Origin of the sequence: Streptomyces antnestii, assembly GCF_004005495.1 — a bacterium.
GTDB classification, from domain to species: domain Bacteria; phylum Actinomycetota; class Actinomycetes; order Streptomycetales; family Streptomycetaceae; genus Streptomyces; species Streptomyces antnestii.
Genome location: NZ_RZYA01000026.1, coordinates 57,672 through 114,630 on the forward strand (window position 1 = coordinate 57,672; position 56,959 = coordinate 114,630).

The following is a 56,959-nucleotide window of genomic DNA, read 5'->3' on the forward strand; positions in this document are numbered from 1 at the left end:
AGGAGGGCGCGAAGCCGCGCCTCGTCGTCCTCGGTGAGGCGCGCGGCCGGATGCTCGGGACGCAGCGCCAGGTAGATGGTGGTGAGGGCGGTGAGCAGGCCGAGCGCGCCGAGGGAGCAGGCCACGGTCCAGGAGGTGCCGCCCGCGTAGTCGACGGGGCCGTCCATGCCGAACAGGCCGTACAGGACGTGTTCCAGACGGTCCGACAGGCTCGGGTCGCCGACCAGTTTCCTCGGGTGGACGCTGACGATGGCGAGGCCGATGACGATCGAACCGGCGCCCATCAGGACGAAGTTCGCGAGGGCGCGCCAGCGGCTGCGCGGGTCGGGCAGGGCCGCGAACTCATTCCGGTGGCGCAGCAGCAGCGTCAGGAGGACGAGCGGTATCAGCACGCCGGCCAGGGAGTGCCGGTACGCGAACTGCGCTGCCGCGCCGATCGGCAGGAGCGCCACGGCCGCGCGCCAGGCCCGGCGTTTGCGGCGCCGCAGCCCGTGCGCGAGGAGCAGCAGCAGGACGCCCGCGCTGAGGGCGAGCGCGGCCGCGTACGGGCCGAGGGCGCCGGGCAGTACCTCGGCCAGCGCGTGCATGCGGCTGTGCCGGAACCGGGGGAAGACGCCCGCCGCGATGTCGAGGAGTCCGACGAGGACGGAGGCCCTGGCGATCAGGGCGGGCACGGCCTCCGGACGCGGGCCCCGTATTACTCGGCGCAGGTACCGTGTCCTGTCCGGAACCTCGCCTGACATATCGGCATCTATCCTGACAGACATCGCATCCCGTAGTTCCGCGAGAGGGTTCGAAGCCGGTGCCAATTCCGGCATCGGTCGCATTGCGCCCTCTAGGACGGGACTTGGGGGAGGCGGGTTCACCCAGCAAGGTAAATCGGTGGAAAAGGTTCAGTAAGAGAGAAAGCGCAGGCGGTACAGCACGATGGGTCTCACGAGCAGAAAAGTCCTTGCGCTCGCGGTCGTTGTGGCCGTGCTCCTCTTCATCGGCACGGTGTGGCTGTGGCCGCGCCTCGCGCACCGCGACTGGCGGGCCGTGGCCGGCCGGGTGGGGTTGCTCCTGGCGACGCAGCTCACGCTCTTCCTCTCGGTCGGGCTCGCCGTCAATCAGGCGTTCGGCTTCTACGCCACCTGGGACGACCTCCTCGGCAGAGAACAGGGCCAGGGTGTCGTGACCGATCTGAACGTCGCCGCGGGCAGAGGCCCCCTGAACGTCGTCGGCACGAGCTACGTGAACGTGCCCGGCGGCTCACGCCCCTCCGTCGGCGGCCAGATCCAGAAGATCGACATCCTCGGGAAGCGCACCCACATCGCCACCTCGGCGTTCGTCTATCTGCCGCCCGAGTACTTCCGGGCGGGCTCCAGGCGCCGGAGCTTCCCCGCCGCGGTCGTCCTCACCGGCTATCCCGGTACCGCCGAGGCGCTCATCAAGGGCCTGCACTACCCGTCCACGGCCCACCAGCAGGCCAAGGCGGGCGCGATGCGGCCGATGATCCTGGTGATGCTGCGGCCGGCCGTGGCGCCGCCGCGGGACACAGAGTGCGTGGACGTACCGAAGGGCCCGCGGACGGAGTCGTTCTTCGCCCAGGACCTGCCCCAGGTGATCTCCGCGCACTACAGGGTCGACCGCAAGCCCGGCGGCTGGGGCATCGTCGGCGACTCCACGGGCGGCTACTGCGCCCTGAAACTCGCCATGCACCACCCCGACGTGTACGGCGCGGGGGCGGGCCTGTCCCCGTACTACAAGGCGCCCATCGACCCCACCACGGGCGACCTCTTCCACGGGGACCAGGCTCTTGAACGGCGCGCCGACCTGATGTGGGTCCTGAAACACGGGACGCCGCCCGGCACGTCGCTGCTCGTCACCACGAGCAAGCACGGGGAGAAGGACTACAGGGCCACGATGCGGTTCATCCACGCTGTGAAGCCGCCCACCCAGGTGTCGTCGATCGTCCTGAACAGCGGCGGCCACAACTTCAACACCTGGCGCCGCGAGATCCCGGCCACGCTCGTGTGGATGAGCGCACGCCTCACGAAGAGCTGAGGCGACGGCAGTCGGCAGCGGGCTGGGGGCGCCGCGAGCTCGCGGGCCTCGGAGCCGGGGTGCCGGGGGTGTCGGGGAGCTCACGGGCCCTCGGAGCCGGGGGTGCCGGGGCGCTTACGGGCCCTCGGAGCCGGGGAGCTCACGGCCCCCCTCAGAACCCCGTCACCGTCTCCAGTTCGACCTCCGCGCGCGTGATGGCCCTGGCTTCCGCCGCCGTCGAGCGGCGCAGCGCCTCGTGCAGCCGGGCCGGGGTGAGGACGCCGAGGAAGCGGCCCTCGCCCCGCTCGTCGATGACCGCGATCCAGCCCGCGTCATGCTGGAGCATCGTGGCGAACGCCCGCTTCAGGGAGGCTCCGAGAGGCAGCCACGCCTCCATGCGGCGGGCGTGCTCGCGGACCGTACCGCTCTGTACGCGCGCGTGCTCGGCGGAGATCCAGCCGTGCAGGTTGTCGTCGCCGTCGAGGACCACCGCCCACGGCGCGTCGAGCGTGGCCGGCAGCGGGTCGTCGAGGTGTACGACGGGCGGCTGTTCGAGGTCGCTCTCCTCGATGGGCGTGACCGAGAGGCGCTTGAGGCCCCGGTCCGCGCCGACGAAGTCGGCCACGTAGTCCGTCGCGGGCGCGCCGAGGACCGTCGACGGCGTGTCGAACTGCTCGATGCGGCCCTGCCCGTACACGGCGATCCGGTCGCCGAGACGGACGGCCTCCTCGATGTCGTGCGTGACGAACAGGACGGTCTTGCGCACGGCCTGCTGCAGGCGCAGGAACTCGTTCTGCAGGCGCTCGCGCACGACCGGGTCGACCGCGCCGAACGGCTCGTCCATGAGGAGCACGGGTGGGTCGGCCGCCAACGCCCGTGCCACACCGACGCGTTGGCGTTGCCCGCCGGAGAGCTGGTCGGGGTAGCGGTCACCGAACGTGCCCGGATCGAGCCCGACCAGGTCCAGGAGTTCGGCGGCACGCTCGCGGGCCTTGGCGCGCTTGACGCCGAGGAGGTGCGGGACGGTCGCCGTGTTGTCGAGGACCGTCTTGTGCGGGAAGAGGCCGACCTGCTGGATGACGTAGCCGATGCGGCGCCGGAGTCGGACCGGGTCGACGCCGGATATGTCGTCGCCGTCGAGGAGGATCCGGCCCTCGGTCGGTTCGATGAGCCGGTTGACCATCTTCATCGTGGTGGTCTTGCCGCAGCCCGACGGCCCGACCAGCGTGACGAGTTCCCCCTCGTTCACCTCGAAGGACAGGTCGTCGACGGCCGTGGTCCCGTCGGCGTACCGCTTGGTGACGTGCTCGAACCGGATCATGGGTCCCCATTGTGCCGGGCGGTCGCGGTCTGTGGGCGGCCGCCGTGTGAAGGCCGTGTTGCGCCGGGACTTGGAGTCTCGGCGATTGTCAGTGGCGGGGGCTAGGGTCGTCCGCAGTCGGAATGACGCGCTCGCGGGCGCGGTTCGCAGACATGGGTTCGGGGATTCGGGGGAGGTGGGACGGGTGAGCAGTCCCAACTGCATGGTGACCAACGAGTGGGTGTGCGGGGAGTACCTCCGCTCCCGCAGGCAGGAGCTGGTCGACGCGGTCGTCCAGCACATCGGCATCACGGCGGCCGCCGTCGTGATCGGGGTGCTGATCGCCTTCCCGCTGGCCCTGCTCGCCCGGCACCGGCCCGCCTTCGCGGGCCCGGTCCTCGGCCTGACGACGGTGCTCTACACGATCCCGTCGCTCGCCATGTTCTCGCTGCTGCTCCCGCTGTTCGGGCTCTCCGCCTCGCTCGTGGTCACCGGACTCGTCCTCTACTCCCTGACGATCCTGGTGCGGAACACCCTGGCGGGCCTCCAGGCCGTGCCGGAGGAGGCGAGAGAGGCGGCCCGCGGCATGGGGTACGGGCCGGTCCGGCTGCTGTGGGAGGTCGAGCTGCCGCTGGCGCTGCCCGCCCTGCTCGCCGGCGTACGGATCGCCACGGTCTCCACGGTCGCCCTGACGACGGTCGGCGCGATCATCGACTACGGCGGCCTGGGCACGCTGATCCTCGACGGGCTCGACAGCGACTTCAAGGCCCAGGTGCTCACGGCGTCCGTGCTGTGCGTGCTCCTCGCCGTGGCCGCCGACCTGCTGCTGCTCGCTCTCCAGCGGTGGCTGACCCCCTGGACCCGCGCCTCGTCCCGGGCGCCCCGAATACGCAGACGTACCACCCAGAAGGCGGCGCAGACGGCATGAGCGCGATGGCGGGGGCCTACGACTGGCTGACGACGGGGGCCAACTGGCAGGGCGAGAAAGGGGTGTGGCACCGGCTCGCCGAGCATCTGTACTTCAGCGGAGTCACCCTCCTGGTGTCGTGTCTGATCGCGCTCCCGCTCGCGCTGTGGCTCGGGCACATCGGCAAGGGAGGCGGCCTCGCGGTGAACGTGTCGAACGCGGGCCGTGCGGTGCCCACGCTCGGGGTGCTCGTCGTGCTGACGCTGACGCCGCTCGGCCGGCACGGGGACCTGCCGACATTCATCGCGCTCGTCCTGTTCGCGGTGCCGCCGCTGCTGACCAACGCGTACATCGGGATGCGCGAGGTCGACCGGTCCGTCGTCGAGGCGGCGCGGGGGATGGGAATGAGCGGCGGGCAGGTGTTCCGCCGGGTCGAACTCCCGCTGGCCTACCCGATGGTGATGACCGGGGTCCGGTCGGCGGCGGTCCAGGTCATCGCGACGGCGACGCTCGCCGCGATGGCGGGCAAGGGCGGGCTCGGGCGCATCATCACCGCCGGCTTCAACCTTCAGGACACGCCTCAGGTCGTCGCGGGCGCGGTCCTGGTGGCGGTGCTCGCGCTGCTCGTGGAGGGCGTCCTGGTGGGCGTGGGGCGGGTGCTGAACCCGATGAGGGGCCGCTCCGCCGCGGCGCGCTGACTCCTTCGGACTTCCGGCTCAGGGCTTCCCGTTTCAGGACTTCCCGTTTCAGATCAATCCGGCTTTCGATTGGGTGGACAACGATGAACAGCAGAACGCGACGGATCGCCGTGGCGGCGGTCGCCGTCGGCGCGCTCACCACCGGGCTCACCGCGTGCGGCGGGGACAGCCTGGAGAGCGGCAAGGGCGGTAAGGGCGGCACGTCCGGCTCGGACACGGCGGGCGGTGGCAAGAAGGGCGCGGTCGTCGTCGGCGCCGCCGGTTTCACCGAGTCGAAGGTCCTCGCCGAGCTCTACAAGCAGGCTCTGGACGACGCGGGTTACTCCGCGTCGGTCAAGACCGTGGAGAACCGCGAGATCTACGAGCCGCAGCTCGCCAAGGGCGCGATCGACGTCGTCCCGGAATACGCGGCGACGCTCGCGGAATTCCTCAATCTCAAGAAGAACGGCGCGGACGCCAAGCCCGTCGCCTCAAGTGATCTTGATGCGACGGTCACCGCGCTGCGCGGGCTCGCCGCGCCCGAGGGACTGACGGCGCTCGACGCCGGACAGGCCGTCGACCAGAACGCCTTCGCGGTGAGCGCGGATTACGCGAAGAAGCACCACCTGAAGACCCTTTCGGATCTCGGTAAGTCCGGCCAGAAGGTGAAGATCGCGGCCGGTGACGAATGCGAGAAGCGGCCGTTCTGCGCCCCGGGCCTGGAGAAGACGTACGGCATCAAGGTCGCGGGCATCGACCCCAAGGGCGTCGGCACCACGCAGGCCAAGCAGGCCGTGAAGAACGGCGAGGACCAGCTGGTCCTGACGACCACCACGGACGCCACGCTGAAGAACTTCGGCCTCGTCCTCCTGGAGGACGACAAGAAGCTCCAGAATGCGGACAACATCATTCCGGTCGTGAACACCAAGGACGCGGGGGGTAAGGAGATAGCAGGCGTACTCGGGAAGCTCACCAAGACGCTCACGACCGCCGATCTCGTCGAGCTCAACCGGAAGGTCGACGCGGAACGCCAGAAGGAAGCCGATGTGGCCAAGGACTATCTCCGGTCGAAGGGTCTCCTGAAGAACTGATCGGCGAGACAGGCGAGTTCGGGGGAGAAGGGGAGTGGCGGCGGGTAAGGGCACGGGATTTTGGCGCCCGGGGCACCACGATTCGCCTACGCGCGGTAAGTTTCTGGCCATGCCACGTGGACGTCACCGCCATTCCCCACCCCTGCACAGGTTGCTTCCTCCATCGGCGATCGCAGGCGTCCCGCTCGTCTGCGCGGCCGGCGCCTGGCTGACCGCCGAACCGTTCGTGCTGCGCGGCCTGGCCGGCGTCGCCGCGTGCGTCGCCGTGGTCGGCGCGATCGTCATGCGCCGCTGGGACCGGCTCGCGGGCAAGCGCGTCGCCGAGCTGAACCGGTCGCGGGCGAGCGACGAGTGGCGCCACGACGAGCGGATCGCCGAACTCGAGTCCGACCTCGACGAGTCGCGTGAGCTGCGGGGCAAGCTGGAGGCGCGGCTGCGGGCCAAGCGTACGGAGCTGGCGGCCCTGCGCAACGAGCACGCGGCCCTGCTGCGGCGTTACGCGACGGCGGAGACGGAGCGGGCCAGCGCCCTGGAGGGCCGCAGGCAGCTCGCGATAGAGGCGTCGGCGCCGGCACGTGCGCTGCCGGCGGCGGCCGAACCGGCCCCGGGTGCCGAACTGGTCCCGGCGCAGCGCGCCACGTCGGCCGACGCCCCGGCGACGCCTCCGGACACGTCCCCGGCGACTCCTCCGCAGGCGTCTCCGGCATCGGCAACGGCAACGCCTCTGGCGACCTCCCCGGTGCTCTACCTGCGGGCCAACGCGGCGCTCGACCGCCTGGCGCGCGGCGCGCATCCTCGCGGGGGCGACGCCGGTCAGGGTCAGGCCCGTCAGGAAACGGGCCCGCAGGACGTGCGGAACGAGCGGAACGAGCGGAAAGAGCAGGGAGAGACACCGCAGGGGAAGTCCGAGGCGGCCCGCGCACAGGAGCTCCAGCACGCGGCCGCCCGTCCGTCCGGCGTCCCCGGCCACTTCACCGTTCCGGCCGCGGCGGCGGTCGTCCCGCCCGCGGCGGTGCGGCGGTCCCCGGTCGAGGGCGGTTTCGACTTCTTCGGCACGAAGGCCGTGGCGCCCGCCGCCCTGGAGGCCGTACAGAACCAGGACCTCGCGGATGTCGTCGGCGAGGAGGCCATGGCGCTGCACAAGGCGGACGCGGAGGCCGAGTTCAAGCAGGCCGACGCCGAGGGCGAGGCCGTGAGCCAGGTCATCGACCTCACGGCGCACGACGAGACGGAACAGATCGACGTGGCGGAGCTGCGGTCCGCGCTGGGGGCGTAGCGTCCGGCCCGAGCGGTCGGGCACGCGGTACGTCAACGCGGTACGTGAACGGGGTGGGGCCTCGGTGTGACACACACCGAGGCCCCACCCCGTCTCCGTGCCCCCACCCGTTTCCGTGTGCCGCCACCCGTCTCTGCTCCCTCACCCTCATGACGACATCCACCGGTCCGGGCGGGCCACTCTCCGGCCCGTGCGGGAGCGGTCCGCCTGGGCGCGCAGGAGTTCCACCGCCTCGCCCGCGTCCCGCAGCCGCGCCGTCACCGTCTGGTTCGCGCCCGTGTCCACATGGACGTCGGCCACGCCCCGCCATCGCTCCCAGGGCCCCTGTGTGAGCCGCACGCTCTGCACCTTCGCGTGCGGCACGAGGGCGAGCCGCCGCCGGACGAGCCCGTGCCGGGCGGCGAACACGGCATCGGTGGTCGCGAGCCCGTAGCCGCGCCACCAGAGGGGCACGCACCACCCCGAGCGTCGGGGCGGCCGGGTGAACGCCTCCGCGCCCGGCACCGTCACACCCGGCAGCGCCCGCTCCACCACGCCCCGCGCGACCTCGCGCGGGGCGACGGGCACGAGCACGGAGTTCGACGAGCCGGCGACGGCCAGTTCCACCCGCACCCAGCCGAGCCGCCGCCACAGCAGCGGCTCCACGATGCGTACGGTCTGCACCCGCCCCGGCGGCACCGTCTCGTGGTCGCGGTCGAGGAGTCCGTGGTCGATGCGCAGGCCGTCCGGCGACTCGCCCACCGTCCAGTCGTACTCCTTGATGAAGCGGCCCACGCTGTTCGTGCCCGCGCCGCCGAGGAGGGGGACGGCCGCCGCGACCACGGTCCACAGGCTGTGCGTGGCCAGCCACAGCAGGGACGGCACGACGAGCGCGGCGAGCAGCATCGCGAAGGGCGCGCCGGTGAGCAGGATCGCGACCGCGAGCATGCGGGGCGGCACGTGCAGGAGCTGCTCGGCCGGTGCCTCGCCGACGTCGTGCACGCTCTCGGGGGCGAACCCGGCGGCGCGGGCGAGGAGTTCGGCGCGCAGTGCGCGGGCCTCACGCTCGCCGAGAAAGGCGAGTTCGTCCCGCTTGTCCGCGCCGATGACGTCCAGTCTGAGTTTGGCGACGCCTATGAAGCGGGCCAGCAGCGGCTGGGTGACGTCCACGGCCTGGATCCGGTCGAGCCGGATGTGGGCGGTGCGGCGGAACAACAGGCCGGTGCGGATGCGCAGTTCGGTGTCGGTGACGGAGAAGTGGGTGAACCACCAGGACAGGAATCCGTAGAGGGCGGCGGCCGGGATCAGTACGGCGAGGCCCAGGAGGACCGTGGTCGCGGTCAGCTGGACGAGCCTGCGCTGCGCCTCGTTCAGGTCGTGGGCCGCCCAGCCGAGGACGACCGCGACGGGCGCCCAGGCCCGGCGCAGCGGCGTGACGGGGTGCAGCCGCCGTTCCCGCGCCGCCGCGTCGCCGGGCGCGTCCGCGGCGCCGGGTGCGTCCGCAGGGGCGTCCGGGGCGGTCACAGTCCCGCCGATCGGGCCTCGCCGAGTTCGGTGAGCCGGTCGCGGAGGCGTTCGGCCTCGGGCGGCGTCAGGCCGGGGATGGTCGCGTCGGTCGCCGCGGCGGCGGTGTGCAGCTGGAGGCTCGCGAGCCCGAACCGCCTCTCCAGGGGGCCGGACGTGACCTCGACGAGCTGCATGCGCCCGTACGGCACGATCGTTTCCTCACGCCACAGGACGCCCCGGCTGATCAGCAGGTCGTCGGCGCGCTCGGCGTAGCGCCACGAGCGCCAGTTACGGCCGAGCATCGCCCAGCCCCACAGCAGCGCGGCGAGCGGCAGCAGCGCGAACGCCGCCCACGCGCCCCCGGCGAACGCACCGAGCAGCGCCCCCGCCAGGATCGTCAGCGGTACGAGCCACAGCGCGAGCAGCAGCCTGCGCACCCTCAGCAGCCCCCTGGGAAGCCCGGTCCACACCGGCTCGCCCGCGGTTCCCGCACCCGGATCCGCCGTCCCCTCGGTCCCCGTCTCCATGCACCCACCCTATGTACGAGACACTGTTCCCATGACGCCCACGACGGAGACCACGGTCGGCATCGGCGGCGCCGCCGAGACCACCGACATGGTGCTCAACATCGGCCCGCAGCACCCGTCGACGCACGGGGTGCTGCGCTTGCGCCTCGTCCTCGACGGCGAGCGCATCCAGCAGGCCGAGCCGGTCATCGGCTATATGCACCGCGGTGCCGAGAAGCTCTTCGAGGCCCGCGACTACCGGCAGATCGTAATGCTGGCCAACCGCCACGACTGGCTCTCCGCCTTCTCGAACGAGCTCGGCGTCGTCCTCGCCGTCGAGCGGATGCTCGGCATGGAGGTACCGGAGCGCGCGGTGTGGCTGCGGACGCTGCTCGCGGAGCTGAACCGGGTCCTCAACCACCTGATGTTCCTGGGTTCGTACCCGCTTGAACTGGGCGGAATCACCCCGGTGTTCTACGCGTTCCGGGAGCGCGAGGAACTGCAGAACGTCATGGAGGAGATCTCCGGCGGCCGCATGCACTACATGTTCAACCGCGTCGGCGGTCTCAAGGAGGACCTGCCGGCCGGCTGGACCACCCGCGCACGCGCGGCGGTCGCCTCGGTGCGCTCGCGCATGGACGTGTACGACAACCTGGTCCTCGGGAACGAGATCTTCCGCGGCCGCACGCGCGACGTCGGCGTGCTCTCTCCGGAGGCGGTGCACTCCTACGGAGTGAGCGGTCCGATCGCCCGCGCCTCCGGAGTCGACTTCGACCTGCGCCGCGACGAGCCGTACCTCGCCTACGGGGACCTCCAGGACACACTGAAGGTCGTCACCCGCGGCGAGGGTGACTGCCTGGCCCGTTTCGAGGTCCTCCTGGAGCAGACGCACAACGCCCTCGAACTCGCCGACGCCTGCCTGGACCGGCTCGCCGAGCTGCCGCCGGGCCCCGTCAACCAGCGCCTCCCGAAGGTCCTCAAGGCTCCCGAGGGCCACACGTACGCGTGGACCGAGAACCCGCTCGGGATCAACGGCTACTACCTGGTCAGCAAGGGCGAGAAGACGCCGTACCGGCTCAAGCTGCGGTCGGCCTCGTACAACAACATCCAGGCGCTCACCGAGCTGCTGCCCGGCACGCTCGTCGCGGACATGGTGGCGATCCTCGGGTCACTGTTCTTCGTCGTCGGCGACATCGACAAGTAGCGCGGCACTCAGACCGACGCCGACCGGCTGGACCAGCCACCCGAAGTCGCCGAGCCCGCCCGTCGCGGTCAGCTCGGCGGCCTCGCCCGCTCCGGACAGGGCCCGCACATAGGCCGCGGGATCACTGGACGCGAGCGCCAGCGGGGGGCGGCCGCCGGTCACGCCGAGGGCGTGCAGGGCCGCGCGCTGGGTGAGCAGCAGCGCCCCGGGGAGCGCGCACGCGTCGAGCGCCACATGGGCCGTGATGTCGCACGAGCCGTCCGGCACGGGCGCCGTCTCGCGGCCCCCACGGAAGCCCGTGAGCGTCCCGAAGGGCGGCCGGGCCTCCCGGGAGTGCGCGTAGTCGACGGCGACGGCCACGCCCCGCTCCAGCGTCCCCACGGCCGCCGCCCAGGCGGTGTCCCTGGGGAGCCCGATCTCCGCGCGGAGCCCCGGTTCACCGCCGAGCGGCCACCACCGGGACAGCCAGTCCGCCTCCGGCCCGTCCGTCACCGGTTCCCCGAGCGTCTGGGTCCCGTCGTCCTGGACGAGGACCTGCCGGGGCACTCCGTAGGCGTCGGTCTCGACGGCGTCCAGGGGGACGTTGTCCAGCCACTCGTTCGCGAAGAGGAGTCCGGTGACCCCCTTCGGGGGGTGTGCGCGCCACTCGATGCGGTGGTCGAGGCCGGCGGGACGCTCCGCCCGCTCCACCGCGTACGCGCGCGTGCGGGCCGCCACCTCGGCGGGCAGCGCGGCCAGGACGCCCGTCACCAGCTCGCCCCGGCCCGCCCCCATGTCCACGAAGGCGAGCTCCGGCGGGCCCCCGAGCGCGTCGTCCACCCGACACAGAAGGCGCGCCACGGCCTCGGCGAACAGCGGCGATGCGTGCACCGACGTGCGGAAATGCCCCGCCGGGCCCTCGGGTCTGCGGTAGAAGCCGGCCGGCCCGTACAGCGCCTCTTCCGTCGCCTCGCGCCACCCGCGTCCCGTACCCCGCCGCTCGTACCTCACGCGAGAAGGCTAAGCGGAGAGGGCGGGTCGGCCTCCACCTTGGGGAGTACGAGAGCGGTACGCGGATCGGACCTCCGGTTGACCCCTGCACACTGCGCGCCTCCCTACGCTGGGTTACGTGCAGCGCATTTATGACTTCCTCCGTAGACACCCGACAGGGGTCGACGCCTTCTGGGCCGTCGTCCTGCTCGGGGTCTCCGGCATGAGTCTGTTCGCGGGGCAGCAGGACATGCACCGCGAGGCGCGCATCCTCGGCGTCCCCGTCGTCCTGGCGCTGTGCCTGGCCGTCGCCCTGCGCAGGCGCGTGCCCGAGCGGATGCTGATCCTCGTCGCCGTCGTCGGCGTCTTCCAGCTCGTCACGGACGTACGTGTGCAGCCGGCCGACTTCGCGATGCTGGTGATCATCTACACCGTGGCGGCGGACAGCCCGCGCTGGGCCTCCAGATTCGCGCTGATCGGCGGCCTGTGCGCGGCGCCCCTCTCCCAGCTGCGCTGGCCGGCGCACGAGATGAGCAGCGCGGGGAACGTCCTCATCACCGTCTTCCAGATGGTGCCGTTCGCCCTCGCCTGGGTGCTCGGAGACTCCGTCCGCACGCGCCGCGCCTATCTGGCCCAGCTGGAGGAGCGCGCGGACCGCCTGGAGAAGGAGCGCGAGGCCCAGTCGAAGGTCGCCGTCGCCGCCGAACGCGCCCGCATCGCACGCGAGCTGCACGACGTCGTCGCCCACAACGTGTCGGTGATGGTGGTGCAGGCGGACGGCGCCGCGTACGTCATGGACACCGCTCCCGAGCAGGCGAAGAAGGCCCTGGAGACGATCTCGGGGACCGGCCGGCAGGCGCTCGCCGAGATGCGGCGCCTCCTCGGCGTGCTGCGCACCGGCGAGCACCAGGAGAGCGGCGAGTACGTGCCGCAGCCCGACGTCGAACAGCTCGACGAGCTGATCGAGCAGGTGCGCACCGCGGGCCTGCCCGTCGACTTCAAGGTCGAGGGCACCCCGCGCCCGCTGCCCAGCGGCGTCGAGCTGACCGCGTACCGCATCGTGCAGGAGGCGCTCACCAACACCCGCAAGCACGGCGGGGCGAACGCCGGCGCGAGCGTGCGGCTCGTCTACTTCGACGACGGTCTCGGCCTGCTCGTCGAGGACGACGGCAAGGGCGCTCCGCACGAGATGTACGAGGACGGGGGCGCCGACGGCCGCGGTCACGGACTCATCGGGATGCGGGAGCGCGTCGGTATGGTCGGCGGGACGCTCGACGCGGGACCGCGCCCCGGCGGCGGCTTCCGGATCAGCGCCCTGCTGCCGCTCAAGCCCGCCCACTGACACTGACCTCCCTGCACACCCGCAGCACACCCGCACGACTTCCGCCCATGTACCGAAAGGGATCCCCTTCATGCCGATCCGCGTGATGCTCGTCGACGACCAGGTGCTGCTGCGCACCGGTTTCCGGATGGTGCTCGCCGCCCAGCCGGACATGGAGGTCGTCGCCGAGGCGGGCGACGGGGTCGAGGCTCTGGAGGTGCTGCGCGGCGCGGATGTCGACGTGGTCCTGATGGACGTCCGCATGCCGAAGCTGGACGGTGTGGAGACGACCCGGCGGATCTGCTCGGACCCGAACCCGCCGAAGGTGCTCATCCTGACGACGTTCGACCTCGACGAGTACGCCTTCTCGGGGCTGAAGGCCGGGGCGTCCGGGTTCATGCTCAAGGACGTGCCGCCCGCCGAACTGCTCGCCGCGATCCGGGCCGTGCACAGCGGTGACGCGGTCGTCGCGCCGTCCACGACACGGCGGCTGCTCGACCGCTTCGCGCCGATGCTGCCCAGCTCCGGGAAGGAGCCGCAGCTGGCCGAACTCGCCCGGCTGACCGACCGCGAGCGCGAGGTCATGATCCTCGTCGCGCACGGCCTGTCGAACGGCGAGATCGCCGCCCGGCTCGTCCTGTCGGAGGCGACCGTGAAGACGCACGTGGGACGCATCCTCACCAAGCTGAACCTGCGCGACCGCGTCCAGGTCGTCGTACTCGCCTACGAGACGGGCCTTGTGCGGGCGGGCGGCGGAGGAGCGGCCTGACCCGATGCTGCTGTGGATCAACGGCCCTTTCGGGGCGGCGATCCATCGAACACGGCCGGCCTACGAGATCCGGCGGCGGCTGCCGGGCAGCGTCGTCTGCGACCCCGAGCACATCGGCTTCGGCCTGCACCGCCTGGCCTGCACCGCACGCTGCCGCCCGCGCTGTGCGGCGACTTCCAGGGCGCGCTAGCGCAGGACGCCCTCGATGAAGTCGCTGCCCAGGCGGGCGACCGCCGTCAGGTCCAGCTGGTGCTGGACGTAGCGGCCGCGGCGCCGGGTGGTGATCAGGCCCGCCTTCTTGAGCACCGTCAGGTGCCGGGATATCTCCGGTGCCGTCATCCCGTGCGCGTCGGACAGCTCACTCGTCGTGTACGCGCCGCGGGCGAGGTGGCGGCACAGGCGCATCCGTACGGGGTGCGCGAGGGCCGTCATGCGGCGCGTGAGCTGCTCGACGGTCGCCGGTGTGGTGAGGCCGGGTGAGCCGACCGGATACGTGATCGCCGGCTGCCAGCCGAAGCGGTGCAGCACCATGAGGTGCGGCCAGCCGAGGCTGGTCGGCACGAGGACGAGGCCGCCGTCCTCCGTGGTCGTGCGGCCCACGGTGATCTTGTCGACGGTGATCAGCTGCGCCGTCTCGTCGAGCGTGACGACCGACGACACCGCCGCCAGCGCCTCGGCCAGGCCCTTGCGTCTCAGGAGCTCGGTCTTGTGGCGCGCGTCGGCCGCCAGCTGGTGGTGCACACGCGCCCAGATGTCCGCGAAGAACGCCTCCTCGCAGTCCTCCACGAGGCGGCGGAACCAGGCGCGCACGGCGGGCGGGTCGTCGAGGAGCCGGTGCGTGAACTCGACCTGGGGCAACCCGCGTGTGGCCGCGAGGTCCAGGGCGCGGCGGCGCATGTCCGGGTCGTCCAGCGGGTTGGCCTCGCGCAGCGCGTAGCTGTTCTGGCAGGTGAACTCCAGGGCGGCGTCCACGAACTGGCGGTCCGTCAGCTTGTCGAGGAGGTCGAGCTCTTCGGCGAGGGTGGCGCCGGGCAGCGCGGACCGGCCCGGGATCCCGGCGAACGGCGCGAACACGTCCGAGAACGTCGCCCGCCACAGGAAGTCCGCCTCGCACAGCCGGTCCGCGAGGCACGGGTCGAGGCGCGCGGACACCGCGGTCGTCCAGCCCTGGAGCCCCGGGTGGTGCGCGGGCTCGGACAGGGCGTGCAGCGCCATGCCCAGCTCGGCCAGGGGCGAGGGCACGACGCTGATCCGCTCCGGGGCAAGCCCGCTGATGTCGATGCTCACGCTCATGACCCCATGGTGCACGGGGGGTCTGACAACGGCTCTCCCGATTGACGGCTCCCGTCAATCGACGTGACCGGGCGGGGGCGCCGGGCGGAGCCTCGTAGGGCCGGACCTCACGTAAGCGCACAAAGTGCGGCATTCAGGGGCACGGCATGACAATGAGGAAGACGAGCGAGGGGTTGGGGTACGTCATGAGCATCACCCAGCAGTACGCACTGGATGTCTATCGCGCTTCGCTGCACGGCGAGCCCGCCCCGCCCGCGCCCGGCCGCCACGACTGGCGCACCGTCCGCGAGCTGCGCGACTACCGCCGCTTCGAAGCGGTCATCGCCGGCCGTCCGGCGCGCGGCGGGATCCGGGCGGCCCTGGCCCGCCTGACCCACACACGGCACCGGGCGGCGGGCTGCTGAAACCTCTCGTCCGGATCAAGCCGGATCAAGCCGGATCAAGCCGGATCAAGCCGGATCGTTCGGATCAGGCCGTCCCGGGGATCCGCGCCACGAAGTCCGCGACGGCCGCGCGGACGTCGTCGGCGGTCCAGTCGAGGCCGCGCGCGGAGACCGTGACCTCGGTGACCGAGAGCCCCGGAGGACCCTGCTCCCACCAGCTCCGGAACAGCGACGTCTTCGTCTCCTCGGCCTGCGTCACGGCCGCCTCGTTCAGTTGCTCGGAGGAGTACGGCAGCCAGACCTGGAACTCGTGCGTGTGCGGCACCTCGGGGTGCACCCGCACCCACGGCACCCCCGCCTCGGCGAACGCTTCCCGCAGCGCCTCGGCGACCACGCGCGCGTGGGCCACGTACTCCGGCACGCGCGGCAGTTCGCGTTCCAGGCCGACCAGGGCCGAGATCACGGCGGGGAACTGCTGGAAGAGCTGGCCGCCGTACCGGTGCCGCCAGGTCTTCGCCTCCTCGACGAACGACCGGGGCCCCGCGAGTGCGGCGCCGCTGAGGCCGCCGAGGGTCTTGTAGAACGACACGTACACGCTGTCGGCGAGGGCGGCGATCTCGTCCAGAGGGCGCCCGAAGTGGGTCGTGGTCTCCCACAGGCGCGCGCCGTCGAAGTGCACGACGGCGTCCCGCTCCCTGGCCGCCTCGGTGACGGAGACCAGCTCGTCCCAGGTGGGCAGCACGTATCCGGCGTCCCGCAGGGGCAGTTCGAGCATCAGCGCGCCGAAGGGCTCGGCGAAGTCGCGTACCTCGTCGGCGTTCGGCAGCCGGGGCTCGGTCGTCGGGTGGACGGTGCGCAGGCCGCTCACCGCTGTGAAGGCGCCCCGCTCGTGGCGCTCCGGGTGCGCCATGGGGTGCAGGGCGACGGTCGCGTTCCCGGTGCGGCCCGCCCAGCAGCGCAGGGCCACCTGCTGCGCCATCGTGCCGGTGGGGAAGTAGGCCGCGGCCTCCGTGCCGAGGAGCCGTGCGACGCGCTCCTCCAGGTCGGCGACGATGCCGTCGCCGTACAGATCGCCGTCCCGGCCGGGTTCGGCGACGGTCCAGGCCGCGTCCGTGAGAGCCGCGAGCCGCTCGCCGATCGTGGTGTCCACACCGTGCATGCCCAGGATCCGCTCGGCGCCCCGCAGGGCCGCGAGGCGGCGGGCCCGGGCCTTCTTCGCGTCGTCCTGCGCGGGGGTCTCCCGCTCTTCGCTGTCCGTCATCCGACGAGCATGTCGTACGGGCGTGCGGTTGCCCACAGGGTTTTGCCGGGTGCCTTCAGCGGCCTCCAGCCACCGCTCGGGGCCCGTGCGGCAGATCGCGTTAACATGACGAGAAATCGTCCGGTACCCCGAGCGGACTGGAACGGAAGGCCGTCGTCCTGTGAACGCACCTCCTCGACCCGAACCCACCGACCCCAGGGACCGCCCCGCCCGGCTCACCGTCGGAGTGGTCGGCGCGGGCCGTGTCGGGCCCGCCCTCGCCGCCTCCCTGGCACTCGCGGGCCACCGCCCCGTCGCCGTCTCCGGAGTCTCCGACGCCTCTGTACGCCGGGCCGCGCTCATGCTGCCCGACGTCCCCGTCGTGACGCCCGCCGAGGTCCTCGCGCGCGCTGAGCTCGTGCTCCTCACGGTGCCCGACGACGCGCTGCCCGGCCTCGTGGAGGGCCTCGTCGAGACCGGGTCCGTACGCCCCGGGCAGCTCATCGTGCACACGTCGGGGCGCTACGGCACCAAGGTGCTCGACCCCGCGCTGCGGGCCGGCGCCCTGCCGCTCGCCCTGCACCCCGCGATGACGTTCACCGGCACCCCCGTCGACGTACAGCGGCTGGCCGGCTGTTCCTTCGGCGTGACCGCGCCCGAGGCGCTGCGGCTCGCCGCACAGGCACTCGTCATCGAGATGGGCGGCGAGCCCGAGTGGATCCGTGAGGAGTCGCGCCCGCTGTACCACGCGGCGCTCGCCCTCGGCGCGAACCACCTGGTCACGCTGGTCGCCGAGTCCATGGAGCTGCTGCGGGACGCGGGCGTCGAGGCCCCCGACCGCATGCTCGGCCCGCTGCTCGGCGCGGCCCTGGACAACGCCCTCAGGTCCGGCGACGCGGCGCTCACCGGGCCCGTCGCGCGCGGGGACGCGGGCACGGTCGCCGCCCACGTCGCCGAACTGCGCAAGCACGCGCCCCAGACCGTCGCCGGGTATCTGGCGATGGCACGCGCCACCGCCGACCGCGCCCTCGCGCACGGCCTGCTCAAGCCCGAACTCGCCGAGGACCTGCTGGGGGTCCTGGCCGACGGCGCCGAGGGAGACCCGCGATGACCACAGTCCTGCACACCGCCGACGACCTCCGCGCACGCCCGCGCAGCGGCCGCCGGGCCGTCGTCATGACGATGGGCGCCCTGCACGACGGCCACGCCGAACTGATCCGCACGGCCCGCTCGATCGCCGGCGCCGACGGCGAGGTGGTGACGACCGTCTTCGTGAACCCGCTCCAGTTCGGCGCGGGCGAGGACCTCGACCGCTACCCCCGCACCCTCGACTCCGACGTCAAGATCGCCGAACAGGCCGGCGCCGACGTCGTGTTCGCGCCCTCCGTCGACGAGGTCTACCCCGGCGGCGAGCCCCAGGTCCGTGTCACCGCCGGTCCCATGGGCGAGCGTCTCGAAGGCGCCTCGCGTCCCGGCCACTTCGACGGCATGCTCACCGTCGTCGCCAAGCTGCTCCACCTGACGGCGGCCGACGTCGCGCTGTTCGGGCAGAAGGACGCCCAGCAGCTCGCCCTGATCCGCCGCATGGCGCGCGACCTGAACTTCCCCGTGGAGATCGTCGGCGTACCCACCGTCCGCGAGAGCGACGGCCTGGCCCTCTCCAGCCGCAACCGCTACCTCTCGCCCGAGGAGCGGCGCACCGCGCTCGCGCTGTCCCAGGCGCTCTTCGCGGGCCGCGACCGGCACGCCGCCCAGGAGGCCCTGCGCGCGCGTGCCCACGAATCGCCCTCCACGCGCGCGCGTGCCGACGCCCTGGGCGCGCTCGGAGAGGCTCGCGCCGCCGCCGACGCCCACGCCCTCGCCAAGGCGTCGCCGGTCGGCCCCGAAGCCGTGCGCGCCGCCGCCCGCCAGGTGATCGACGAGGCCGCCCGCGCCACGCCGCCGCTCAGGCTCGACTACCTCGCCCTCGTCGACCCGGCCGACTTCACCGAGGTGGAGCACGGCCACATCGGAGAGGCGGTGCTCGCCGTCGCCGCCAGGGTCGGCACGACACGGCTGATCGACAACATCCCCCTGACCTTCGGAGCTCCCGTATGAGTGCCACAGGGACCACAGCCACCGGTACAGCGACCGGCATACGCCTGCACGCGCCCGCGCCCGGCTGGTCCGTCACCGCCGACGTCGTGATCGTCGGCTCCGGTGTCGCCGGGCTCACCGCGGCCCTGCGCTGCCAGGCGGCCGGACTGCGGACCGTCGTCGTCACCAAGGCCCGCCTCGACGACGGCTCCACGCGCTGGGCACAGGGTGGCGTCGCCGCGGCACTCGGCGAGGGCGACACCCCCGAGCAGCACCTCGACGACACCCTCGTCGCGGGCGTGGGCCTGTGCGACGAGGACGCGGTCCGCACCCTCGTCACCGAGGGCCCCGACGCCATACGCCGCCTCATCGAGACCGGCGCCCACTTCGACGAGTCGGCGGACGGCGACCTCGCGCTCACCCGCGAGGGCGGCCACCACCGCCGCCGTATCGCGCACGCGGGTGGCGACGCCACCGGCGCCGAGATCTCCCGCGCCCTCGTAGAGGCGGTACGCGCGCGTGGCATCAGGACCGTCGAGAACGCCCTGGTCCTCGACCTCCTCACGGACGCGGACGGCCGCACGGCGGGCGTCTCCCTGCACGTCATGGGGGAGGGCCAGCACGACGGCGTCGGCGCGGCGCTCGCCCCCGCCGTGGTCCTCGCGACCGGCGGCATGGGTCAGATCTTCTCGGCGACCACGAACCCGCACGTCTCCACCGGCGACGGCGTCGCGCTCGCCCTGCGCGCGGGCGCCGAGGTCTCCGACCTGGAGTTCGTGCAGTTCCACCCGACGGTGCTCTTCCTGGGCGCGGACGCGGAGGGCCAGCAGCCGCTCGTCTCCGAGGCCGTACGCGGAGAGGGCGCCCACCTCGTGGACGCCGACGGGGTGCGCTTCATGGCCGGCCAGCACGAACTGGCCGAGCTCGCGCCCCGCGACATCGTCGCCAAGGGCATCACGCGCCGCATGCTGGAGCAGGGCGCCGAGCACATGTACCTGGACGCCCGGCACTTCGGCGCCGAGATGTGGGAGAACCGGTTCCCCACGATCCTCGCCGCCTGCCGCGCCCACGGCATCGACCCGGTCACCGAGCCCATCCCGGTCGCCCCGGCCGCCCACTACGCCTCCGGAGGCGTCCGCACGGACCTCCAGGGCCGCACGACGGTCCCCGGGCTGTACGCGTGCGGAGAGGTCGCCTGCACCGGGGTCCACGGCGCGAACCGCCTCGCCTCCAACTCCCTCCTGGAGGGCCTGGTCTACGCCGAGCGCATCGCGGACGACATCGTCGCGACCCACCGGGAAAACGGCCTCCCCGCGCGCGTGCCGGCCCCCGTGCCGCACCCGGAGACCCCGACCCACCCCCTGATGCCGCCCGAGGCCCGGTTCGTCATCCAGCGCGTCATGACGCAGGGCGCCGGCGTGCTCCGCAGCGCGGACTCGCTCGCCGAGGCCGCCGCGGGGCTCGGGCGCATCCACGCCGACGCGGCGCGCGCCCTCGCGGAGAACGGCAAGACGTCGGAGCCCGGCGTCGACACGTGGGAGGCCACCAACCTCCTGTGCGTCGCCCGCGTCCTCGTAGCCGCCGCCCGCCGCCGCGAGGAGACCCGCGGCTGCCACTGGCGCGAGGATCACGCCGACCGTGACGACGCGAACTGGCGCCGCCACATCGTCGTGACGCTGAATCCCGACCGGACGCTGGCCGCGCACACCACGCCCACCGCAGAATTCCCCCCGACCCGCCCCGAGCGCCGTACCCACCAGCAGGAGCAGTGAGAGACGTGAGCACCCCCGACCTCCCCCTCGCCGAGAGCGGCGCCTGCGGCGACGGCTGCGGCTGCAGCGGCGGATCCGACGCCGACATGGCCGACATGATGGAGTGCGGCCTCGACCCCGCCCTCGCCCAGCTCCTGGCCGACGCGGGGCTCGACCCCGTGGAGGTCGAGGACATCGCGCACATGGCCATCGCCGAGGACCTCGCCGGCGGCGTGGACGTCACCACGGTCGCCACCATCCCCGAGGACGCCGTCGCCACCGCCGACTTCACCGCCCGCGAGGACGGCGTCGTGGCCGGCCTGCGCGTCGCCGAGGCCGTCCTCTCCGTGGTCTGCACGGACGAGTTCGAGGTCGAGCGGCACGCGGAGGACGGTGACCGGATCGCCGCGGGCCAGAAGCTCCTCAGTGTCACCACGCGTACGCGTGACCTGCTGACCGCCGAGCGCAGCGCCCTCAACATCATGTGCCGCTTGTCCGGCATCGCGACCGCCACGCGCGCGTGGGCGGACACGCTGGAGGGGACCACGGCCAAGGTCCGTGACACCCGCAAGACGACGCCCGGCCTGCGCTCCCTGGAGAAGTTCGCGGTCCGCATGGGCGGCGGCGTCAACCACCGCATGTCCCTCTCGGACGCGGCCCTGGTCAAGGACAACCACGTGGTCGCCGCCGGCGGCGTCGCCCAGGCCTTCAAGGCCGTACGGGAGTCGTTCCCCGGCCTCGCCGTCGAGGTCGAGGTGGACACCCTCGACCAGCTGCGCGAGGTCGTCGAGGCGGGCGCCGACCTGATCCTCCTGGACAACTTCACCCCGGCGCAGACGGCGGAGGCCGTCGGGATCGTCGCCGGCCGCGCCCTCCTGGAGTCCTCGGGCCGCCTGACCCTCGACAACGCGCGCGCGTACGCGGAGACGGGCGTCGACTTCCTCGCCGTGGGCGCCCTGACCCACTCGTCGCCGATCCTGGACATCGGCCTCGACCTGCGCGCGGCGGAGTAGCGCCATGCTGCTCACCATCGACGTAGGCAACACGCACACGGTCCTCGGCCTGTTCGACGGGGAGGAGATCGTCGAGCACTGGCGCATCTCCACCGACGCCCGCCGCACCGCCGACGAGCTCGCCGTGCTCCTCCAGGGCCTGATGGGCATGCACCCGCTGCTCGGCGAGGAGCTCGGCGACGGCATCGACGGCATCGCGATCTGCTCGACCGTCCCCTCGGTCCTGCACGAGCTGCGCGAGGTGACGCGCCGCTACTACGGAGACGTCCCGGCCGTTCTCGTCGAACCCGGCATCAAGACCGGCGTCCCGATCCTCATGGACAACCCCAAGGAGGTCGGCGCCGACCGCATCATCAACGCGGTCGCGGCGGTCGAGCTCTACGGAGGGCCCGCCATCGTCGTCGACTTCGGCACGGCGACCACCTTCGACGCGGTCTCCGCGCGCGGGGAGTACGCCGGCGGCGTCATCGCCCCCGGCATCGAGATCTCCGTCGAGGCCCTGGGCGTCAAGGGCGCCCAGCTCCGCAAGATCGAGATCGCCCGCCCGCGCAGCGTCATCGGCAAGAACACCGTCGAGGCCATGCAGTCCGGCATCCTCTACGGCTTCGCGGGCCAGGTCGACGGCGTCGTGAGCCGCATGGCGCGCGAACTCGCCGAGGACCCGGAGGACGTCACCGTCATCGCCACCGGAGGCCTCGCGCCGATGGTGCTCGGCGAGGCCGCGGTGATCGACGAGCACGAGCCCTGGCTGACCCTGATCGGCCTGCGCCTGGTCTACGAACGGAACGTGTCCCGCTCCTGACGCCCTTTCGGCAGCACGCCAACTGCCCCTTCGCGCACGCCCTTTCGGTAACGTGTGCGTGAAGGGTGCAACGGTTCGCACTCTGCGGTCGTCTCCGCGGAGACGGGGCGTGAGCAGTCGGGAGGACGGGCGTGGGACGAAATGTGGCGTAGGCGCGGACGGTCGGCGGCCGTGACGGCCGTGATGGCTGCGACGGTGATGGCCCTGGCGGGTCCGGCGAGCGCCACGGCCCGCGCGGCGGACGTCCCCACGGCGCCCCACCGGTCGTACGTCTATGTCGCCACCCCGGAAGCGGGCACGGCCACCGCCCCCGGCGCGGGCCACGACTTCGCCGGCGACGGCGCGCGAAGGCTCCCGCTGCCGGAGAACGCCACGTTCGTGATCGACGCGGCGGATCCGGTCGCCGCGACGCCCGGCGGCCCCGGCGCTTCGGACACGTCCGGGTCCGTGACGGTGACGTCGGCGACGGGTGCCGGATTCCTGCCCTGGCTGGCCACGGCGGCCGCGGGCGCGCTCGGCGTCGGCGCGATCGTGTTCGCCGTGTGGCGACGCCGGGCGGAGTGACCTGGGGCGTGTCCGGCGGATCAGGGTCGGGGTCGCGACAGGCGAGCCACGCCGCGAATTGGCGGTTAAGCCGATTTTGTCCGACTTGATGCGTATCGTCGGGCCATGCCCACGCCATACGGAAACCGCGGCGGCATGGCGTTCGGCGCTGAAGAGCTGCGTGTGCTCCGACGCGCCCTCGCCCTTGCCCTTCACCCCAGTCCCGTCTCCGCCCAGGACGTCCAGGACTGCCTCAGGCTCGCCGAATCGGTCGACCAGGCAGTCGACGAAGGCGCCCGCCTCCGCGCCTTCCTGCTGGCCGACCTGGCCCGCTACCGGGCCGCCCTGCCCGGCACCACCACCGGCTACCTGAGCCTGCTCGACGAGGCCCTCGCGGCGGGCTACGGGCCCGGCGCCGACGACCTCGCCGCCCTGCGCGCCCTGCGCGGCAACCCGTCCGCCGCCACCCTCCTCGAACGCTGCCGCACGCTCGCCGAGCGCGACGTGCGGGCCCGCCTGGAGGGCCGCACGCAGGTGCGCGCGCAGACGCGCGTGCAGCCCCGCGTACCGGCTTCCCGCACCCGACTGCTCGCCCTGCCCGGAGGCCTCGCCGCCGACGGCAAGCCGGCATCCGCCCCCAAGCCCCCGGCCGGCCCCCCGGCCCCGCCGCGTCCCATGCCCACCCCGGCCGAGGTCTTCCCGCCCAAGCGCCGCCCGGCGCCGCCGCCCGCGGCCCCGCCGAAGGAACTCGCCGTCGGATAGCTACTCTGGGGGCATGGACTACGTCTCCGCCCTCACGCCCCCCGTAGTGATGGCCGCCTTCTTCATCGGTCTCATCGTGACGATCGTGAAGTCCCAGGGCGGCGACAAGAAGGCCAAGGAGGACGCGGCCGTCGACGCCGCGCTCGCCCGCGCCGAGGCGGCCCGCCAGGCCACCGCGCTGCCCAGCGACATCTGAGAAGGGCGCCCCACCGGGCGCCCTTTTTGTCATTGTCAGGCACTGTTCGCCACGTCCGGTGCCCTATTGCCGACTTCTGCCACTAGTGTGCTACTTGTGCCGCGCCCATTGGGAGAACTCGAAGACGCAGTGATGACACGGGTGTGGAAGTGGAACCGCCCCGTGACGGTTCGCGAAGTCCTGGAAGACCTCCAGCAGGACCGGTCCATCGCGTACACCACGGTCATGACCGTTTTGGACAATCTCCACCAGAAGGGCTGGGTGCGCCGCGAAGCGGAAGGCCGGGCCTATCGATATGAGGCCGTCTCCACTCGCGCCGCGTACTCAGCCGCGCTGATGAACGACGCCTGGTCCCAGAGCGACAACCCCGCCGCGGCTCTCGTCGCCTTCTTCGGCATGATGTCGCCGGAACAACGCGAAGCCCTGAACGACGCCGTGCGCATGGTGCAGGGACCGCAGGGCCTGTCCACCGGGACCCGCGAGTCCGAAGGGCCCGAAGAGCCGGAAGACCCTGGAGAGCCGGAAGGCCCCGGGGGACCCGAAGGACCCGGGGGACCGGCCGAGGGCTCCGGGCGATAGCGTCCGCTCATGCCAGCACAGCTCCCCGATGTCACCGCAAAAGCAGTCACCGTACGCAGGGCGAGGACGGCCGATGTGCCGGCCGTGCGCCGACTCCTCGACGCGTACAGCCGTGAGGGGATCCTGCTCGACAAAGCCACGGTGACGCTTTACGAGGACATCCAGGAGTTCTGGGTCGCGGAACGGGACGACAACGCGGAGGTCGTCGGCTGCGGCGCCCTGCACGTCATGTGGGAAGACCTCGCGGAAGTCCGCACCCTCGCGGTGAATCCGGTGGTCAGGGGCGCGGGTGTCGGGCACCAACTGCTGCAGAAGTTGCTGCAGACCGCGCGCTGGATCGGTGTTCGCCGGGTTTTCTGTCTCACCTTCGAAGTGGAGTTCTTCCAGAAGCACGGCTTCGTGGAGATCGGAGAGGCACCCGTCGATACGATCGACACCGATGTCTACAGCGAGCTCTTGCGTTCCTATGACGAGGGTGTCGCGGAGTTCCTCGGTCTCGAACGAGTGAAACCGAACACCTTGGGCAACAGTCGGATGCTTCTGCATCTGTGATCTTCAAGCGGTATTCCTGAGCAGCACCCTGCCCAGGTGCCCTATGTCCGAAACGCGCATCTTTCCGGGCTTCCCGGTCCCTTGGTCTCTCCTGGATCTCTCCCAGGGGTTTGTGTTTTTCCAGCAAAAGCGGTTTGCTTTCCGACGTACTGCAGTACTGCATATAACAAGGGGCGGCGATTCGACGACTGAGGTCGTGGAGTCCGGCCCTACAGATATCGATGAAAGGAAATCCGGTGGCACAGAAGGTTCAGGTCCTTCTTGTCGACGACCTCGACGGTGGCGAGGCGGACGAGACCGTGACGTTCGCGTTGGACGGCAAGACTTACGAGATCGACCTCACCACTGCCAACGCGGACAAGCTCCGTGGACTTCTTGAGCCGTATCTCAAGGGTGGTCGTCGCACCGGAGGCCGTGCGGCCGGCGGGCGTGGCAAGGCGCGCGCGGCCGCGGCCGGCGGCAGCCAGGACACGGCGCAGATCCGTGCCTGGGCGAAGGAGAACGGTTACGAGGTCAACGACCGCGGCCGCGTTCCCGCGTCCATCCGCGAGGCCTACGAGAAGGCCAACGGCTGAGCGCTGGTACGTCGCAGCCGGATCCGGTGACACTGGGTCGCGGCCGCGTCCACCAGCCGTACGAGACCGGGGGCGCCCCCACCGCCCCCTACGGCCGACAGGGCCGTCAGGGCCGGAAGCGTCGGCTCCACGTCGCATCCGGGCTCGGGGGGCCGCACCCAGACAGCGGCCTCCTGCGGGTCCGGACAGCCCGGGGGCGCGGGCGCGTCGATCCGCCCGCCCGCACCGACCACGGTGAGATCGAGGGGCAGTGCCCCCCACTCCAGCCAGTCGAGCAGCCCAGGCAACTCCTCGGCGCTGCCCGCGGCCACCAGGAGTCGCATCGTCTCCCCCTGTAGCGCCACCGGGCAACGGGGGTCGAGACGCCGCAGCACGGAATGTCCCGCCTCCGCGGGCAGCTCCAGCACGTCGAAGCGCAGGCCTGTCAGCAGCTGCGGGCCCAGCGGGCCGGGCGCGCAGGCCCAGCCCAGCGCGTTCTCGTACCACTCCTGCCACGCGTGCCATTCCCGCGATGCGCGCACGGGGCGTCCCGCGTCGAGCGGCCGACGGGGCACGGGCACGGTGGGAACGATGGAGACCATGTCCGGAGCAACCGCCGGGAACCCTTCCGGGTTACGCAGCGTTGTGCCGTGTGTGCGCAGGGTTTCCCGAATGGGGGCGTGCGGACGTATTCGGCGGCGCAAGGATGTTCGCCCGTAGCGGAGGGAAGGGGGGTGTGCCGCATGGAGTGTCACTCCTGGCGGGTAAGACATCCCTAGTGAAGAGGGGCGACACGTGGGTTTCGGGCCTCTTGCGTTCGCCATCGGCGTACTGATGGTGGGGGTAACTGCCTGGCCTGCGGGAACATCGTCTCGCACCATCGGTGTTGGAGCAGTTGTCGGCGTTCGGCGCAGGAGAACCTCCGAGATGGGGTCCGGGTGTCGGCAGTTGGAATGAGCGGTCCCCGCTTGCGGGACTAAGCTGCGGAAGGACAGGGAGGGGAGCGTCCCCTTACTGCCTGACCGCTCTGAGGAGCGATTAACGATGTTCGAGAGGTTCACCGACCGCGCGCGGCGGGTTGTCGTCCTGGCTCAGGAAGAAGCCCGGATGCTCAACCACAACTACATCGGCACCGAGCACATCCTCCTGGGCCTGATCCACGAGGGTGAGGGTGTCGCCGCTAAGGCCCTGGAGAGCCTCGGGATTTCGCTCGAGGCGGTCCGCCAGCAGGTGGAGGAGATCATCGGCCAGGGCCAGCAGGCCCCGTCCGGGCACATTCCCTTCACCCCCCGTGCCAAGAAGGTCCTGGAGCTGTCGCTCCGCGAGGCTCTTCAGCTGGGTCACAACTACATCGGCACGGAGCACATCCTGCTCGGCCTGATCCGTGAGGGCGAGGGCGTCGCCGCCCAGGTCCTGGTCAAGCTGGGCGCCGATCTCAACCGGGTGCGGCAGCAGGTCATCCAGCTGCTCTCCGGCTACCAGGGCAAGGAGACCGCCGCAGCCGGTGGTCCTGCCGAGGGCACGCCCTCCACGTCCCTGGTCCTCGACCAGTTCGGCCGGAACCTCACGCAGGCCGCCCGTGAATCCAAGCTCGACCCGGTCATCGGGCGCGAGAAGGAGATCGAGCGGGTCATGCAGGTGCTGTCCCGCCGCACGAAGAACAACCCGGTCCTCATCGGCGAGCCCGGCGTCGGCAAGACCGCCGTCGTCGAGGGCCTGGCGCAGGCCATCGTCAAGGGCGAGGTGCCCGAGACCCTCAAGGACAAGCACCTCTACACCCTCGACCTCGGCGCGCTGGTCGCCGGCTCCCGCTACCGCGGTGACTTCGAAGAGCGCCTGAAGAAGGTCCTCAAGGAGATCCGCACCCGCGGCGACATCATCCTGTTCATCGACGAGCTGCACACGCTGGTCGGTGCGGGTGCCGCCGAGGGCGCCATCGACGCCGCTTCGATCCTGAAGCCCATGCTGGCCCGCGGTGAGCTCCAGACCATCGGTGCGACCACGCTCGACGAGTACCGCAAGCACCTGGAGAAGGACGCCGCGCTCGAGCGCCGCTTCCAGCCGATCCAGGTCGCGGAGCCGTCGCTGCCGCACACGATCGAGATCCTCAAGGGTCTGCGCGACCGGTACGAGGCCCACCACCGCGTCTCCATCACGGACGAGGCCCTCGTCCAGGCGGCGACGCTGGCCGACCGGTACATCTCGGACCGCTTCCTGCCGGACAAGGCGATCGACCTGATCGACGAGGCCGGTTCCCGGATGCGCATCCGCCGGATGACCGCGCCGCCGGACCTCCGCGAGTTCGACGAGAAGATCGCGGGCGTGCGCCGCGACAAGGAGTCGGCCATCGACTCCCAGGACTTCGAGAAGGCAGCTTCGCTCCGCGACAAGGAGAAGCAGCTGCTCGCCGCGAAGGCCAAGCGCGAGAAGGAGTGGAAGGCCGGCGACATGGACGTCGTCGCCGAGGTCGACGGCGAGCTGATCGCCGAGGTCCTCGCGACCGCGACCGGCATTCCCGTCTTCAAGCTGACCGAGGAGGAGTCCTCGCGTCTGCTGCGCATGGAGGACGAGCTCCACAAGCGCGTCATCGGCCAGAAGGACGCCGTCAAGGCGCTCTCGAAGGCGATCCGCCGTACGCGCGCCGGTCTGAAGGACCCGAAGCGCCCCGGTGGCTCGTTCATCTTCGCGGGCCCGTCCGGTGTCGGTAAGACCGAGCTGTCCAAGGCGCTCGCCGAGTTCCTCTTCGGTGACGAGGACGCGCTGATCTCCCTCGACATGTCGGAGTTCAGCGAGAAGCACACGGTCTCGCGTCTCTTCGGTTCGCCCCCCGGTTACGTGGGCTACGAAGAGGGCGGCCAGCTGACGGAGAAGGTGCGGCGCAAGCCGTTCTCGGTGGTTCTCTTCGACGAGGTCGAGAAGGCCCACCCGGACATCTTCAACTCGCTGCTGCAGATCCTGGAGGACGGTCGCCTGACCGACTCCCAGGGCCGCGTCGTGGACTTCAAGAACACGGTCATCATCATGACGACCAACCTTGGAACCCGTGACATCTCGAAGGGCTTCAACCTCGGCTTCGCGGCCCAGGGCGACACGAAGTCCAACTACGAGCGCATGAAGAACAAGGTTTCGGACGAGCTCAAGCAGCACTTCCGCCCCGAGTTCCTCAACCGTGTGGACGACGTCGTCGTCTTCCCGCAGCTGACCCAGGACGACATCCTGCAGATCGTCGACCTGATGATCGGCAAGGTCGACGAGCGCCTCAAGGACCGGGACATGGGCATCGAGCTCAGCCAGTCCGCGAAGGAGCTGCTGGCCAAGAAGGGTTACGACCCGGTGCTCGGCGCGCGTCCGCTGCGTCGCACGATCCAGCGCGAGGTCGAGGACTCGCTCTCCGAGAAGATCCTCTTCGGCGAGCTGCGTCCGGGCCACATCGTGGTCGTCGACACGGAGGGCGAGGGTGACGCCAAGACGTTCACCTTCCGCGGCGAGGAGAAGTCCACGCTGCCGGACGTCCCGCCGATCGAGCAGGCGGCCGGCGGTGCCGGTCCGAATCTGAGCAAGGAGGCGTAACCCTTCGGGGTGCGCCAGTGAAAGGGGCTGCCCGGGACTTCGGTCCCGGGCAGCCCCTTTTTCGCGTTCAGCTCTCCCGTCGGTGGACGGTGACTTCGGCCTGGGGGAAGAGTTCGGCGTACACCTGGTCGGGGGCGAGAGCGTGCGCGGGGCCGTGGACGTGGACGGTGTGTGCGGACGGGACGGCCGGTGCGAGGCCGGGGACGTCCTCGGTGCCCGTCCTCAGGTACAGATTGAGGACGCGGACCCCCGGCAGTTCGGTGGGCGGTCCGTGCGGGGACAGCAGCGCACTGCTCAGATACAGGTCGGTGAGGGAGGGGTGGGTGGCGATCGCCTCCCAGTCGCGTGGGCCGAGCGGGGGCAGCCCGTAGGACAGGTTCAGCCTGCTCAGGTGCGGGAATTCGGCAAGGCCGGTGAGACCTGTCGTGCCGGTGGCGCCGTCACCGAAGATGAGCTGTTCGAGCGGGGCCCCGACCGGCAGAGCCTCGGCGAGCGAGTCTCCGGGGATCGGCTGGACGACGCTGAGCGAGGCGAGGCTGGTCACCCGGCTCAGGCCGGCAAGCGCCGGCAGCGACGGCAGTCGGATCAGGGACAGATGGTGCAGCCGCATCGAAGAGAGCGGCGCGAGGTCACGGACCTCGGAGCAGTACATCAGCGCCAGGAACTTCAGCGCCGGCAGAGCCTGCAGCTCCCGCAGGTCCGTCAGGTACGGGTTGCCGCGCAGCGTCAGGTCCCGCGTGGTCGCCGGGTCCAGGGCGTCCATGAACGTGTCGAGCGGATACGCCCCGTCGAGCTCGAGCCGCGCCCACGGCGCCATCGTCCGAAGCGTCCGCACCTGTTCCTCGCTGCGCACCGTCAGGTCGAGATGGTCCCGCCCCACGTGGGCAAGCACCTCGTCCGCGTACTCCTGGGCGTCGAACCTTCGCCAGGTGCCGACGAGCTGTCGCCGTACGTCCAGTGACGCGTGGGCGCGATAGCGCTTCAGGACCGGCAGGGAGCCCTCGTGGCCGATGAGGGAGGCCGTGGTCACGACCGCGTGGGCCTCGTCGTCGGTGAGGCCCACGGGGCCGGGGAGGAGTTCGAGGACGAACGGGCCCGCCTGCGCGAGCTGTGCCGCCTCCTGCTGGGTCCGGGGCGGGACCAGGGCCGCGGCGCGCTGCCTGACCTCTTCGAGGACCTCCTGTTCGACGGCGGACGCGTCCTGGAGGCTCGCCAGTGCGAGCAGCGTCATCCGTGGGCTGTCCGCGGCGAGCAGGCCCCGTAGCAGGGTCGTCCGCTCGCGGGTGCGGGCGTGCGCCACCGCCATGCGCACGACGTCCTCCCACTGTGTGTCGCCGGCGTGGCCGAGCAGGACGTCGAGGTGGCCCTCCTCGACCGCGTAGCGCGCCGCCAGGTGGTCCAGAAATGTGCGGTGTGCGAAGTCCACGACCTGTGGGGCGGGGCTGCGCAGGACGCCGCTGCGCAGCAGGAGGTGGCGCAGGATCGTGGGTGCGTCGCCCTGCCGCGCGGCGTCGGGGACGGACGGCAGTGCCCTTTCGAGCAGGGTGAGTGCGGTCGACTCGTCCATCTCGGAGCGGCCCGCGAGGACCAAGGAGTAGGCGAGGCGCTGGAGGAGTTCGGTCTGGTCCTCGGTGTCGAGTTCGATCCCGTCGAGCCCGCCCATGCGGCGCTGACGGTCGCGCTCGGTGAGGATCATCTGGAGCGCGGCGTCGTACAGAGCCTTGCGGCGCGGCGGCAGATAGCCGCGCCGCGCGCGATGGAGGGCGCAGATCAGTCCGCACATCAGGGGGTTGGTCGCGAGCTGTGAGAGATCCGGCTTGGTGCGCAGGGCGTCCATGAGCGGTTCCTCGTGCTCCGGCGCGTCGGCCGCCTTGTGCCAGCGGCGGACGAACGCGTCGACCGTGCGACGCTCCATGGGCGCGAGGGTCAGCTCGGCGAACCCGTCGCCGGCCAGCCAGTGGGGGCGTACGGCGGTGGGGCGGGCGGTGAGCAGCCAGCGGTTGCCGGGGAAGGCGCGGACGAGACCGAGCAGCCAGTCGCGCACGCGGGGGCGGTCGGCGGAGGGAACCTCGTCCAGGCCGTCGACCATGACGAGGCCACGCCCCGCGGTCAGGACGCGCTCGGCCCAGCCGTCGGGAGGGGTGTGTGGGCAGTCGGCGCCGGTCAGGAAGGCGGCGGGGGAGGGGAGCCCCGAGGCGCGGATCAGGGTGCGCAGCGGCAGCACGTACGGGATGCGGTCCGTGGTGGTGATCGCCAGCCACTGGATGAGGGTGGTCTTGCCGGAGCCCGCCTCGCCGCGCAGCAGGACCCGGTCGTGGCCGTCGAACGCGTCCCGGGCGTCCACCCGGACGGTCGTGGTCTCCTGCGGTCCGGCCGCTTCGCCGACCGCGCTGTCGGGGCGGGCGTCGCGCGTGGCTTCGAGGCTGAGGTAGGCGACGTCGAGCGGCCATACGTCGGGGGAGTCGTGCAGGTCGAGGCCGAAGATGGTCACGCGGTTGTGTCGCTGGGCGAGGTGGGCGCGGTAGCGGACCTCGAAGGCGGTGTCCTGCGCGTCGCGCGGCGGTGTACGGGCGATCAGCGCGTCGACCTTGGCGATCAGCTCGGCCTGGGCCCGGCTCTGCTCGACCAGGGTGCGGGCCACGAACGTGGAGCGCTGGGTGAAGAAGTGCAGGATGTGCAGGCACGCCCACGCGGTGACCGAGTCGAGGAAGTAGGCGGCGTCGGCGGTGAGGCCGGGCGCGGGGGCCTCCCGGCGCAGGGCGCGGGCCAGCTCCCGGTGGCCGAGGCGCACCGCCTGGACGTCGTCCATGTCCAGGTCACCGAGGGCGAGGAGGCGGCGGGCGAGCGTGGTGGTGACCAGGAGCTGCTCGTCGGCGGGGAAGGGGGGCTCGCCCGGGGAGTCCAGGGCTTCGCGGACAAGGCGCTCGGCCAGGCGCTCGACGTCCTTCTCGCCCAGGGTCCGCTTCTCGCCCCGGAAGCTGACGAGGCCGGAGAGGCGTACGGGCCGGTCCACGAGGCCGGCGCCGGGACCGTCCCGGGTGACGAGCTGCTTCACCAGGGGTGAGAGAACGCTCGACGCGAGGCGTGTTCCGAGGACTGCGGGATCCATCTGACGTTCCCCCCGATGGCCATGATCCGGACCTGTCAGCGTAGCCCCGGTCACATTCCCGGGGCTCTGGATCTTGCCTGCCGGTGACATGACGCACAGGCGTTTTGTCCGGTACTAGGCGAAATAGTGGAGGGGTTGCGGGGGTGGAGGCTTGTTACGTCATCGATGGGTTCTGGTGAAATGTCCGATTCTTGGATCGGTGGGGTGAGAGTCCGATGGAGGCCGGGGCGCAAGGGCGCGAAGTGGGTCTAAACCTCGGATCGAGGAGCAAAAGCGACAGATCGCAGGGGTGATCCGTGGGCGTCAAGACGTTGAAGGTGTGACCTTTTCGTACGACTTTAGGTAGTAGGTGGGGCCTTTGAGGCGAGATGGGCGTTCGGGTTACCAATGAATGGCCAGCCCGGCACGAGGCGAATGCGTGCCGGGCGGATTCACGCCCGTCAACCCGGAGGTAACCCCGAATGTCGAAGCGCACCATGACCCTCTCCGCCGGCTCGTCCCAGCTCCGTAAGCGAGCGGCCGTCGTGACCGTCGCCCTCGGAGCCACGACGCTGCTGGGGGCCGGGGCCGCGGTCGCCGCCGAAGGCACTCAGGGGGCCGCCGCGCTGCCGCACGTGGCCGCCGCCTCCGTCCAGGCGCAGGCCAAGGCCGCCGACCAGGCGAAGCAGCACGCCACGCAGGTCAAGAAGGCCGCCGCGAAGAAGGCCGCGAGCTGGATAGACCCGGTCAAGACCTACAAGCTGTCCGCGGGCTTCGGCCTCGGCGGCAACATGTGGGCGCACAAGCACTCCGGCCAGGACTTCGCCGTGCCGCAGGGCACGAACGTCATGGCCGCCCACAGCGGCACCGTCGTCAAGGCCGGCGGCAACGGCGCCGGTGACGGTCCGGCGTACGGCAACGCCATCGTCATCAAGCACAGCAACGGCAAGTACTCGCAGTACGCGCACCTGTCCCGCATCGACGTGCGCGTCGGCCAGAAGGTGTCCACCGGTCAGCACATCGCGCGCTCCGGCAACACCGGCAACTCCAGCGGCCCGCACCTGCACTTCGAGATCCGTACGACCCCGAACTACGGCTCGGCGATCAATCCGGTCGCCTTCCTGCACTCGGTGGGCGTCAAGGTCTGACCGTAGTACGAGAGCTCAGTCGGCCCTGTGGGCCTGAGTGATGAGATCGGTGGCGACCTCGAGGATGGCCTTGCGCTTCTCCTCGGGGTCGCCTTCGACGTCTTTCAGGACGAACAGACCCGCGTGCATCGAGAAGATCGCGCTGAAGCAGCGGACCCGCTCGGTCATCGTCGCGTCCGGCGGCAGCAGCTGGTCGAGGAGCGTCGTCATACGGTCCTTGAACATCTCGCCGATGCTCAGCTCACGCATGGTCGCCTGGTTCTCCTGCATGAAGCGGAAGAGCGGCGCCGCGCCGGCGAGCGCCAGGCTGTAGCGCTCGATGAGCTGCTGCTTGGTGTCCAGGGTGGAGGGCTGCTCCCGGCCCCACTCGATCAGCTCGTCGATGGGCTTCGTCAGGTCCTCGAAGAGGCTGACGACGATGTCTTCCTTGGTCTTGAAGTGGTAGTAGAGCGCCGCCTTGGTCACGTCCAGCTGCTCGGCGATCTCCCGCAGTGAGGTCTTCTCGTAGCCCTGCTCGGCGAACAGTTCCAGCGCCACGTCCTGGATGCGCTGCCGCGTGTTCCCGCGGCGCTGCTTGCTGCTGCCCATCGTGTGGCTGCTCCTTCGTGCTGGTCGCGGGGCCCGGAGGGGGACCGGGAAGGGGGCCGGGAAAAACTTACTTGACGCCCGGCTAGTTAGCGCTCTATCTTCCCTCAGTGTAGTCAGCTTGCCGGGCGGCAAGTAAGTAGCCGCCGGCGGCGGATGCAGGTGGATGACCGGGGAGTGGGGAACGTGATGGCGGAGACGGGAACAGCGGTGGTGGACAGCGGAGGGGGCGGCCGCGAGGGTGGCCCCGAGGGCGGTAAGCAGCCGCGGCAGCGCAGCGTGCGCGTCGTCCTGATGGCATTGATGATCGCGATGCTGCTCGCGATGCTCGACAACATGATCGTCGGCACCGCGATGCCCACGATCGTCGGCGACCTGGGCGGCCTCGAGCACCTCTCGTGGGTCGTGACCGGATACACGCTCGCGACCGCCGCCTCCACCCCTATCTGGGGCAAGGTCGGCGACATGTACGGCAGGAAGGGCGCCTTCCTGACCTCGATCGTGATCTTCCTGATCGGCTCCGGGCTCAGCGGCATGGCCGACGGCATGACGCAGCTCATCGCGTTCCGCGCGATCCAGGGCCTCGGCGCCGGTGGCCTGATGGTCGGCGTCATGGCGATCATCGGTGACCTGATCCCGCCCCGGGAACGCGGCAAGTACCAGGGCATGATGGCCGGCGTCATGGCGCTCGCCATGATCGGCGGACCGCTCGTCGGCGGAGTCATCACCGACAACTGGGGCTGGCGCTGGTCCTTCTACATCAACCTGCCGCTCGGCGTCGTCGCCCTCGTCATGGTGAGCACCGTCCTGCACCTGCCGAAGAAGCGGTCGAAGGGCAAGATCGACTACCTCGGCACCGCGCTGCTCACCGTCGGCATCACGTCGATCGTGCTCGTGACGACCTGGGGCGGCTCGCAGTACGCCTGGGGCTCCGCCGTGATCATGGAGCTCATCGGCATCGGGGTCGCCGCGCTCGTCGGCTTCGTCTTCGTCCAGACGAAGGCGGCCGAGCCGATCATGCCGCTGCACATCTTCCGCAGCCGCAACTTCACCGTGATGTCCCTCATCGGCTTCATCACCGGCTTCGTGATGTTCGGCGCGGTGCTCTTCCTGCCGCTCTACCAGCAGTCCGTGCAGGGCGCGGACGCGACCAACTCCGGGCTGCTGCTCCTGCCGATGCTGCTCTCGATGATGGTCGTCTCGCTGGTCGCGGGCCGGGTCACCACCAACACCGGCAAGTACAAGGTGTTCCCGCTGGTCGGCACCGTGCTGATGATCGCCGGGCTCTTCCTGCTCGCGCAGATGGACACGGAGACGACGCGGGTCACCTCCGGCCTGTACATGGCCGTGCTCGGCGCGGGCATGGGCTGCCTGATGCAGATCACGATGCTGGTCGCGCAGAACAGTGTCGAGATGAAGGACATGGGCGTCGCCTCGTCCTCCACGACCCTGTTCCGTACGCTCGGCTCCTCCTTCGGCGTCGCGATCATGGGCGCGCTCTTCAACCACCGCGTCCAGGACGTGATGGCCGAGCGGGCCGGGGCGTTGGGGGGCAAGATCACGGAGCAGTCCGCGCAGCTGGATGCCGCGAGCCTGGCCAAGCTGCCGGGTGTGGTCCGCGATGCGTATGAGCACGCTGTGTCGGCCGGTACGCACTCGGCGTTCCTGTTGGGTTCGGCGGTTGCGGTGGCGGCGCTGGTTGCGGCGTTCTTTGTGAAGGAGGTGCCGTTGCGGGGGGCCGGTCCGGCCGAGGGGGGCGCTGGGTCCGCCAAGGGGGGTTCTGGGCAGGCCAAGGGGGCGGCGAGCTCGTCGGAGGACGGGGCGGTGTCCGACGGGGCTGGTGGTGACGTGAAGGCCGTCGATATGGCCAAGACTGTGTGAGCGGGGCCGTTTCGGTTCTGCGGCTTCGGAAGACCTCTGGTGCGGGTGGCTGCGCCGGGGGTCTTCGTCGTTTCTGGGGCCGGTGTCCGGGAGCCGTATCGGGGGGCTCTGGGCAGGGGGTTTCTTTCCCCAGGCCCGCCCCTTCCCGAAACCGGGGCTCCGCCCCGGACCCCGCTCCTCAAGCGCCGGAGGGGCTGAGTGGTGGGCCCGGACCGGGGTGAATGGTGGGCCTCGGACCGGCTGAATCGTGGGCCCCGGACCGGGCTGAACGATGAGCCTCGGGCCGGGCGAATGGTGGGCCCCGGACCGGACTGAATCGTGGCCCCCGGACCGGGGTGAATCGTGGGACCCCGAGTTCGCCCGCCGCGTCAGCGGCGGCGTCTCCTGGAGGGGGCCCGGTTCAGTCCGGCAGGCGCAGGATCGGGAAGCTGCCTGTGTTCGTCGGGGCGTGTTCCGGGAGCCAGAGGACAGCCACCGCGCCCTCCGCCGGGGTGTCCGCGGGGGTGCCCGGTGGGCGCACGTTGCGGAAGGTGAGGCGGGCGCCGAGTACCCGTGCCTGGCCCGCCGCGATCGTCAGGCCGAGGCCGTGCCCGTGGCCCGCGCGGTCCGCCGCGCCCGTGCGGAAGCGGCTCGGGCCCTCGTCGAGCAGTTCCTCCGGGAAGCCGGGGCCGTGGTCGCGTACGCGTACCACCCGGCCCTCGACGCTGACCTCGACCGGGGGCCGGCCGTGCTTCGCCGCGTTGGCGAGGAGGTTGAAGAGGATGCGTTCGAGGCGGCGCGGGTCGGTGGTGACCTCCGACTCGTGCACCACGTTCACCTGTACGTCCGTGTGGCGGGCGCCGACCCGCCGCGTCACGAACTCGCCGAGCAGGATGTCCTGGAGTTCGGCCCGCTCGGCCGCGCTGTCCAGGCGCGCCACTTCGAGTACGTCCTCGACGAGCGTGCGCATCGCCTGCGCCCGGTCCCTGACGAGTTCGCTCGGGCGCCCCGGCGGCAGCAGTTCGGCCGCGGTGAGCAGCCCGGTCACCGGCGTACGCAGCTCGTGCGCGATGTCCGCGGTGACGCGGCGCTCCGCTTCGAGGCGCTGCTTGAGGGCGTCGGCCATCGCGTCCACGGCCTGCGCGAGATCGTCGGTCTCGTCGCGTACGACGCCGCCGATGGCGTCCCCGACCCGGACGTCGGTGCGGCCCTGCGCGACCTCCCTGGCCGCGGACGCCGCCTTGCGCAGCCGCCGGGAGACCTGGCCGCCGATCAGCACACCGAGGGCGCACCCACCGAGGACGACCGAGATCGAGCCGATGATCAGCGCCTGGTCGAGGTCCTTCATGACGGTGGCGCTGCGGTCGGTGAAGCGGGTGTGCACGGACAACAGGCGCCCGTCGCCCAGCGGGACGGCCGCCCATATGTCGGGTACGCCGCCGGGCTGCTCGGAGATGAAGGTGGCGCGCCGCCCGGCCATCGCCTTCTTGCGCAGGTCCGGCGGTATGCCGGGGTCGTCGACCTTGAAGCCGACGGGGAGGCCGCGCCCGGTGGCCTCGTACTGGCGGGCCACGAACTGGATGCGTTCGTCCTGCACGTCGCGCGCGTTGTCCAGCATCGAGACGCGGGCCGCGTTGTGCACGACGAGGCTCAGGGCGACGGCGACGAGCGCCCCGACCACGGCGATCGCGACGCTGATCTTCCAGCGCACCCCGGTGTGCAGCACCGGGAGCAGCCGTCGCAGGGGCGGCGTCGGCCGCCCGAGCCGGGCGCGTACGGTCGCGGCGGCCCCCTTCATATCCCGATCCCGTCCCTCGTACGAGCACGACAGCGATCCACGCGGCCGGCAACGGGGCCGGGCGCGTGAACGGTTCTTCGGACTTCCCGCTCCGACACGTGCCGTCAGGCCCTGAGCTTGTAGCCGAAGCCGCGGACCGTCTCGATCCGGTCCTGGCCGATCTTCGTGCGCAGCCGCTGCACATGGACGTCGACGACGCGGGTGTCCCCGCCCCAGCCGTAGTCCCACACGCGCTCCAGGAGCTTGTCGCGGGAGAGGACCGTGCCCGGGGCGGACGAGAACTCCAGGAGCAGCCGCATCTCCGTCGGCGTCAGCGCGACCGGGGCGCCGTCCTTGCGGACCTCCATGCCCTCGGTGTCGATCTCCAGATCGCCGAACCGCAGCACGCCGCCCGCCGCCTCCGACTCCTCCTGGGCCGCCGCGGCCGCACCCGACGCCGACCCGCTCGCATGCCCGAACCGCCGCAGGACCGCCCGGATCCGGGCCACGAGGACGGCCCCGTCGAACGGCTTCGTCACATAGTCGTCGGCGCCCGCCTCCAGGCCGAGGACCACGTCGATCGAGTCCGCCCGCGCCGACAGCATGATCACGGGGACGGTGGACTCGTCCCGGATACGGCGGCACAGGCTCACGCCGTCCAGGCCCGGCACCATCACGTCGAGCAGCGCGATGTCGGGCCGGTCGGCGCGGAACGCCTCCAGGCCCGACAGGCCGTCCGGCATGGCCGTGACCACGAAGCCGTCCCGCTCGAGGGCGAGCTGGGTGGCCTCGCGGATGACGTCGTCGTCCTCGACGAACAGGACGTGGGTGTGCTCTGCCATCCGAATCCGCTGCTCCTGGTAGGTCGGGTGGGTGGGGTGAGTGGGGTAGGTCAGGTGGGCGTGGCGCTCAGTTGTCGGACGGGGCGGGGGTGCCCCCGTTCACCGCGTTGCTGTAGTCGCTGTGTGTCCGGGCCTTCTCGGCGAACCGGCCCGAGGTCCAGCGGTACGTCAGGACGTCCTCGCCCGACGGATAGGACACCGAGTCGCCCTTCTCGTACACCTGCTTGGTGACGACCAGGTCGCCCCGGTCTATCTCCGCGTACACCGGAGGCTCCTCGGCCTTGAAGACGTTCGTGTACCTGCCGCCCTCGTCCCGGTACACGTAGCTGCCGATGCTGACGGCGTCTCCGCAGGTCATCACGTTGACCACCACGTCGTTCGTCGTGTTGCCCGTGAGATTCCCGTAGCTCACGTCGACCGGGTACTCCTTGCCCACGCACGGCTTCAGGTCCCGCTTGACCTCCGGGCTCACGGCCGGGTCGTCCTTGACGAGCCTGACCGCGTTCACCTTCTTGGGCGCGGGCGTGGAGGAGGCGGACGACTCCGCCTTCGGGGCGGCCGAGCCCACCGGGTCGGTGCGGGCCGGCCCCTCGTCGCGGGCGCCGGTGCCGCCGGCCGAGCAGGCCGTGAGGACGCCGAGGAAAAGGCCGACGGCGGCGAGCGCGGCCACCGCCGTACTCCCCGCCCTCAGGACCCGACCGGCACGTATGCCTAGGCCGCGCAACGCTCCGTCTCCTCCCGGTCGAGCGCGCGGTGACCGGACTCGTGGCGGCTGCGGCTCTCCAGCTCCTCGCGGAGCCGGGCCAGCGCCCGGTGCAGCGTGCTCTTCACGGTTCCGGCCGACATGCCGAGGGCGGCGGCCGTCTCCTCTGTGGACATCTGCTCCCAGTGTCGCAGCACCACGACACTGCGCTGCTTGGGAGCCAGCACCTTCATGACGTCCATGAGGAGCGCGCGGTCGGCGTGCTGCTCGGTCGAGTCCTCGATACTCGCGTCGGGCAGCTGCTCGGTGGGCACCTCTTCGAGCTTGCGGGCGCGCCACCACTCCGTACGCGTATTGATCATGACGCGGCGCAGATAGGCGTCGGCCAGGCGCTTGTCCGCTATTCCGTCCCAGCGGCCGAACGTCCGCACGAGCGCGGTCTGCAGCAGGTCCTGCGCGTCGACGGGGTCCGGCACGAGGCGCCGGGCACTGCGCAGCAGGGCGTCCTGCCGGGTGCGGACGTACTCCTCGAACTCGAGCACCTCGCCGTGCGCCATGCCAACCGCCTCCCGTTCGCGACCTGTTCGCGCTGTCCCGTCCGTCACCTGAGGGTGATCGGTACACGGAAGAAGCTACGGAGGCGTTGTCACGGGGTTGTCCGCTTCAGCCTGCGGAGGGCGCACGGCTGTCCGTCGGTTGTGTAACAGCCGTAAGGAGTGGGTAAACAGATACGTCCGTCAGTGCCCGGCAGAGTCCGTCAGTGCCAGTCAGGGTCCTGCGGTGCCCGTCAGCGTGTGCCGGCTCACGTGTGCCGGCACACGTGTGTCAGCTCAGCGGGAGCCGGTAGAAACCGTCCGGAAGCGGCTCCACGAGACCGTCCGCGACCAGCCCGTCCAGGGCACGTGCCCGCTGCACCGGCTCGTCCCACACACGGTCGAGCGCCGCCTGCGGCACCGGCGTGACGGCCTCCCGCAGCACGGCGAGCAGCTTCCCGCGGACCTGCCGGTCCGTGCCCGCGTACGTCTGCCCGCGGCGCGGCGGACCCGTGTGTTCGGGCTTGCCCGCGTTGCGCCACGCGCACTGCGCGGCGATCGGGCAGCGGTGGCAACTCTCGTTCTTCGCCGTGCAGATGAGGGCGCCGAGCTCCATGGAGGCGGCCGCCCAGCGCGACGCCGTGGCCTCCTCCTCGGGCAGCAGCGCGCGGGCGAGCTTGCGCTCGGCCGCGGTCGTCGCGTTCGGCGGGTACCGCACCCCGCTCACCACGCGCGCGAACACCCGCCGCACGTTCGTGTCGAGGACGGCGTGCCGCTGCCCGTACGCGAACGACGCGACGGCCGCGGCTGTGTACTCGCCGATGCCGGGCAGCGCGAGCAGCTGGGCGTGGCCGGAGGGTACGTCGCCGCCGTGCCGCTCCGTTATGGCGACGGCGGCGCCGTGCAGCCGCAGCGCGCGGCGCGGATAGCCGAGCCTGCCCCAGGCGCGCACGGCCTCGCCGGGCGCCTCCTCGGCCAGATCGGCGGGACGCGGCCACCGCGCGAGCCACTGCTCGTACACGGGGAGGACGCGGTTGACCGGGGTCTGCTGGAGCATGAACTCGCTGACCATCACACCCCAGGGGCCCGCGTCGGGGCGCCGCCACGGCAGGTCGCGGGCGTTCTCGGCGAACCAGTCGATGACGGGGGCGTGGAGGGACTCGGTGCTGGTCTTCAAGGGCGCAGTCATGGCAGGACGATCCTGCCACGGGGAGCGGGTACGGCGCGGGTACGGGGTGCCGCGCAAACGGGTTGGCTCGGCCTCGCCGCCTTGACGCCCACCCTGACGATCGGCAGGGGCGGCGGCCCGCACACCGCTTGTACCTTCGGAGAAGTGAGACCTCCACGCCGTGGCAGGGGACCCCTGCTCTGGGCCGTCCTGGCCGTCCCCGTCCTCGCCGTCGACCGGCTCGGGCTGCACGAGCGGAGCCCGCTGTGGGCCCAGCTCGCCGGCCTCGCCGTCCTGGCCGCCGCGACCACGCTGCACCGCACCTGGCCCGCGACGGCGTTCCTGCTCGCCGCCGCGCCCGGCCTCGTGGCCTCCCCGTCCCTCTTCACGCTGTCGTACGGCTGCGCGCTGGCGGTCTTCGCCTTCCTGCTGGGCCTGCGCGGCACCGCGACCGGCGTCGCGCTGCTCTCGTTCGCGGCGGTCGCGGCGGCGGGCACCGCCAAGATCGCGGTACGGCAGGTCGATCCGGCCGCGGAGTGGCTCGTCCTCATGGGCACGTTGCTGTTCGGGGCCGTCTTCCCCTGGCTGATCGGCCGCTACTGGCGCCAGAGCGGGGAGCTGACCGCCGCCGGCTGGGCCCGCGCCGAGCAGCTCGAACGCGAGCACAGGATCGTCGCCGACCGGGTCCGGCTGCGGGAGCGCGCCAGGATCGCCCAGGACATGCACGACTCGCTGGGCCACGAACTGAGCCTCATCGCGCTGCGCGCCGGTGCCCTCCAGGTCGCGCCGGGCCTGAGCCACCCGCACCGCACGGCGGCCGCCGAACTGCGCGCGGCCGCGTCGGACGCGACGGACCGTCTGCACGGCATCATCGGACTGCTGCGCGAGGACGACGAACCGGCGCCGCTGGCCCCGCCGGGCGAGAGCGTCGCCGCCCTGGTGGAGCGGGCCGCCGACTCGGGCCTCCCGGTGACCCTCGTTCCCGCCGCGCCGCGCACGGCCGGTCCCGAGGACGCCGATGCCGCCACTCGCACCGCGTACCGGGTGGTCCAGGAAGCCCTCACCAACGCCGCCAAGCACGCCCCCGGCGCCCCCGTCACCGTCGAGCACGCGCGCGACGACCGCGGGACGACCGTCGAGATCACCAACGGCCGCCCCCTGCACCGCCCCGGCCCGGCCGGCAGCGGTACGGGCCTCATCGGCCTGCGGGCCGGCGTCACGGCGCTCGGCGGCACCTTCGCGGCCGGACCGCACGAGGAGGGCTTCCGCGTGACGGCCCGGCTCCCCGCCCCGCACACACCCGCCGACGAGCCCGTCCCCGGCGCCCTCTTCACGTCGGCGCGACGCCACGCAAACCGCCGGGTGGGGGTGGCGTTCGGGGCGGCGGCGGCCGTGAGCGCGGTCCTGATCGGCGGGGCGTTCGCCTGGTACGCGTATACGAAGACGCACGCGGTGCTGACGCCGGCCGCGTACACGAGCCTGCGGGTCGGGGCGTCGCTCCAGGACGTCGTCCTGCCGGACCGCACGATCAGCGACCCGCCGACGGACCGCGCCCCGACCCCGCCGCCCCCGGCGACGGACTGCCGCTACTACCGGGCGAGCGGCGAACTCTTCGTCCCCGTGGAGCACTTCAGGCTCTGCTTCACGCGGGACGGACGGCACGAACTGGTCGACAAGACTGTGATCCCGAGGGCGGGCACCGCCGACCAGGTGCACGAGGAGGAAGAACAATGGGCGCGATGATCCGCGTACTGCTGGCCGACGACGAGGCCATGATCCGGGCGGGCGTCAGTGCCATCCTCGCCGCGGGCGGCGACTTCGAGGTGGTCGCGGAGGCGGCGGACGGCCGTGACGCCGTGAGCCTCGCCCACGCCCACCGCCCCGACGTGGCGCTCCTCGACATCCGGATGCCGCGCCTGGACGGCCTGGCCGCGGCCGAGGAGATCGTCCGGGGCGTGCCGGGCACGGCGGTCGCCATGCTGACGACGTTCTCCGAGGACGCGTACGTCGCCCGCGCCCTGGCCGGCGGGGCCACCGGCTTCCTCCTGAAGTCCGGTGACCCCCATGAACTGATGGCGGGCGTCAGGGCCGTGGCGGACGGCGCGGCATTCCTGTCTCCGAAAGTCGCACGCCATGTCATCGACGGCTTCGGGGCGCAGCGCCTCGGCCGCGAGGCCGCCGCCCGCGCCCGTGTGGCCACCCTCACACCACGCGAACGCGAGGTGCTCGGCCTGGTCGGCGCGGGCCTGTCCAACCCGGAGATCGCCCACCGCCTGCACCTGGTCGAAGGCACGGTGAAGGCCTACGTCAGCGCGGTCCTCGACCGTCTGGAGGTCCGCAACCGTGTGCAGGCGGCGATCGTGGCGTACGAGGCGGGCCTGGTCTGACCGGGCCTGGTCCGACCGGGCCTGGTCTGATCAGCGCCGGTTGGCGTGCCGCGGAGCGCCGACCACCGGCATCTCACCGGCACTCGGCCCGGCGAACCACCGCACGGCCCCGTTCCCGGACCCGCGCATCGAGACGGCGACCCGGGTACCGCCCGCCGTCAGCAGCCGCACGACGAGGAACGAGACGAGCGCGCCGAGCACCAGACCCACGGCCACGTCGTGCGGGTAGTGCACGCCGACGAAGACGCGGGAGAACGCCATGAGGAGCGCGATCGGAACGGTGAGCCAGCCGATCGCGGGCCAGGCGAGCGCGAGACCGACGGCGGCGGAGGCCGCGATCGTGGCGTGATTGCTCGGGAAGGACCAGTCGCCGTGCGGCGGACAGGCGACGAGAGACGTCAGGGCGCCGGAGACGGCCCGGCAGGGACGCTCCTCGTCGATGCCGGACTTGACCAGCTCGCTGCACACATAGGCCACACCGGTGGCCAGCGGGGCGAGCACCGCGACCGCGAGGGCCCGCGGGTCACCGCGCCGGGCCCGCCACCAGGCGACCACGAAGAGTGCGGCGAAGAGCAGAAGGCCCAGCTCGGTGAACGCTTCCATGAGGTGCTGGAACCACGACGGGGTGTCGTGGGCGAAGCGTGTGATGTCGCGATAGAGATCGGAGTCCATGGTTCCCATCTCACGGACAGTACGTAATACCCGGCCGCTGTCACATCCCGCGATGGTCGCGTCCCCCACCTGACGATCGACAGGGGTCCTCCCTGCGCACCGGCTGGGCGTGCGCGCCGGGCCGCCCGGGACTATGATCCGCAAAACTCGCGCCCGAGGCGGCGGGTGGGGGCGGGAGAACCGGCGGATCTCTCGTACAGTTTGCGCCGTGGGATCTCTGCGCAATCCGATCGGGCCGCTTCCCTCCACCATTTACTGGCGCCGGAGGGCCGTTCTGCTGTCCACGATGGCGCTGCTCGCGCTGCTGATCGTATGGGCCGTCAACTCCGGTGGCGGAGGCAGCAAGAACAGCGCCGGTGGGTCGAACGGCAAGGACAGCGCGCCCTCTTCCATCACGCCCGGCCCCTCGGGATCCGGCCCCGCGATCAGTGAACACCCCGGCGGCCGCGACGAGTCGGGCGGCGGCAGTGGTGGCGGCGGTGCCTCTGACGGGTCCGACGGGGGCAACGGCGACGGCTCCGGCTCGGGCCAGGGCGGCGGCGCCGGGACCGAGGACGGCGCGAAGGGCGGCGGCGGCGCGGGCTCCCGGCTCCCCGTCGGCTCCAGCCTCCCGGACTGCACCGCGGGCGGTGTGACCCTGACGCTGCGCAGCGTCCACAACACCTACGCGCCGGACGAGAAGCCGAAGTTCGAGCTGACGGCCAAGAACACGACGGCCAAGGACTGCAAGGTCGATCTGGGCCCGAAGAACGCGGTCCTGACGATCACTCAGGCGGACAGCGACACCCAGATCTGGTCCTCCGAGGACTGCCCCAAGACCCCCGGCAGCCTGCTGCTGCGCGTACCGGCCGGAGGCCACACCACGCACACGGTGGAATGGAACCGCAACGCGAGCGCCGCCCAGTGCGCGACGCCGACCGCGGGCCCGGCGACACCCGGCACGTACCTGGTGGAGGTCAAGGCGGCCCAACTCCCGAAGGTCCAGACGTCGTTCGTCCTGTCGAAGGACTGAGCGCCGAAGGACTGAGCGTCGAGGGCTGAGCGTCGCGCCACGGGGTGGAGTGGGGCGGCCCGGACATCGCAAACGCCCGGAGGCTGATCGCCCCCGGGCGTTTGTGATGTCCAGGCAGTGCCGACAGTGCCGACAGTGTCGGCAGCGCCGTCGCGGTGTCCAGGCCGTCTAGACGTAACGCTCCAGGATCGAGGACTCGGCCAGCCGGGAGAGTCCTTCGCGCACGCTGCGCGCACGGGCCTCGCCGACGCCGTCGACCGTCTGCAGGTCGTCCACGCTCGCGGCGAGCAGCTTCTGCAGCCCTCCGAAGTGCTCGACGAGGCGGTCGATGATCGCCCCGGGCAGCCGCGGCACCTTCGCCAGCAGCCGGAAGCCGCGAGGCGACACGGCGGAGTCCAGCGTCTCCGGCGACCCGGTGTAGCCCAACGCACGTGCCACCGTGGGCAGTTCGAGAAGCTCCGCGTGTGTCAGGGCGTCGAGCTCGAAGAGGGCCTCGTCGACCGTGCGGGACCGCTTGGCCGTGGGCTCGGGCACGTAGTCCCGTACGACGAGTTCCCGCTCGGGCTCCACTCCGGCGATCAACTCGTCGAGCTGGAGGGCGAGGAGCCGCCCGTCCGTGCCGAGTTCCACCACGTACTCGGCGATCTCGGTGGCGATGCGCCGCACCATCTCGAGGCGCTGCGCGACCGCGGTCACATCCCGCACGGTCACGAGATCCTCGATCTCCAGGGCCGAGAGCGTCCCGGCGACCTCGTCGAGGCGGAGCTTGTACCGCTCGAGGGTCGCGAGCGCCTGGTTCGCGCGGGAGAGGATCGCGGCCGAGTCCTCCAGGACGCGCCGCTGGCCGTCCACGTACAGCGCGATCAGCCGCATGGACTGTGAGACCGAGACCACCGGGAAGCTGACCTGCTTGCTCACACGGTCCGCGGTGCGGTGCCGGGTGCCGGTCTCCTCCGTGGGGATCGTGGGGTCGGGGACCAGCTGGACGCCCGCCCGAAGGATCTTGGTGATGTCCTTGTCGATGACGATGCCGCCGTCGAGCTTGCACAGCTCGCGCAGCCGCGTCGCCGTGAACTCGACGTCCAGGATGAAGCCGCCGGTACACATCGACTCGACGGTCTTGTCCCAGCCGAGAACGATGAGTCCGCCGGTGTTGCCGCGGAGGATTCGCTCCAGGCCGTCACGCAGCGCCGTACCGGGCGCGACCGCGCTCAGTGAGGCGCGCATCAGCCCATCGGCACCGGAGCTCCCGCCGGACTTTCCGGGAGCTGCTGCCCGGTCGTTGGCTGCCACTGCACTCCTCCGGTCGCAGATGTCGCAGATATCGCAGATGTCCCAGATCGTGCGAATAATCTTGCGAATATCACCGATCTTGAATGCCCTGGGTTCGTACGCATGGGCGAGACCAGGGCAAAGTCTACCGGCGCTCCTCCGTCTCCCGTGGGGCCTCTCGGCGACGGCTCCTGGGCAGCACCCGCAGAGCGTCCCCCATGTCGGCGACTTCGGTGACCTTCATACCGGCCGGCACCTTGCCCGGATCGCTCGGCACGAGCGCGTGCGTGAAGCCGAGCCGGTGCGCCTCGGCGAGGCGGCGCTGCACTCCGGTCACGCGTCTGACCTCGCCCGCGAGGCCCACCTCACCGATCGCGACGAGATTCTTGGGGAGCGGGGTGTCGCTGGCGGCGCTGGCCAGCGCGAGAGCGATGGCGAGGTCCGCGGCGGGCTCGGAGAGCTTCACGCCGCCCACGGTCGCGGAGTAGATGTCGCGCTTGCCCAGCGCGCTGATCCGCCCCCGCTGCTCCAGGACGGCCAGCATCATCGAGACGCGGGAGGTCTCCAGGCCGGACGTGGTGCGGCGCGGGGACGGGATCTGGGAGTCGACGGTGAGCGCCTGGACCTCGGCGACAAGAGGCCGCCGCCCCTCCAGGGTGACGGTGAGACACGTCCCGGGGACGGGCTCGTCGCGGCGCGTGAGGAACAGTCCGCTGGGGTCGGCGAGTCCGGTGATCCCCTCGTCGTGCAGCTCGAAGCAGCCGACCTCGTCGGTCGTCCCGTACCGGTTCTTCACGCCGCGGACGAGGCGCAGGCGCGCGTGCCGGTCGCCCTCGAAGGACAGGACGACGTCCACCAGGTGCTCCAGGAGGCGGGGTCCCGCGATCGCGCCGTCCTTGGTGACGTGGCCCACGAGGAGGGTGGCCATGCCGCGCTCCTTGGAGGCGCGGATCAGGGCGCCGGCGACCTCGCGGACCTGGGCCATGCCGCCGGGGGCGCCGTCGATCTCCGGGGAGGCGACGGTCTGTACGGAGTCCATGATCAGGAGGCTGGGCTTGACCGCGTCCAAGTGCCCGAGGACGGCGGACAGATCGGTCTCGGCGGCGAGATAGAGATGGTCGTCGATGGCCTTGATGCGGTCGGCGCGCAGCCGGACCTGGCTCGCCGACTCCTCGCCCGTGACGTACAGCGTGCGGTGCTCGTCGCTGGCGGCCTTGGCGGCGACGTCGAGCAGGAGGGTGGACTTGCCCACGCCGGGCTCGCCCGCGAGCAGGACGACGGCGCCGGGGACGAGGCCCCCGCCGAGGACCCGGTCGAGCTCGGGCACGCCGGTGGAGCGGGCGGTGGCCTGCCGCCCGTCGACCTGGCCGATGGGGACGGCGGACGTCGTGACCCGGCCGGGCGCGGTCGTCCGCACGGCGGGCGCGCCGTACTCCTCGACCGTCCCCCACGCCTGGCACTCGCCGCAGCGGCCCAGCCATTTCGCCGTCTGCCAGCCGCACTCGGTGCAGCGGTAGGACGGGCGGTCCTTAGCGGTTTTCGTACGGGCTGCCATGCACGGAACCGTAACCGAGCCCACTGACAACCCGGCGCCGACCAGCACCCGCCGCCGCCCGGAGGGCCCTCCGCGCCGGGTGTGCGCCTGTGCGCCCCGGCGCACATAAATACGCCGCGCACGTGTTCCCCGAATGGAATGGGAAGTTCCCGTCCCCCTTTGAGGGATCGTTTCACCCGTACGGATTAAAAGTCCCCAAGGGGGAGGAAGGGTGCAGCATCATCCGCCTACGGTCGCACGGGTGATGACGAGCAGGCCGGAAACCCCCACGCAGACCACCGGCGCACACCGGGCGCACCGCGACGGGCGCGGGCGACCTGCGCCGCGGACCGTACCCCAGCGTCCCGCATCGCGCTACGAGCCTCATCTGGACGGCCTGTTCACCTACTGTCTGTCCGTCCTGTGCGATCACGACGACGCCGTGGCCGCCCTGGGCGAAGCCCTCGCCCTCGCCGAACGCCGCGGATCCCGCGGCCCCGAAGGCGAGAGCGACCGCAAGGCCTGGCTCTACGCGCTCGCGCGCTGGTCCTGCCTGCGCGCGCTGGCGGAGGCGAAGCGCCGCAGACAAGGAGCGCACGCCTCGGGCCGGCCCGCTCCGGAGGCCCGGGAAAAGGCCAGGAAGGCCCACTCCGTAGCGCTCCCTTCTCAGTCTTCTCAAGGCCAGGGCGCGCCTTCTCAAAGTCAGGGCGCCGCTTCCCAGGGCCAGGGCGCTCCTTCCGACGAGACCCAGGCGCGCCGCCGCCGTGAGCTCGCGCTGCTGGCCTGGCCGGAGGCCGCCGGTACGACGCCCGAACAGCGCGAGGCGCTCGAACTCGCCGTACGGCACCAGCTGTCGCCCAAGGAGGTCGCCGCCGCCCTCGGGACGGACCCGGGCCTGACCCGCGAACTGCTCGCCTCGGCAGCCTGCGAGGTCGAACGCACCAGAGCCGCGCTCGCCGTCGTCGAGACCGGCACGTGCCCGAGCGTCGCCCGCCTCACCGGGGACAACCAGCTCCTCCTGAGCTCCGCCCTGCGCCGTGAGCTGGTCCGGCACGTGGACGACTGCCCGCGCTGCCGCCGCACCGCCGAGCGCGCCGCCCCCGGCGCCTGGCCCGGCACCACGGTCACCCCGGCGGCCCTGCCCCTCGTGACGGCGCCGCGCACGGCCCTGCACGCGGCGATGGTGCACGGCGGGCGCCCTCAGCGCGGCGTCGTGCCCCGCTTCGACGGGCGCGGCTTCCCGATGGACCCCAAGGACCGCGCCGCCCGCCGCGACCGGCTACGCGCGCGTGCCGTCACGACCACGGTCGTCGCCACCGTCGTGGCCGCCCCGGTGCTCGCGCTCTGGGCGGCGTACCGGGGGGCGCCGACGACGGGCGAGGGGCAGGACGGGCGCTCGATCAGCGCGAGCGAGGCCGGCGAACCGGGCGGGCTCGACGGCAACGGCACGGACGGCGCGTACGAGAACGCGGGCAACGCGAGCACCACCCCCGACTCCCGCTTCACCGCGGGCAGCCGCTCCCCGGACGTCTCCGTCGAGGTCGTCACCCCCGGCGGCCCGACCCGGTCAGGGCCCGGGCGGCTCACCGTGGAGGCGCAGCCGAGCGGCTCCGCGACCCTCATCACACTGACGGCGTCCGGGAGTTCACCGGTCCACTGGTCCGCGCGCACGGGAGCCGACTGGCTCTACCTGACGAGCATGTCGGGAACCCTGCGACCCGGCGAGTCGTTCACGATCCGGGTGTACATCGACCACGACCGGGAGCCCGCCGGGCACTGGTCGGCGCGCATCGGCATCGACCCGTCCGGGGCGGTCATCTCGATAGAGGGTCACGGGAGTACGGGCCCCTCGCAGCCGGGCAGCCCGTCGTACCCCGCCCCCGACCCGTCGAACACCGGCAACCCGGGCCCCGGCCCGTCGGACCCGAGCCCCACGCCGTCCGATCCCACCCCGACCGACCCCGCCCCCACGCCCTCCGACCCGAGCCCCACCCCGTCCGACCCGTCACCGAGCCCGTCGGCCCCCACGGACTCGGCCCCGCCGCCGAGCGACAGCGGCACCGCGAGCCCGACCGGGGGCTGACGGGGCGCTGACCGGGGGCCAGCAGGAGGGGTCCTAGGAGACGGGGGCCAGGGCGCTGCCCACTGCCTACGAACTGGCCGGGTCCGCCGGATGCGGGGCGAGCAGCGGCAGCTGGGAGGCCAGCCGCTCCTCGCACAGCTCGGCGAGGCGGTCGTACCCCTCCTTGCCCATGAGCTCGGTCAGCTCGGGCCGGTAGGAGACGTACACCGGGTCGCCGGCCCCGTGTGCCGACGTCGCCGACGTGCACCACCAGTGCAGGTCGTGACCGCCGGGGCCCCAGCCGCGGCGGTCGTACTCGCCGATCGACACCTGGAGCACCCGGGTGTCGTCGGGCCGGTCGATCCACTCGTAGGTCCGCCGCACCGGCAGCTGCCAGCACACGTCCGGCTTGGTCTCCAAGGGCTCGCGGCCCTCCTTGAGCGCCAGGATGTGCAGCGAGCAGCCCGCGCCGCCCTTGAAGCCGGGGCGGTTCTGGAAGATGCACGAGCCGTTGTACGGGCGGGTCTGGCGCTCGCCGTCCTCGTCCTTCGAGACCCAGCCCGTCTGCGTACCGACCTCGTGGTGCTGCCAGATGTCGGGCGTGAGACGCGCCACGAAGCCCGCCACCCGCTTCTCGTCGTCCTCGTCGGAGAAGTGCGCGCCGAGCGTGCAGCAGCCGTCGTCCGCGCGGCCCGCCTGGATGCCCTGGCAGCCGCTGCCGAAGATGCAGCTCCAGCGCGAGGTCAGCCACGTCAGGTCGCAGCGGAAGATCTGCTCGTCGTCCGCCGGGTCGGGGAACTCGACCCAGGCGCGGGCGAAGTCCAGACCCTTCTCGTCGGGGACGGCGCCCTTCGGAGCCTTCGGAGCCTTCGGATTCTTCGGAGTCTTCGGCGACGACTGCGTCGGTTCCGGCTTCGGCGCCTTCGACGGCTTCGTGGCCGACTTGGCTTCCTTGTCGCTCTTACCGCGCTTGTCGCTCTTGTCGGCGTTGGCCTTTTTCGTCTTTGGCACGGTTCCAGGGTAAGCGCGCTCCTGTGCACTCGGGGACGGACCTGAGCCCGCGCGCGCAGTAGCGTTCCGCATATGAGACTCGGTGTCCTCGACGTGGGTTCGAACACGGTGCACTTGCTTGTGGTGGACGCACACCCGGGCGCGCGCCCGCTGCCCGCGCACTCGCACAAGGCGGAGCTGCGGCTCGCGCAACTCCTCGACGAGCGCGGAGCCATCGGCCCCGACGGAGTCGACCGGCTGATCGCCGTGATCCGGGACGGCCTGGAGGCCGCGGAGGACAAGGGCGTCGAGGACATCGTGCCCTTCGCCACGTCCGCCGTGCGCGAGGCCACCAACGCCGACGACGTCCTGGCCCGGGTCAAGGACGACACCGGCGTCGAGCTGCGCGTCCTCACCGGCGAGGAGGAGGCCCGGCTCACCTTCCTCGCCGCCCGCCGCTGGTTCGGCTGGTCGGCGGGCAAGCTGCTTGTCCTGGACATCGGCGGCGGCTCCCTGGAGATCGCGTACGGCATCGACGAGGAGCCCGACGCCGCGGTGTCGCTGCCGCTGGGCGCGGGGCGGCTGACGGCGGCCTGGCTGCCGGGGGATCCGGCGGACCCGGCGGACATCAAGGCGCTGCGCCGCCACGTGCGCGCGCAGATCGCCCGCACGGTCGGCGAGTTCAGCCGCTTCGGCAGCCCCGACCACGTCGTCGCCACGTCCAAGACGTTCAAGCAGCTCGCCCGCCTGGCCGGGGCGGCCCGCTCCACCGAGGGGCTGTACATCCAGCGTGAGCTGAAGCGGAAGTCCCTGGAGGACTGGGTGCCGCGCCTCGCCGCGATGACGGAGGCGGAGCGCGCCGAGCTCCCCGGGGTCTCGGAGGGCCGCGCGGGCCAGCTGCTCGCGGGCGCGCTGGTGGCCGAGGGGGCGATGGACCTGTTCGGGGTGGAGACCCTGGAGGTCTGCCCGTGGGCGCTGCGCGAGGGCGTGATCCTCAGGCACCTCGACCACATGCCTACGGGCTGACGCCTACTGCCTACTGCCTACTGCCTACTGCTGACGCCTGCGGGCTGACGGCCGGGGCGGGGCGGGGCGGGGCGGCCGGGGCGGGGCGGGGCGAGCAGTGAGGGGGGGAGCGTCCGACACCGGTGCCGGACTGAGGCGCACCCCACAGCGTGCGCCCCCCGGCCTGCTCCCCGGGGGTCGGCCGGGGCCCGTACGCTGTCCCCGTGGCAGAACCAGTGGTGCGCATCCCGGATGCGAAGGTCGCCCTGTCGACGGCCTCGGTCTATCCGGAGTCGACCGCGACGGCCTTCGAGATCGCGGCACGCCTGGGCTACGACGGCGTCGAGGTCATGGTCTGGACCGACCCCGTCAGCCAGGACATCGAGGCCCTGCGCAGGCTCTCCGATTACCACCAGGTGCCGATACTGGCCGTGCACGCCCCCTGTCTGCTGATCACGCAGCGCGTGTGGTCCACCGACCCGTGGACCAAGCTCCAGCGCGCGAGGTCGGCCGCCGAGAAGCTGGGCGCGTCCACCGTCGTCGTCCACCCGCCCTTCCGCTGGCAGCGCCAGTACGCGCGCGACTTCGTCGACGGAATCTGGCGCATGGCCGGCGAGACCGACGTCCGCTTCGCCGTCGAGAACATGTACCCCTGGCGCTACCGCGACCGCGAGATGCTCGCGTACGCCCCCGACTGGGACGTCACCAAGGACGACTACCGGCACTTCACGATCGACCTCAGCCACACCGCGACGGCCCGCACCGACGCGCTGTCCATGATCGACCGCATGGGCGACCGCCTGGGCCACGTGCACCTCGCGGACGGCCGCGGATCGGCGAAGGACGAGCACCTCGTCCCGGGCCGCGGTACCCAGCCCTGCGCCGAGCTCCTGGAACGTCTCGCCCTGACCGGCTTCGACGGACACGTCGTGATCGAGGTCAACACCCGGCGCGCGATGTCCAGCGCCGAACGTGAGGCCGATCTCGCCGAGGCTCTCGCCTTCACCCGCCTCCACCTCGCGTCGGCGGTCCGGGTCCCTCGCCCATGACGGACCCGACCGGCCCCGGACCTGACGTCCCGCCCGCGCGCCGCAGGGGTCGCCCCTCCCGTACGGAGACGGAGGCGGCGGGCCCCGCGACCCGCGACCGCATCCTGGAGGCGGCCCGCGCGGAGTTCTCCGAGCGCGGCTACGAGAAGACGTCCGTCCGCGGCATCGCCAAGGCGGCCGGCGTGGACGCGGCGCTCGTGCACCACTACTTCGGTACGAAGGAGCAGGTCTTCGAGGCCGCCGTCGAGGTCGCCTTCGCCCCCGCCCTGCACGCGTCGGCCGCCGTCGAGGAGGGCCCGCTGGACGGCGCCGGCGAGCGGCTCACCCGCTTCATCCTGTCCGTCTGGGAGAACCCGGCGACCCGCGCCCCGCTCCTCGCGATCGTCCGCTCGGCCGTGAACAACGAGGCCGCGGCGGCCGTCTTCCGGCGCCTGATCGCCGTACAGCTGCTGCGGAAGATCGCCCGGCGTCTCGATCTGCCGGCCGAGGAGGCCGAGCTGAGGGCGGAGCTGGCGGCGGCCCAGCTCGTGGGGATCGCGATGCTGCGGTACGTGATCAGGGTGGAGCCGCTGGCGTCGGCGGACGTGGAGCGGATCGTCGCGCGGGTGGCACCGGTGGTGCAGGGACATCTGACGGGGGAGTGACGCGTACCGGCCTTGTACGTACCTCGCCTTGTACGCACCCGCCTGTACGCGCATGGCTGGCGTACGAATACGTGCATGGCTGGCGTACGAATACGTGCATGGCGGGCGTACGTGCACGCGCATGACGGCGTACGTACGGCGAGACGACCGTCCCGCATTTCGGACACCCGGTCCGGAGGCCGGATCGGCGGCGTACGCTCGGGAGCAGCCCTATCTGCCGCACGGGCCCCGGGAAGGGGCCCTTGAAGGAGCGAGCGACGATGCCCGAGCTGAGGTCCCGCACAGTCACCCACGGACGCAACATGGCGGGCGCCCGCGCCCTTATGCGCGCCTCCGGGGTACCCGGTGCGGACATCGGCCGGAAGCCGATCATCGCCGTGGCCAACTCGTTCACCGAGTTCGTGCCCGGCCACACGCACCTCCAGCCGGTCGGCCGCATCGTCTCCGAGGCGATCACGGCGGCGGGCGGCATCGCGCGCGAGTTCAACACGATCGCCGTCGACGACGGCATCGCGATGGGCCACGGCGGCATGCTCTACTCGCTCCCGTCCCGCGACCTGATCGCGGACTCGGTCGAGTACATGGTCGAGGCGCACTGCGCCGACGCCCTGATCTGCATCTCGAACTGCGACAAGATCACCCCCGGCATGCTGATGGCGGCGCTCCGCCTGAACATCCCGACGGTCTTCGTCTCCGGCGGCCCGATGGAGTCCGGCCGCGCCACGCTCGTCGACGGCACGGTCCGCACGCTCGACCTGGTCGACGCGATCTCCGACGCCGTGAACGACAAGATCTCGGACGAGGACATCCTCCGTATCGAGGAGAACGCCTGTCCGACCTGCGGCTCCTGTTCCGGCATGTTCACGGCCAACTCCATGAACTGCCTGACGGAGGCCATCGGCCTCTCGCTCCCCGGCAACGGCACGGTCCTCGCCACGCACACGGCCCGCAAGGCGCTGTACGAGAACGCGGCACGCACCGTCATGGACATCACGAAGCGCTACTACGAGGGCGACGACGAGTCGGTCCTGCCCCGTAACGTCGCCTCCTTCGCCGCCTTCGAGAACGCCATGGCCCTCGACATCGCCATGGGCGGCTCCACCAACACGATCCTGCACCTGCTGGCCGCCGCCCAGGAGGCGGGCGTCCCGTTCGGCCTGGAGGAGATCAACGAGGTCTCGCGCCGCGTGCCGTGCCTCTCCAAGGTCGCGCCGAACGTGGCGAAGGACCGCACGTACTACATGGAGGACGTGCACCGCGCCGGCGGCATCCCCGCCCTCCTCGGCGAGCTGTTCCGGGCCGGCCTCCTGAACGAGGAGGTCCACGCCGTCCACAGCCCGTCGCTCTCCGACTGGCTGAAGACGTGGGACGTGCGCGCGGGCTCCCCGTCCGCGGAGGCCGTCGAGATGTGGCACGCGGCCCCCGGCTGCGTCCGCTCGGCCGAGGCGTTCTCCCAGTCGGAGCGCTGGGAGGCGCTCGACGAGGACGCCGAGAACGGCTGCATCCGCTCCGCCGAGCACGCGTACTCGAAGGACGGCGGCCTGGCGGTCCTCAAGGGCAACCTGGCGGTCGACGGCTGCGTCGTGAAGACGGCGGGCGTCGACGAGTCGATCTGGACCTTCGAGGGCCCGGCGGTCGTCTGCGAGTCGCAGGAAGAGGCCGTCGACAAGATCCTCAAGAAGGAGATCACGCACGGCGACGTCGTGGTCATCCGCTACGAGGGTCCCAAGGGCGGCCCCGGCATGCAGGAGATGCTCTACCCGACGTCCTTCCTCAAGGGCCGCGGCCTCGGCAAGACCTGCGCCCTGATCACGGACGGCCGCTTCTCCGGCGGTACGTCGGGCCTGTCCATCGGCCACGCCTCGCCCGAGGCGGCGTCCGGCGGCACGATCGCCCTCGTCAAGGACGGCGACCGCATCCGCATCGACATCCCGAACCGCTCGATCGAGCTCCTCGTCTCCGACGACGAGCTGGCCACCCGCCGCACCGCCCTGAACGGCGTCTACGCCCCCGTCGCCCGGGACCGCAAGGTCTCGGCCGCGCTGCGCGCCTACGCGGCGATGGCGACGAGCGCGGACAAGGGCGCGGTGCGGGACGTGTCGAAGCTGGACGCGCTCTGAGCTGGACGCGCTCTGATCCTGCGTTCGATCGTGGGCCTTTGAGCGTGGGCCTTCGATCGTGGGCCTTAGATCGTGCGTTTGATGTTTCTTGCGTGAGCCCGTCCGGCGGCCGATGTGGTTGCCGGGCGGGCTCACGTCTTACCTGAGCCGCTTCACCAGCTCGCGGGGTTGCGTCCGTCCACCGCGAACACGCTCCCGTCCGGCGCACTCCCGTAGACGCGCCCACCCTCACCCACCACGGGCGCGGGCAGCTCCCCGACCACCCGCCCGGGTTCACTCCCGAGCCGTGGCCGCGTCTGGCCCAGGGGCTTGCCGGTGCGGAGGTCCGTGGCGAGCAGGCGGCCGTCGGGGGCGGTGAGGTAGAGCCTCCGGTCCGACACGACGGGCCGCGAAGGGCGACTGGCCGAGGTCTCCAGCCGCCAACGGACCGCGCTCTGCCGCCTCGTGGCCGTGGTGTCGACGGCGACGAGCGAGCCGCCGGCCCCGTACACGTAGGCGGTACCGCCGCTCTCGGTGGCCTCGGCCTGGTCCGCGGGCGTGGTCAGCGGGAAGCGGTGTGCGGTCCGGTCGGCGGTGTCGAGCCGTACGACGGCGTCCACCAGGAGGTCCGTGTTCGAGGACAGCAGGTACACGGCGCCGTCCGACGCACCGAAGGGGCTGAGGCTGCCCGCAGTCTCGGCGGTCCACCGCACGGCGCCCCCGTGGGCGTCGATCGCGCTGACCGACGTGGTGGCTCCGTCGGCGGACGCCGTCACGGCGAAGAATTCGCCGTCGTCGCCCGGTCCGGCGATCCACTGGGTGCCGAGGCCTCCGACGTGCTTCGTCCACCTCGGCTTGCCGGTCGTGCTGTTCAGAGCACGCACGGTTCCGCCCGATCCGATCAGCAGCGTCGTGTCCGCGCCGTGCTCCACGGCTTCGTACGCGGACGCGTCGACGGCCCAGCGGTCCTCGCCCGTACGCGGATCCAGAGCCCTGATCCGGCCGCCGTCGACCAGCTGCAGCAGCCCTCCGGACAGCGTGGGCGCAGCCGGAGTGGCCCGCCGTGCGGCCGTGCCGGAGCTGTGCCGCTCGCCGGCGGCGGCCGAGGCCCACATGACGTGGCCGTTCAACGGATCGAGGCGCGTTGTCCTGCCGCCGCTGACGCAATAGAGGGCACCTGCCCCGGAGACACATGCCGGGGCGGTGTCACTCGCGCCGCCGAGGTTCGTGTGCCAGGGCTTGAAGGAGCGTGCTTGTTGCCGCACGGCCGTTCCGCCGGGGCCGGGGCCGGTCCCGTCACCGTCCTCCGCCGCGTACAGCGCGATGCCTGCACCGACGGCCGCCAGCGCGAGTACGGCTCCTGCCGTCAGCGCCCAACGGCGACGTTGCCGCAGTGACTCGGGCGTGGCTCTCTTGCTTGGCCGGTGGTGGGTGGGCTGGTCCGCCCGGGACGCGGGGGAGTCCTGGCCGGCGGATGCGGATACGGATGCGGATGCGGGCCGGTCCTGGCGGCGGATCCGCCGGGTCCACTGGGTGCTTTGCTCGCGTCCGCCCTCCGCGAGCGGCTGCCCGCTCGGGCGCCGCTGGGCGGGTATGAACGCACCGGCCCCGGAACCGGTCGTCCCCGCCCCGGCCGTGGCAGGCAGCCGGAGCGCCTCCATGATCTCGCCCGGCAGGGGCCGTTC

At 71.7% G+C, this 56,959-nt stretch carries 51 protein-coding genes and 1 pseudogene (2 of these 52 only partly in view); 32 read left to right on the plus strand and 20 right to left on the minus strand.

Annotated elements, in window-relative coordinates; all coding sequences use genetic code 11:
- Window positions 1-743, minus strand: the start of a protein-coding gene (locus EOT10_RS35840; RefSeq protein ID WP_127832567.1) for a phosphatidylglycerol lysyltransferase domain-containing protein. It extends 1,063 nt beyond the left edge of the window; the window shows 743 of its 1,806 coding nt (coding positions 1-743); the start codon lies at window positions 741-743; the stop codon falls past the left edge of the window.
- Window positions 744-927: 184 nt separating this feature from the next.
- Between EOT10_RS35840 and EOT10_RS35845 the strand changes: the two genes are divergently transcribed.
- A complete protein-coding gene (locus EOT10_RS35845; protein WP_127832568.1) occupies window positions 928-2,046 on the plus strand; it encodes an alpha/beta hydrolase in 1,119 nt (372 codons plus the stop codon).
- 151 nt (window positions 2,047-2,197) lie between these two features.
- On the opposite strand, the gene EOT10_RS35850 is transcribed toward EOT10_RS35845, so the two are convergent.
- Window positions 2,198-3,346 (minus strand): ABC transporter ATP-binding protein, encoded by a 1,149-nt coding sequence (locus EOT10_RS35850; protein WP_127832569.1) that lies wholly within the window; start codon window positions 3,344-3,346, stop codon window positions 2,198-2,200.
- Between the two features lie 184 nt (window positions 3,347-3,530).
- Between EOT10_RS35850 and EOT10_RS35855 the strand changes: the two genes are divergently transcribed.
- The 4 genes from EOT10_RS35855 (at window position 3,531) to EOT10_RS35870 (ending at window position 7,276) form a co-directional block, all read left to right on the plus strand.
- Window positions 3,531-4,253 (plus strand): ABC transporter permease, encoded by a 723-nt coding sequence (locus EOT10_RS35855; RefSeq protein WP_127832570.1) that lies wholly within the window; start codon window positions 3,531-3,533, stop codon window positions 4,251-4,253.
- Window positions 4,250-4,930, plus strand: a complete 681-nt coding sequence (locus tag EOT10_RS35860; protein ID WP_127832571.1) for an ABC transporter permease — start codon at window positions 4,250-4,252, stop codon at window positions 4,928-4,930. The genes EOT10_RS35855 and EOT10_RS35860 overlap by 4 nt, the downstream gene beginning before the upstream one ends.
- Before the next feature lie 83 nt (window positions 4,931-5,013).
- The gene (locus EOT10_RS35865; protein ID WP_127832572.1) at window positions 5,014-6,000 is read left to right on the plus strand and encodes an ABC transporter substrate-binding protein; all 987 of its coding nucleotides are present in this window, start codon (window positions 5,014-5,016) and stop codon (window positions 5,998-6,000) included.
- A gap of 109 nt (window positions 6,001-6,109) precedes the next feature.
- Entirely contained in the window at window positions 6,110-7,276 is a 1,167-nt protein-coding gene (locus tag EOT10_RS35870) for a hypothetical protein (RefSeq protein WP_127832573.1), read from the plus strand.
- Between the two features lie 147 nt (window positions 7,277-7,423).
- On the opposite strand, the gene EOT10_RS35875 is transcribed toward EOT10_RS35870, so the two are convergent.
- Both EOT10_RS35875 and EOT10_RS35880 read right to left on the minus strand, forming a co-directional pair.
- Entirely contained in the window at window positions 7,424-8,779 is a 1,356-nt protein-coding gene (locus EOT10_RS35875; protein WP_127832574.1) for a PH domain-containing protein, read from the minus strand.
- Complete coding sequence (locus tag EOT10_RS35880) at window positions 8,776-9,288, minus strand: PH domain-containing protein (protein WP_127832575.1); 513 nt, start codon at window positions 9,286-9,288, stop codon at window positions 8,776-8,778. Before EOT10_RS35880 ends, EOT10_RS35875 begins: the two co-directional genes overlap by 4 nt.
- Window positions 9,289-9,319: 31 nt before the next feature.
- Between EOT10_RS35880 and EOT10_RS35885 the strand changes: the two genes are divergently transcribed.
- A complete protein-coding gene (locus tag EOT10_RS35885; protein WP_127832576.1) occupies window positions 9,320-10,471 on the plus strand; it encodes an NADH-quinone oxidoreductase subunit D in 1,152 nt (383 codons plus the stop codon).
- Here EOT10_RS35885 and EOT10_RS35890 read toward each other — a convergent pair.
- Window positions 10,436-11,461 (minus strand): SAM-dependent methyltransferase, encoded by a 1,026-nt coding sequence (locus EOT10_RS35890; RefSeq protein ID WP_127832577.1) that lies wholly within the window; start codon window positions 11,459-11,461, stop codon window positions 10,436-10,438. The genes EOT10_RS35885 and EOT10_RS35890 overlap by 36 nt on opposite strands.
- Window positions 11,462-11,579: 118 nt before the next feature.
- On the opposite strand from EOT10_RS35890, the gene EOT10_RS35895 reads away from it, so the two are divergent.
- The 3 genes and pseudogenes from EOT10_RS35895 to EOT10_RS41515 all read left to right on the plus strand — a co-directional run.
- Complete coding sequence (locus EOT10_RS35895; protein WP_127832578.1) at window positions 11,580-12,782, plus strand: sensor histidine kinase; 1,203 nt, start codon at window positions 11,580-11,582, stop codon at window positions 12,780-12,782.
- Between the two features lie 70 nt (window positions 12,783-12,852).
- Window positions 12,853-13,530: a response regulator gene (locus EOT10_RS35900; RefSeq protein WP_127832579.1), complete on the plus strand. Its 678-nt coding sequence runs from the start codon at window positions 12,853-12,855 to the stop codon at window positions 13,528-13,530.
- 4 nt (window positions 13,531-13,534) lie between these two features.
- A pseudogene (locus EOT10_RS41515) lies at window positions 13,535-13,663 on the plus strand (ATP-binding protein); the annotation flags it as partial.
- 53 nt (window positions 13,664-13,716) lie between these two features.
- On the opposite strand, the gene EOT10_RS35905 reads toward EOT10_RS41515, so the two are convergent.
- A complete protein-coding gene (locus EOT10_RS35905) occupies window positions 13,717-14,823 on the minus strand; it encodes a DUF5937 family protein (RefSeq protein WP_127832580.1) in 1,107 nt (368 codons plus the stop codon).
- A 146-nt stretch (window positions 14,824-14,969) separates the two neighbouring features.
- Between EOT10_RS35905 and EOT10_RS35910 the strand changes: the two genes are divergently transcribed.
- A complete protein-coding gene (locus EOT10_RS35910; protein WP_431313360.1) occupies window positions 14,970-15,227 on the plus strand; it encodes a hypothetical protein in 258 nt (85 codons plus the stop codon).
- Between the two features lie 64 nt (window positions 15,228-15,291).
- Here the strand turns inward: EOT10_RS35910 and EOT10_RS35915 are convergent, their stop codons facing one another.
- Complete coding sequence (locus EOT10_RS35915; RefSeq protein WP_127832581.1) at window positions 15,292-16,467, minus strand: threonine aldolase family protein; 1,176 nt, start codon at window positions 16,465-16,467, stop codon at window positions 15,292-15,294.
- 160 nt (window positions 16,468-16,627) lie between these two features.
- Between EOT10_RS35915 and EOT10_RS35920 the strand changes: the two genes are divergently transcribed.
- The 11 genes from EOT10_RS35920 to EOT10_RS35970 all read left to right on the plus strand — a co-directional run bounded on the left by EOT10_RS35920 (window position 16,628) and on the right by EOT10_RS35970 (window position 25,295).
- Window positions 16,628-17,557: a Rossmann-like and DUF2520 domain-containing protein gene (locus EOT10_RS35920; protein ID WP_127832582.1), complete on the plus strand. Its 930-nt coding sequence runs from the start codon at window positions 16,628-16,630 to the stop codon at window positions 17,555-17,557.
- Window positions 17,554-18,543, plus strand: coding sequence for a pantoate--beta-alanine ligase (gene panC, locus EOT10_RS35925; RefSeq protein WP_127832583.1), 990 nt, complete (start codon window positions 17,554-17,556; stop codon window positions 18,541-18,543). The genes EOT10_RS35920 and panC overlap by 4 nt, the downstream gene beginning before the upstream one ends.
- Window positions 18,540-20,294 (plus strand): L-aspartate oxidase, encoded by a 1,755-nt coding sequence (locus tag EOT10_RS35930; RefSeq protein WP_127832584.1) that lies wholly within the window; start codon window positions 18,540-18,542, stop codon window positions 20,292-20,294. Before panC ends, EOT10_RS35930 begins: the two co-directional genes overlap by 4 nt.
- A 5-nt stretch (window positions 20,295-20,299) precedes the next feature.
- Window positions 20,300-21,286, plus strand: a complete 987-nt coding sequence (gene nadC / locus EOT10_RS35935; protein ID WP_127832585.1) for a carboxylating nicotinate-nucleotide diphosphorylase — start codon at window positions 20,300-20,302, stop codon at window positions 21,284-21,286.
- Window positions 21,287-21,290: 4 nt separating this feature from the next.
- Window positions 21,291-22,088 carry a type III pantothenate kinase gene (locus EOT10_RS35940; protein ID WP_127832586.1) on the plus strand — a complete coding sequence of 266 codons (798 nt, stop codon included), beginning with the start codon at window positions 21,291-21,293 and terminating at the stop codon, window positions 22,086-22,088.
- 171 nt (window positions 22,089-22,259) lie between these two features.
- A complete protein-coding gene (locus EOT10_RS35945; protein WP_127832587.1) occupies window positions 22,260-22,652 on the plus strand; it encodes a hypothetical protein in 393 nt (130 codons plus the stop codon).
- Between the two features lie 105 nt (window positions 22,653-22,757).
- Window positions 22,758-23,393, plus strand: a complete 636-nt coding sequence (locus EOT10_RS35950) for a hypothetical protein (RefSeq protein ID WP_223281401.1) — start codon at window positions 22,758-22,760, stop codon at window positions 23,391-23,393.
- 13 nt (window positions 23,394-23,406) lie between these two features.
- Window positions 23,407-23,589 (plus strand): hypothetical protein, encoded by a 183-nt coding sequence (locus EOT10_RS35955; RefSeq protein ID WP_127832588.1) that lies wholly within the window; start codon window positions 23,407-23,409, stop codon window positions 23,587-23,589.
- 132 nt (window positions 23,590-23,721) lie between these two features.
- Window positions 23,722-24,168: a BlaI/MecI/CopY family transcriptional regulator gene (locus tag EOT10_RS35960; protein WP_431313361.1), complete on the plus strand. Its 447-nt coding sequence runs from the start codon at window positions 23,722-23,724 to the stop codon at window positions 24,166-24,168.
- Between the two features lie 9 nt (window positions 24,169-24,177).
- Entirely contained in the window at window positions 24,178-24,720 is a 543-nt protein-coding gene (locus EOT10_RS35965; protein WP_127832590.1) for an amino-acid N-acetyltransferase, read from the plus strand.
- Window positions 24,721-24,956: 236 nt separating this feature from the next.
- Window positions 24,957-25,295 (plus strand): histone-like nucleoid-structuring protein Lsr2, encoded by a 339-nt coding sequence (locus tag EOT10_RS35970; protein WP_127832591.1) that lies wholly within the window; start codon window positions 24,957-24,959, stop codon window positions 25,293-25,295.
- Here EOT10_RS35970 and EOT10_RS35975 read toward each other — a convergent pair.
- Window positions 25,274-25,876: an SCO3374 family protein gene (locus EOT10_RS35975; protein ID WP_127832592.1), complete on the minus strand. Its 603-nt coding sequence runs from the start codon at window positions 25,874-25,876 to the stop codon at window positions 25,274-25,276. The two genes, EOT10_RS35970 and EOT10_RS35975, sit on opposite strands and share 22 nt — an antisense overlap.
- Window positions 25,877-26,318: 442 nt before the next feature.
- Between EOT10_RS35975 and EOT10_RS35985 the strand changes: the two genes are divergently transcribed.
- Window positions 26,319-28,844 (plus strand): ATP-dependent Clp protease ATP-binding subunit, encoded by a 2,526-nt coding sequence (locus EOT10_RS35985; protein WP_127832593.1) that lies wholly within the window; start codon window positions 26,319-26,321, stop codon window positions 28,842-28,844.
- Window positions 28,845-28,911: 67 nt separating this feature from the next.
- On the opposite strand, the gene EOT10_RS35990 is transcribed toward EOT10_RS35985, so the two are convergent.
- A complete protein-coding gene (locus EOT10_RS35990; protein ID WP_127832594.1) occupies window positions 28,912-31,953 on the minus strand; it encodes an NACHT domain-containing protein in 3,042 nt (1,013 codons plus the stop codon).
- A gap of 461 nt (window positions 31,954-32,414) precedes the next feature.
- Between EOT10_RS35990 and EOT10_RS35995 the strand changes: the two genes are divergently transcribed.
- Complete coding sequence (locus EOT10_RS35995) at window positions 32,415-33,080, plus strand: M23 family metallopeptidase (protein WP_127832595.1); 666 nt, start codon at window positions 32,415-32,417, stop codon at window positions 33,078-33,080.
- A gap of 15 nt (window positions 33,081-33,095) precedes the next feature.
- On the opposite strand, the gene EOT10_RS36000 is transcribed toward EOT10_RS35995, so the two are convergent.
- Window positions 33,096-33,668, minus strand: coding sequence for a TetR/AcrR family transcriptional regulator (locus tag EOT10_RS36000; protein ID WP_127832596.1), 573 nt, complete (start codon window positions 33,666-33,668; stop codon window positions 33,096-33,098).
- A gap of 186 nt (window positions 33,669-33,854) precedes the next feature.
- Here EOT10_RS36000 and EOT10_RS36005 point away from each other — a divergent pair, with 186 nt between their 5' ends.
- Window positions 33,855-35,546: an MDR family MFS transporter gene (locus tag EOT10_RS36005; protein WP_127832597.1), complete on the plus strand. Its 1,692-nt coding sequence runs from the start codon at window positions 33,855-33,857 to the stop codon at window positions 35,544-35,546.
- 400 nt (window positions 35,547-35,946) lie between these two features.
- On the opposite strand, the gene cseC is transcribed toward EOT10_RS36005, so the two are convergent.
- From cseC to EOT10_RS36035, 5 genes are all read right to left on the minus strand, one after another.
- Window positions 35,947-37,539 (minus strand): two-component system sensor histidine kinase CseC, encoded by a 1,593-nt coding sequence (cseC, locus tag EOT10_RS36015; protein ID WP_431313362.1) that lies wholly within the window; start codon window positions 37,537-37,539, stop codon window positions 35,947-35,949.
- Entirely contained in the window at window positions 37,428-38,144 is a 717-nt protein-coding gene (gene cseB, locus EOT10_RS36020) for a two-component system response regulator CseB (RefSeq protein ID WP_127832600.1), read from the minus strand. Before cseB ends, cseC begins: the two co-directional genes overlap by 112 nt.
- A gap of 67 nt (window positions 38,145-38,211) precedes the next feature.
- The gene (locus EOT10_RS36025; protein ID WP_127832601.1) at window positions 38,212-38,868 is read right to left on the minus strand and encodes a hypothetical protein; all 657 of its coding nucleotides are present in this window, start codon (window positions 38,866-38,868) and stop codon (window positions 38,212-38,214) included.
- Window positions 38,856-39,404, minus strand: a complete 549-nt coding sequence (locus EOT10_RS36030) for a SigE family RNA polymerase sigma factor (protein ID WP_127832602.1) — start codon at window positions 39,402-39,404, stop codon at window positions 38,856-38,858. Before EOT10_RS36030 ends, EOT10_RS36025 begins: the two co-directional genes overlap by 13 nt.
- Before the next feature lie 268 nt (window positions 39,405-39,672).
- Window positions 39,673-40,569 (minus strand): HhH-GPD family protein, encoded by an 897-nt coding sequence (locus tag EOT10_RS36035; protein WP_223281402.1) that lies wholly within the window; start codon window positions 40,567-40,569, stop codon window positions 39,673-39,675.
- Window positions 40,570-40,713: 144 nt separating this feature from the next.
- Between EOT10_RS36035 and EOT10_RS36040 the strand changes: the two genes are divergently transcribed.
- Both EOT10_RS36040 and EOT10_RS36045 read left to right on the plus strand, forming a co-directional pair.
- Window positions 40,714-42,291, plus strand: coding sequence for a sensor histidine kinase (locus EOT10_RS36040; protein WP_127832604.1), 1,578 nt, complete (start codon window positions 40,714-40,716; stop codon window positions 42,289-42,291).
- A complete protein-coding gene (locus EOT10_RS36045) occupies window positions 42,288-42,935 on the plus strand; it encodes a response regulator transcription factor (protein ID WP_127832605.1) in 648 nt (215 codons plus the stop codon). The genes EOT10_RS36040 and EOT10_RS36045 overlap by 4 nt, the downstream gene beginning before the upstream one ends.
- A gap of 30 nt (window positions 42,936-42,965) precedes the next feature.
- On the opposite strand, the gene EOT10_RS36050 is transcribed toward EOT10_RS36045, so the two are convergent.
- Window positions 42,966-43,616 (minus strand): phosphatase PAP2 family protein, encoded by a 651-nt coding sequence (locus EOT10_RS36050; RefSeq protein ID WP_127832606.1) that lies wholly within the window; start codon window positions 43,614-43,616, stop codon window positions 42,966-42,968.
- Between the two features lie 199 nt (window positions 43,617-43,815).
- Here EOT10_RS36050 and EOT10_RS36055 point away from each other — a divergent pair, with 199 nt between their 5' ends.
- Window positions 43,816-44,619, plus strand: a complete 804-nt coding sequence (locus EOT10_RS36055) for a hypothetical protein (protein ID WP_127832607.1) — start codon at window positions 43,816-43,818, stop codon at window positions 44,617-44,619.
- A 168-nt stretch (window positions 44,620-44,787) separates the two neighbouring features.
- Here EOT10_RS36055 and disA read toward each other — a convergent pair whose 3' ends face one another.
- Complete coding sequence (gene disA, locus EOT10_RS36060) at window positions 44,788-45,912, minus strand: DNA integrity scanning diadenylate cyclase DisA (RefSeq protein WP_127832608.1); 1,125 nt, start codon at window positions 45,910-45,912, stop codon at window positions 44,788-44,790.
- A 124-nt stretch (window positions 45,913-46,036) separates the two neighbouring features.
- Window positions 46,037-47,446: a DNA repair protein RadA gene (radA, locus tag EOT10_RS36065; protein ID WP_127832609.1), complete on the minus strand. Its 1,410-nt coding sequence runs from the start codon at window positions 47,444-47,446 to the stop codon at window positions 46,037-46,039.
- Between the two features lie 244 nt (window positions 47,447-47,690).
- Between radA and EOT10_RS36070 the strand changes: the two genes are divergently transcribed.
- Window positions 47,691-49,508 carry a BACON domain-containing protein gene (locus tag EOT10_RS36070; RefSeq protein ID WP_127832610.1) on the plus strand — a complete coding sequence of 606 codons (1,818 nt, stop codon included), beginning with the start codon at window positions 47,691-47,693 and terminating at the stop codon, window positions 49,506-49,508.
- A 66-nt stretch (window positions 49,509-49,574) separates the two neighbouring features.
- Here the strand turns inward: EOT10_RS36070 and EOT10_RS36075 are convergent, their stop codons facing one another.
- Window positions 49,575-50,498: a DUF3109 family protein gene (locus EOT10_RS36075; protein WP_127832611.1), complete on the minus strand. Its 924-nt coding sequence runs from the start codon at window positions 50,496-50,498 to the stop codon at window positions 49,575-49,577.
- Between the two features lie 72 nt (window positions 50,499-50,570).
- Between EOT10_RS36075 and EOT10_RS36080 the strand changes: the two genes are divergently transcribed.
- From EOT10_RS36080 to ilvD, 4 genes are all read left to right on the plus strand, one after another.
- The gene (locus EOT10_RS36080) at window positions 50,571-51,503 is read left to right on the plus strand and encodes a Ppx/GppA family phosphatase (protein WP_127832612.1); all 933 of its coding nucleotides are present in this window, start codon (window positions 50,571-50,573) and stop codon (window positions 51,501-51,503) included.
- A gap of 203 nt (window positions 51,504-51,706) precedes the next feature.
- Complete coding sequence (locus tag EOT10_RS36085) at window positions 51,707-52,531, plus strand: sugar phosphate isomerase/epimerase family protein (protein WP_127832613.1); 825 nt, start codon at window positions 51,707-51,709, stop codon at window positions 52,529-52,531.
- Entirely contained in the window at window positions 52,528-53,175 is a 648-nt protein-coding gene (locus EOT10_RS36090; RefSeq protein WP_127832614.1) for a TetR/AcrR family transcriptional regulator, read from the plus strand. Before EOT10_RS36085 ends, EOT10_RS36090 begins: the two co-directional genes overlap by 4 nt.
- A 260-nt stretch (window positions 53,176-53,435) precedes the next feature.
- Complete coding sequence (gene ilvD / locus EOT10_RS36095) at window positions 53,436-55,295, plus strand: dihydroxy-acid dehydratase (protein ID WP_127832615.1); 1,860 nt, start codon at window positions 53,436-53,438, stop codon at window positions 55,293-55,295.
- Window positions 55,296-55,447: 152 nt separating this feature from the next.
- On the opposite strand, the gene EOT10_RS36100 is transcribed toward ilvD, so the two are convergent.
- Window positions 55,448-56,959, minus strand: the 3' portion of a protein-coding gene (locus EOT10_RS36100; protein ID WP_127832633.1) for a protein kinase domain-containing protein. 777 nt of this gene lie beyond the right edge of the window; 1,512 of the gene's 2,289 nt are visible here — the last part of the coding sequence; the start codon falls outside the window, past its right edge; its stop codon occupies window positions 55,448-55,450.

Coding starts and splice junctions, on each gene's coding strand:
- EOT10_RS35990 (WP_127832594.1), bottom strand. CDS start 31,953: ATGGATCCCGCAGTCCTCGGAACACGCCTCGCGTCGAGCGTTCTCTCA.
- EOT10_RS36090 (WP_127832614.1), top strand. CDS start 52,528: ATGACGGACCCGACCGGCCCCGGACCTGACGTCCCGCCCGCGCGCCGC.
- EOT10_RS35915 (WP_127832581.1), bottom strand. CDS start 16,467: ATGACGGACAGCGAAGAGCGGGAGACCCCCGCGCAGGACGACGCGAAG.
- EOT10_RS35940 (WP_127832586.1), top strand. CDS start 21,291: ATGCTGCTCACCATCGACGTAGGCAACACGCACACGGTCCTCGGCCTG.
- EOT10_RS35870 (WP_127832573.1), top strand. CDS start 6,110: ATGCCACGTGGACGTCACCGCCATTCCCCACCCCTGCACAGGTTGCTT.
- EOT10_RS36030 (WP_127832602.1), bottom strand. CDS start 39,404: ATGGCGCACGGCGAGGTGCTCGAGTTCGAGGAGTACGTCCGCACCCGG.
- EOT10_RS35960 (WP_431313361.1), top strand. CDS start 23,722: ATGACACGGGTGTGGAAGTGGAACCGCCCCGTGACGGTTCGCGAAGTC.
- EOT10_RS36005 (WP_127832597.1), top strand. CDS start 33,855: ATGGCGGAGACGGGAACAGCGGTGGTGGACAGCGGAGGGGGCGGCCGC.
- ilvD (WP_127832615.1), top strand. CDS start 53,436: ATGCCCGAGCTGAGGTCCCGCACAGTCACCCACGGACGCAACATGGCG.
- EOT10_RS36050 (WP_127832606.1), bottom strand. CDS start 43,616: ATGGGAACCATGGACTCCGATCTCTATCGCGACATCACACGCTTCGCC.
- cseB (WP_127832600.1), bottom strand. CDS start 38,144: ATGGCAGAGCACACCCACGTCCTGTTCGTCGAGGACGACGACGTCATC.
- EOT10_RS35975 (WP_127832592.1), bottom strand. CDS start 25,876: ATGGTCTCCATCGTTCCCACCGTGCCCGTGCCCCGTCGGCCGCTCGAC.
- EOT10_RS36035 (WP_223281402.1), bottom strand. CDS start 40,569: ATGACTGCGCCCTTGAAGACCAGCACCGAGTCCCTCCACGCCCCCGTC.
- EOT10_RS35880 (WP_127832575.1), bottom strand. CDS start 9,288: ATGGAGACGGGGACCGAGGGGACGGCGGATCCGGGTGCGGGAACCGCG.
- EOT10_RS35985 (WP_127832593.1), top strand. CDS start 26,319: ATGTTCGAGAGGTTCACCGACCGCGCGCGGCGGGTTGTCGTCCTGGCT.
- EOT10_RS35865 (WP_127832572.1), top strand. CDS start 5,014: ATGAACAGCAGAACGCGACGGATCGCCGTGGCGGCGGTCGCCGTCGGC.
- EOT10_RS35910 (WP_431313360.1), top strand. CDS start 14,970: ATGACAATGAGGAAGACGAGCGAGGGGTTGGGGTACGTCATGAGCATC.
- EOT10_RS35955 (WP_127832588.1), top strand. CDS start 23,407: ATGGACTACGTCTCCGCCCTCACGCCCCCCGTAGTGATGGCCGCCTTC.
- EOT10_RS36000 (WP_127832596.1), bottom strand. CDS start 33,668: ATGGGCAGCAGCAAGCAGCGCCGCGGGAACACGCGGCAGCGCATCCAG.
- EOT10_RS36070 (WP_127832610.1), top strand. CDS start 47,691: ATGACGAGCAGGCCGGAAACCCCCACGCAGACCACCGGCGCACACCGG.
- radA (WP_127832609.1), bottom strand. CDS start 47,446: ATGGCAGCCCGTACGAAAACCGCTAAGGACCGCCCGTCCTACCGCTGC.
- EOT10_RS35885 (WP_127832576.1), top strand. CDS start 9,320: ATGACGCCCACGACGGAGACCACGGTCGGCATCGGCGGCGCCGCCGAG.
- EOT10_RS35850 (WP_127832569.1), bottom strand. CDS start 3,346: ATGATCCGGTTCGAGCACGTCACCAAGCGGTACGCCGACGGGACCACG.
- EOT10_RS35930 (WP_127832584.1), top strand. CDS start 18,540: ATGAGTGCCACAGGGACCACAGCCACCGGTACAGCGACCGGCATACGC.
- panC (WP_127832583.1), top strand. CDS start 17,554: ATGACCACAGTCCTGCACACCGCCGACGACCTCCGCGCACGCCCGCGC.
- EOT10_RS35845 (WP_127832568.1), top strand. CDS start 928: ATGGGTCTCACGAGCAGAAAAGTCCTTGCGCTCGCGGTCGTTGTGGCC.
- EOT10_RS35995 (WP_127832595.1), top strand. CDS start 32,415: ATGTCGAAGCGCACCATGACCCTCTCCGCCGGCTCGTCCCAGCTCCGT.
- EOT10_RS35965 (WP_127832590.1), top strand. CDS start 24,178: ATGCCAGCACAGCTCCCCGATGTCACCGCAAAAGCAGTCACCGTACGC.
- EOT10_RS35905 (WP_127832580.1), bottom strand. CDS start 14,823: ATGAGCGTGAGCATCGACATCAGCGGGCTTGCCCCGGAGCGGATCAGC.
- EOT10_RS35860 (WP_127832571.1), top strand. CDS start 4,250: ATGAGCGCGATGGCGGGGGCCTACGACTGGCTGACGACGGGGGCCAAC.
- EOT10_RS36045 (WP_127832605.1), top strand. CDS start 42,288: ATGATCCGCGTACTGCTGGCCGACGACGAGGCCATGATCCGGGCGGGC.
- EOT10_RS36080 (WP_127832612.1), top strand. CDS start 50,571: ATGAGACTCGGTGTCCTCGACGTGGGTTCGAACACGGTGCACTTGCTT.
- EOT10_RS35950 (WP_223281401.1), top strand. CDS start 22,758: ATGCCCACGCCATACGGAAACCGCGGCGGCATGGCGTTCGGCGCTGAA.
- EOT10_RS35900 (WP_127832579.1), top strand. CDS start 12,853: ATGCCGATCCGCGTGATGCTCGTCGACGACCAGGTGCTGCTGCGCACC.